Origin of the sequence: Limnohabitans sp. (assembly GCF_030158565.1) — a bacterium.
Taxonomy (GTDB): Bacteria; Pseudomonadota; Gammaproteobacteria; order Burkholderiales; family Burkholderiaceae_C; genus Limnohabitans_A.
The window spans coordinates 1-56,334 of sequence record NZ_JAOASQ010000028.1 but is presented as its reverse complement, the minus strand read 5'-3'; the positions used below and the strand labels follow the sequence as shown (position 1 = coordinate 56,334).

56 protein-coding genes (1 of these 56 only partly in view) are annotated in these 56,334 nt (G+C 61.6%); 26 read left to right on the top strand and 30 right to left on the bottom strand.

Features of this window, described 5'->3' with window-relative positions:
- On the bottom strand, positions 1-444 hold the 5' portion of the coding sequence (locus Q1W40_RS05650; RefSeq protein WP_300709790.1) for an OsmC family protein. It extends 6 nt beyond the left edge of the window; 444 of the gene's 450 nt are visible here — the first part of the coding sequence; the start codon lies at positions 442-444; its stop codon lies beyond the left edge, outside the window.
- A gap of 308 nt (positions 445-752) precedes the next feature.
- Between Q1W40_RS05650 and ilvA the strand changes: the two genes are divergently transcribed.
- Entirely contained in the window at positions 753-2,297 is a 1,545-nt protein-coding gene (gene ilvA, locus Q1W40_RS05645) for a threonine ammonia-lyase, biosynthetic (RefSeq protein WP_300709788.1), read from the top strand.
- 39 nt (positions 2,298-2,336) lie between these two features.
- Here ilvA and Q1W40_RS05640 read toward each other — a convergent pair whose 3' ends face one another.
- The gene (locus Q1W40_RS05640) at positions 2,337-2,795 is read right to left on the bottom strand and encodes a type II secretion system protein N (RefSeq protein WP_300709786.1); all 459 of its coding nucleotides are present in this window, start codon (positions 2,793-2,795) and stop codon (positions 2,337-2,339) included.
- 21 nt (positions 2,796-2,816) lie between these two features.
- Between Q1W40_RS05640 and gspG the strand changes: the two genes are divergently transcribed.
- The 13 genes from gspG to Q1W40_RS05575 are packed head-to-tail and all read left to right on the top strand — an operon-like array spanning position 2,817 to position 14,907.
- Positions 2,817-3,254 (top strand): type II secretion system major pseudopilin GspG, encoded by a 438-nt coding sequence (gene gspG, locus Q1W40_RS05635; RefSeq protein ID WP_300709784.1) that lies wholly within the window; start codon positions 2,817-2,819, stop codon positions 3,252-3,254.
- On the top strand, positions 3,229-3,702 hold the full coding sequence (locus Q1W40_RS05630; protein WP_300709782.1) for a prepilin-type N-terminal cleavage/methylation domain-containing protein: 474 nt from the start codon (positions 3,229-3,231) through the stop codon (positions 3,700-3,702). The genes gspG and Q1W40_RS05630 overlap by 26 nt, the downstream gene beginning before the upstream one ends.
- Positions 3,699-4,061: a type II secretion system minor pseudopilin GspI gene (gene gspI / locus Q1W40_RS05625; protein ID WP_300709780.1), complete on the top strand. Its 363-nt coding sequence runs from the start codon at positions 3,699-3,701 to the stop codon at positions 4,059-4,061. Before Q1W40_RS05630 ends, gspI begins: the two co-directional genes overlap by 4 nt.
- Positions 4,061-4,789, top strand: coding sequence for a prepilin-type N-terminal cleavage/methylation domain-containing protein (locus Q1W40_RS05620; RefSeq protein ID WP_300709778.1), 729 nt, complete (start codon positions 4,061-4,063; stop codon positions 4,787-4,789). Before gspI ends, Q1W40_RS05620 begins: the two co-directional genes overlap by 1 nt.
- Positions 4,786-5,787, top strand: coding sequence for a type II secretion system minor pseudopilin GspK (gene gspK, locus Q1W40_RS05615; protein ID WP_300709776.1), 1,002 nt, complete (start codon positions 4,786-4,788; stop codon positions 5,785-5,787). The genes Q1W40_RS05620 and gspK overlap by 4 nt, the downstream gene beginning before the upstream one ends.
- 7 nt (positions 5,788-5,794) lie before the next feature.
- Positions 5,795-7,027 (top strand): type II secretion system protein GspL, encoded by a 1,233-nt coding sequence (gene gspL / locus Q1W40_RS05610; protein WP_300709774.1) that lies wholly within the window; start codon positions 5,795-5,797, stop codon positions 7,025-7,027.
- Positions 7,024-7,545 carry a type II secretion system protein GspM gene (gene gspM, locus Q1W40_RS05605; RefSeq protein WP_300709772.1) on the top strand — a complete coding sequence of 174 codons (522 nt, stop codon included), beginning with the start codon at positions 7,024-7,026 and terminating at the stop codon, positions 7,543-7,545. The genes gspL and gspM overlap by 4 nt, the downstream gene beginning before the upstream one ends.
- 10 nt (positions 7,546-7,555) lie before the next feature.
- Positions 7,556-8,365, top strand: coding sequence for a type II secretion system protein N (gene gspN / locus Q1W40_RS05600; protein ID WP_300709770.1), 810 nt, complete (start codon positions 7,556-7,558; stop codon positions 8,363-8,365).
- 4 nt (positions 8,366-8,369) lie between these two features.
- Positions 8,370-10,472, top strand: a complete 2,103-nt coding sequence (gene gspD / locus Q1W40_RS05595; RefSeq protein WP_300709768.1) for a type II secretion system secretin GspD — start codon at positions 8,370-8,372, stop codon at positions 10,470-10,472.
- Positions 10,473-10,475: 3 nt separating this feature from the next.
- Positions 10,476-11,888, top strand: a complete 1,413-nt coding sequence (gene gspE, locus Q1W40_RS05590; RefSeq protein ID WP_300709766.1) for a type II secretion system ATPase GspE — start codon at positions 10,476-10,478, stop codon at positions 11,886-11,888.
- A 24-nt stretch (positions 11,889-11,912) separates the two neighbouring features.
- Complete coding sequence (locus Q1W40_RS05585) at positions 11,913-12,749, top strand: MipA/OmpV family protein (RefSeq protein ID WP_300709764.1); 837 nt, start codon at positions 11,913-11,915, stop codon at positions 12,747-12,749.
- 6 nt (positions 12,750-12,755) lie between these two features.
- Positions 12,756-13,994 (top strand): type II secretion system inner membrane protein GspF, encoded by a 1,239-nt coding sequence (gspF, locus tag Q1W40_RS05580; RefSeq protein ID WP_300709762.1) that lies wholly within the window; start codon positions 12,756-12,758, stop codon positions 13,992-13,994.
- Between the two features lie 16 nt (positions 13,995-14,010).
- The gene (locus Q1W40_RS05575; RefSeq protein ID WP_300709760.1) at positions 14,011-14,907 is read left to right on the top strand and encodes a 5'-nucleotidase; all 897 of its coding nucleotides are present in this window, start codon (positions 14,011-14,013) and stop codon (positions 14,905-14,907) included.
- Between the two features lies 1 nt (position 14,908).
- On the opposite strand, the gene Q1W40_RS05570 is transcribed toward Q1W40_RS05575, so the two are convergent.
- The 10 genes from Q1W40_RS05570 to Q1W40_RS05525 all read right to left on the bottom strand — a co-directional run bounded on the left by Q1W40_RS05570 (position 14,909) and on the right by Q1W40_RS05525 (position 25,391).
- Positions 14,909-15,859: a DMT family transporter gene (locus tag Q1W40_RS05570; RefSeq protein ID WP_300709758.1), complete on the bottom strand. Its 951-nt coding sequence runs from the start codon at positions 15,857-15,859 to the stop codon at positions 14,909-14,911.
- A 268-nt stretch (positions 15,860-16,127) separates the two neighbouring features.
- Positions 16,128-17,003, bottom strand: coding sequence for a protease HtpX (htpX, locus tag Q1W40_RS05565; protein WP_300709756.1), 876 nt, complete (start codon positions 17,001-17,003; stop codon positions 16,128-16,130).
- Between the two features lie 67 nt (positions 17,004-17,070).
- On the bottom strand, positions 17,071-17,847 hold the full coding sequence (locus tag Q1W40_RS05560; RefSeq protein ID WP_300709796.1) for a DUF3025 domain-containing protein: 777 nt from the start codon (positions 17,845-17,847) through the stop codon (positions 17,071-17,073).
- A 47-nt stretch (positions 17,848-17,894) separates the two neighbouring features.
- Positions 17,895-18,932, bottom strand: a complete 1,038-nt coding sequence (gene pyrC, locus Q1W40_RS05555) for a dihydroorotase (RefSeq protein WP_300709755.1) — start codon at positions 18,930-18,932, stop codon at positions 17,895-17,897.
- Positions 18,933-19,311: 379 nt separating this feature from the next.
- Positions 19,312-20,049: an amino acid ABC transporter ATP-binding protein gene (locus tag Q1W40_RS05550; RefSeq protein WP_300709753.1), complete on the bottom strand. Its 738-nt coding sequence runs from the start codon at positions 20,047-20,049 to the stop codon at positions 19,312-19,314.
- A gap of 27 nt (positions 20,050-20,076) precedes the next feature.
- Positions 20,077-20,745, bottom strand: coding sequence for an amino acid ABC transporter permease (locus Q1W40_RS05545; RefSeq protein ID WP_300709751.1), 669 nt, complete (start codon positions 20,743-20,745; stop codon positions 20,077-20,079).
- A gap of 1 nt (position 20,746) precedes the next feature.
- Positions 20,747-21,466, bottom strand: a complete 720-nt coding sequence (locus Q1W40_RS05540; RefSeq protein WP_300709749.1) for an amino acid ABC transporter permease — start codon at positions 21,464-21,466, stop codon at positions 20,747-20,749.
- A 93-nt stretch (positions 21,467-21,559) separates the two neighbouring features.
- Positions 21,560-22,450, bottom strand: a complete 891-nt coding sequence (locus Q1W40_RS05535) for a transporter substrate-binding domain-containing protein (protein ID WP_300709747.1) — start codon at positions 22,448-22,450, stop codon at positions 21,560-21,562.
- Between the two features lie 175 nt (positions 22,451-22,625).
- Positions 22,626-23,567: a LysR family transcriptional regulator gene (locus Q1W40_RS05530; RefSeq protein WP_300709745.1), complete on the bottom strand. Its 942-nt coding sequence runs from the start codon at positions 23,565-23,567 to the stop codon at positions 22,626-22,628.
- Positions 23,568-23,588: 21 nt separating this feature from the next.
- A complete protein-coding gene (locus Q1W40_RS05525) occupies positions 23,589-25,391 on the bottom strand; it encodes an ABC transporter ATP-binding protein/permease (protein ID WP_300709743.1) in 1,803 nt (600 codons plus the stop codon).
- A gap of 41 nt (positions 25,392-25,432) precedes the next feature.
- Here Q1W40_RS05525 and Q1W40_RS05520 point away from each other — a divergent pair, with 41 nt between their 5' ends.
- On the top strand, positions 25,433-25,843 hold the full coding sequence (locus Q1W40_RS05520) for an acyl-CoA thioesterase (RefSeq protein WP_108326454.1): 411 nt from the start codon (positions 25,433-25,435) through the stop codon (positions 25,841-25,843).
- A 4-nt stretch (positions 25,844-25,847) separates the two neighbouring features.
- Here the strand turns inward: Q1W40_RS05520 and Q1W40_RS05515 are convergent, their stop codons facing one another.
- The 9 genes from Q1W40_RS05515 to Q1W40_RS05475 form a co-directional block, all read right to left on the bottom strand.
- Complete coding sequence (locus tag Q1W40_RS05515; RefSeq protein WP_300709740.1) at positions 25,848-26,330, bottom strand: thioesterase family protein; 483 nt, start codon at positions 26,328-26,330, stop codon at positions 25,848-25,850.
- Between the two features lie 67 nt (positions 26,331-26,397).
- Positions 26,398-27,162 carry an enoyl-CoA hydratase gene (locus Q1W40_RS05510; protein WP_300709738.1) on the bottom strand — a complete coding sequence of 255 codons (765 nt, stop codon included), beginning with the start codon at positions 27,160-27,162 and terminating at the stop codon, positions 26,398-26,400.
- A 64-nt stretch (positions 27,163-27,226) separates the two neighbouring features.
- Entirely contained in the window at positions 27,227-27,667 is a 441-nt protein-coding gene (locus tag Q1W40_RS05505) for a DUF2147 domain-containing protein (RefSeq protein ID WP_108326457.1), read from the bottom strand.
- Positions 27,668-27,690: 23 nt separating this feature from the next.
- The gene (locus tag Q1W40_RS05500) at positions 27,691-29,502 is read right to left on the bottom strand and encodes an acyl-CoA dehydrogenase C-terminal domain-containing protein (RefSeq protein ID WP_300709735.1); all 1,812 of its coding nucleotides are present in this window, start codon (positions 29,500-29,502) and stop codon (positions 27,691-27,693) included.
- Between the two features lie 41 nt (positions 29,503-29,543).
- Positions 29,544-30,290 carry a TetR/AcrR family transcriptional regulator gene (locus Q1W40_RS05495; RefSeq protein WP_300709733.1) on the bottom strand — a complete coding sequence of 249 codons (747 nt, stop codon included), beginning with the start codon at positions 30,288-30,290 and terminating at the stop codon, positions 29,544-29,546.
- A 209-nt stretch (positions 30,291-30,499) separates the two neighbouring features.
- A complete protein-coding gene (locus tag Q1W40_RS05490) occupies positions 30,500-31,363 on the bottom strand; it encodes a fumarylacetoacetate hydrolase family protein (RefSeq protein WP_300709731.1) in 864 nt (287 codons plus the stop codon).
- 25 nt (positions 31,364-31,388) lie between these two features.
- Positions 31,389-32,147 carry an SDR family NAD(P)-dependent oxidoreductase gene (locus tag Q1W40_RS05485; RefSeq protein ID WP_300709729.1) on the bottom strand — a complete coding sequence of 253 codons (759 nt, stop codon included), beginning with the start codon at positions 32,145-32,147 and terminating at the stop codon, positions 31,389-31,391.
- A gap of 17 nt (positions 32,148-32,164) precedes the next feature.
- Positions 32,165-32,914 (bottom strand): SDR family oxidoreductase, encoded by a 750-nt coding sequence (locus Q1W40_RS05480; RefSeq protein ID WP_300709727.1) that lies wholly within the window; start codon positions 32,912-32,914, stop codon positions 32,165-32,167.
- Positions 32,911-34,026, bottom strand: coding sequence for a mandelate racemase/muconate lactonizing enzyme family protein (locus Q1W40_RS05475; RefSeq protein ID WP_300709725.1), 1,116 nt, complete (start codon positions 34,024-34,026; stop codon positions 32,911-32,913). Before Q1W40_RS05475 ends, Q1W40_RS05480 begins: the two co-directional genes overlap by 4 nt.
- A 204-nt stretch (positions 34,027-34,230) precedes the next feature.
- Between Q1W40_RS05475 and Q1W40_RS05470 the strand changes: the two genes are divergently transcribed.
- From Q1W40_RS05470 to manD, 8 genes are all read left to right on the top strand, one after another.
- Positions 34,231-34,953, top strand: coding sequence for a FadR/GntR family transcriptional regulator (locus Q1W40_RS05470; RefSeq protein ID WP_300709723.1), 723 nt, complete (start codon positions 34,231-34,233; stop codon positions 34,951-34,953).
- A gap of 55 nt (positions 34,954-35,008) precedes the next feature.
- Complete coding sequence (locus tag Q1W40_RS05465) at positions 35,009-35,998, top strand: sialic acid TRAP transporter substrate-binding protein SiaP (protein WP_300709721.1); 990 nt, start codon at positions 35,009-35,011, stop codon at positions 35,996-35,998.
- A gap of 89 nt (positions 35,999-36,087) precedes the next feature.
- Positions 36,088-36,663 (top strand): TRAP transporter small permease, encoded by a 576-nt coding sequence (locus tag Q1W40_RS05460; protein WP_300709719.1) that lies wholly within the window; start codon positions 36,088-36,090, stop codon positions 36,661-36,663.
- Positions 36,664-36,693: 30 nt separating this feature from the next.
- Positions 36,694-38,088, top strand: coding sequence for a TRAP transporter large permease (locus Q1W40_RS05455; protein ID WP_300709717.1), 1,395 nt, complete (start codon positions 36,694-36,696; stop codon positions 38,086-38,088).
- A 9-nt stretch (positions 38,089-38,097) separates the two neighbouring features.
- Positions 38,098-39,624, top strand: a complete 1,527-nt coding sequence (locus Q1W40_RS05450) for an altronate dehydratase family protein (protein ID WP_300709715.1) — start codon at positions 38,098-38,100, stop codon at positions 39,622-39,624.
- A 308-nt stretch (positions 39,625-39,932) separates the two neighbouring features.
- Positions 39,933-40,994, top strand: coding sequence for a malate/lactate/ureidoglycolate dehydrogenase (locus tag Q1W40_RS05445; RefSeq protein WP_300709713.1), 1,062 nt, complete (start codon positions 39,933-39,935; stop codon positions 40,992-40,994).
- Between the two features lie 150 nt (positions 40,995-41,144).
- Positions 41,145-42,548 carry a mannitol dehydrogenase family protein gene (locus Q1W40_RS05440; protein WP_300709711.1) on the top strand — a complete coding sequence of 468 codons (1,404 nt, stop codon included), beginning with the start codon at positions 41,145-41,147 and terminating at the stop codon, positions 42,546-42,548.
- 17 nt (positions 42,549-42,565) lie between these two features.
- A complete protein-coding gene (manD, locus tag Q1W40_RS05435; protein ID WP_300709709.1) occupies positions 42,566-43,777 on the top strand; it encodes a D-mannonate dehydratase ManD in 1,212 nt (403 codons plus the stop codon).
- 85 nt (positions 43,778-43,862) lie between these two features.
- Here manD and slmA read toward each other — a convergent pair whose 3' ends face one another.
- From slmA to rfbD, 3 genes are all read right to left on the bottom strand, one after another.
- Positions 43,863-44,483: a nucleoid occlusion factor SlmA gene (gene slmA / locus Q1W40_RS05430; RefSeq protein WP_300709707.1), complete on the bottom strand. Its 621-nt coding sequence runs from the start codon at positions 44,481-44,483 to the stop codon at positions 43,863-43,865.
- Between the two features lie 37 nt (positions 44,484-44,520).
- Entirely contained in the window at positions 44,521-45,420 is a 900-nt protein-coding gene (gene argB, locus Q1W40_RS05425; RefSeq protein ID WP_300709706.1) for an acetylglutamate kinase, read from the bottom strand.
- 71 nt (positions 45,421-45,491) lie between these two features.
- The gene (gene rfbD, locus Q1W40_RS05420) at positions 45,492-46,388 is read right to left on the bottom strand and encodes a dTDP-4-dehydrorhamnose reductase (protein ID WP_300709704.1); all 897 of its coding nucleotides are present in this window, start codon (positions 46,386-46,388) and stop codon (positions 45,492-45,494) included.
- 145 nt (positions 46,389-46,533) lie between these two features.
- Here rfbD and Q1W40_RS05415 point away from each other — a divergent pair, with 145 nt between their 5' ends.
- Entirely contained in the window at positions 46,534-47,061 is a 528-nt protein-coding gene (locus Q1W40_RS05415; protein WP_300709702.1) for a phasin family protein, read from the top strand.
- Positions 47,062-47,080: 19 nt separating this feature from the next.
- Positions 47,081-47,746: a TetR/AcrR family transcriptional regulator gene (locus Q1W40_RS05410; RefSeq protein ID WP_300709700.1), complete on the top strand. Its 666-nt coding sequence runs from the start codon at positions 47,081-47,083 to the stop codon at positions 47,744-47,746.
- 10 nt (positions 47,747-47,756) lie between these two features.
- Here the strand turns inward: Q1W40_RS05410 and Q1W40_RS05405 are convergent, their stop codons facing one another.
- From Q1W40_RS05405 to tal, 6 genes are all read right to left on the bottom strand, one after another.
- Positions 47,757-48,536, bottom strand: a complete 780-nt coding sequence (locus Q1W40_RS05405; protein ID WP_108326482.1) for a type III pantothenate kinase — start codon at positions 48,534-48,536, stop codon at positions 47,757-47,759.
- Between the two features lie 79 nt (positions 48,537-48,615).
- Positions 48,616-49,065 carry a polymer-forming cytoskeletal protein gene (locus Q1W40_RS05400; RefSeq protein ID WP_300709697.1) on the bottom strand — a complete coding sequence of 150 codons (450 nt, stop codon included), beginning with the start codon at positions 49,063-49,065 and terminating at the stop codon, positions 48,616-48,618.
- 31 nt (positions 49,066-49,096) lie between these two features.
- Positions 49,097-50,050 carry a M23 family metallopeptidase gene (locus Q1W40_RS05395; protein ID WP_300709695.1) on the bottom strand — a complete coding sequence of 318 codons (954 nt, stop codon included), beginning with the start codon at positions 50,048-50,050 and terminating at the stop codon, positions 49,097-49,099.
- Positions 50,051-50,327: 277 nt separating this feature from the next.
- On the bottom strand, positions 50,328-51,641 hold the full coding sequence (locus Q1W40_RS05390) for an acetylornithine deacetylase/succinyl-diaminopimelate desuccinylase family protein (protein ID WP_300709693.1): 1,314 nt from the start codon (positions 51,639-51,641) through the stop codon (positions 50,328-50,330).
- A gap of 71 nt (positions 51,642-51,712) precedes the next feature.
- Complete coding sequence (gene pgi, locus Q1W40_RS05385) at positions 51,713-53,248, bottom strand: glucose-6-phosphate isomerase (RefSeq protein WP_300709691.1); 1,536 nt, start codon at positions 53,246-53,248, stop codon at positions 51,713-51,715.
- Between the two features lies 1 nt (position 53,249).
- On the bottom strand, positions 53,250-54,197 hold the full coding sequence (gene tal, locus Q1W40_RS05380) for a transaldolase (protein ID WP_300709689.1): 948 nt from the start codon (positions 54,195-54,197) through the stop codon (positions 53,250-53,252).
- Between the two features lie 366 nt (positions 54,198-54,563).
- On the opposite strand from tal, the gene zwf reads away from it, so the two are divergent.
- Entirely contained in the window at positions 54,564-56,027 is a 1,464-nt protein-coding gene (gene zwf, locus Q1W40_RS05375; protein ID WP_300709687.1) for a glucose-6-phosphate dehydrogenase, read from the top strand.
- Positions 56,028-56,334: the final 307 nt, after the last annotated feature.

Sequence of the window (56,334 nt, the reverse complement as noted above, 5' to 3'; positions counted from 1 at the left end):
TTCGACGATGTCGAAGCTGGTGGTGATGTCTGCGGTCTTGCCCAGCATGATGCTGGCCGAGCAGTATTTGTCGTGGCTCATGGCGATGGCACGTTCTACCGCACTGGCCGGCACGCCATTGCCGGTGATGGTGAAGTGCATGTTGATCTTGGTGAACACCTTGGGGTCCACTTCGGCACGTTCGCTGGTCAATTTAACGCTGCAGCCACGCACATCGTGGCGACCCCGCTTGAGGATCAAGACCACGTCATACGCCGTGCAACCACCTGTCCCGGCGAGCAGCGTTTCCATGGGGCGGGGCGCCAGATTCTGTCCACCGTTTTCAGGTTTAGCGGCGTCTGGTGCGCCGTCCATGGCGATGACATGGCCGGAGCCGGTTTCGGCCAAAAAGCCCATGCCTGAGCGGGTTCCGGCCGCGCCGGTCCAAGTGACTGTGCAATCCATGCTGTTTTCCTTGTGCTGAGCGCCTTGCGAACAACGTCCGACAAAGCATTGGGCATGGATCGTAAACGGATTTCCCGAACTGGCTTTACATGTTTTTGCAATTTGAGCGCGCCAACTTGCTGCAATGCAACAAAAACACCGCTACAATTTCGAACATGCGTGCTTTTTTGCATGCGCCTTTTGTCTCCTCCACCCTCCGAAAAGGTGGATTTGCCCCGAACCGCAAGGATCGGGGCATTTTTTTTGGCCCGTTATCATCAGGGTCACACTGATTGAATGCTGCACCCTTGTGCCGCATGCCGCCTGCGATGACCAAACACCTCAAACCTGCCGACTACCTCAAGAAAATCCTCAACGCCAAGGTCTATGACGTGGCGACCGAGTCGGCGCTGGAGACCGCCAAAAACCTGTCCCGCCGCCTGCACAACAAAGTGCTGCTCAAGCGCGAAGACCAGCAGCCCGTCTTCAGCTTCAAGCTGCGCGGCGCGTACAACAAGATGGCGCACCTGATGCCTGAGCAGCTCAAGAAGGGCGTGATCTGCGCCTCGGCAGGCAACCACGCCCAAGGCGTGGCGCTCAGTGCCAGCAAGCTGGGCACCCGCGCCGTGATCGTCATGCCCACCACCACCCCGCAAGTGAAGATCGATGCCGTCAAAGGCTTGGGTGGCGAAGTGGTGCTGTTTGGTGACAGCTATTCAGACGCCTACAACCACTCGGTGTTGCTCGAAAAGAAACAAGGCCTGACCTTCGTGCACCCCTTTGACGATCCGGATGTGATTGCCGGTCAGGGCACCATCGCCATGGAAATGCTGCGCCAGCACCAGGGCCCCCTGGATGCGGTGTTTGTCGCCATCGGCGGCGGCGGCCTGATCAGCGGCGTGGCCAACTACATCAAAGCCGTGCGCCCCGAAGTCAAAGTCATCGGTGTGCAGATGAACGACTCGGACGCGATGATCCAGTCGGTCAACGCCAAAAAGCGAGTGATCCTGGCCGATGTGGGCCTGTTCTCGGACGGCACCGCCGTCAAGCTGGTGGGCGAAGAAACCTTCCGCGTCTCGCGGGCCTTGGTCGACGAATACATGACCGTGGACACCGATGCGGTCTGCGCGGCCATCAAGGATATTTTTGTGGACACCCGCTCGATCGTGGAGCCCGCTGGCGCGCTGGCCGTGGCCGCGATCAAGCAGTACGTGGCCCAGCACAAGACCAAGGGCGAAACCTACGCCGCCATCTTGTGCGGCGCCAACATGAACTTTGACCGCCTGCGCTTCGTGGCCGAACGTGCCGATGTAGGCGAAGAAAAAGAAGCCCTGTTTGCGGTCACGATTCCCGAAGAACGCGGCAGCTTCAAGCGCTTTCTGGAATTGATCGGCAGCCTGCCCGGCGGTCCGCGCAATGTGACCGAGTTCAACTACCGCATGAGCGATGCCGACAAGGCCCATGTGTTCCTGGGCCTGAGCACGCACGGCAAAGGCGAGAGCACCAAGATCACCGCCAACTTCAACAAGCACAAGTTTGCGGCCATGGATCTGACCCACGATGAACTGGCCAAAGAACACATCCGCCACATGGTGGGGGGCCATTCCGCCTTGTCGCAAGACGAGCGCCTGCTGCGTTTTGAGTTTCCGGAGCGTCCGGGTGCCTTGCTCAAATTCCTGAGCCTCATGCGCCCCGGCTGGAACATCTCCTTGTTCCACTACCGCAACCAAGGCGCCGACTACGGCCGCATCCTGGTGGGCCTGCAAGTGCCGCCCAAGGACGACAAGGCCTTTGCCAAATTCCTGGATGCGTTGGGGTATCCGTACGCGGAAGAGACGAATAATCCGGTTTATCGGATGTTCTTGCGCAGCTGATAAGTCGCGCGGCAGTCGTCCTCGGCCGCTGGCTTCAAATCAAGGCGTTTTATCCACCGGCAATTGAAGGACTTGCAGGCGGGGTCCATCCACGGTTGCACCCAACTGTGCGCCTTTGGGGCTCAGGTTTTGCAAAACCAGTCCCTCCCCCACGGCTTGCCCCACACGGTAAGCCTTGGGCGTTTGCCCGTCCACAGCAATCAAAGCGCTGCCTTGCCCCGAAATGCCCGCGATGACGCCGAGCAATTGCAATCGGCCAGTCTCCGGTGCATCAGACATCGCCACCGCCGTCGCCCCCAAAGCACGCTGCAATTGCGTGGAGGCTTGTGCCGAGGCACCCTCTGTGGCAGCTGTCACTGGAGCACCCAAAATGACCGGGCTGGACGGAAACTGCAAAGCCCAATAACCGGCACTCAGTGCGGCAGCACACCAAAGCGCCCCTGTCACCAGAGACGGCAAACGGATGCTGAAAATGAAAGCGCGGCGATTGTGCAACATGGTCAGATTATGATGGATACCATGCAAAAACCACTGTCTCCCCGCCCACGCCGCCAACGCGGCTTCACCCTGATCGAGCTGATGGTGGTGCTGGCCATCATCGGCGTTTTGGCGGCATTGATCGTGCCCAACGTGCTGGGCCGGGCTGACGATGCCCGCATCACCGCTGCCCGCACCGACGTGGGTAACCTGATGCAAGCGCTCAAACTCTACAAACTGGACAACCAGCGCTTTCCCAGCAGCGAACAGGGTCTGAAAGCCTTGATCAGCAAGCCCACCACCGAGCCTGTGCCCGGCAACTGGAAGTCTTACCTGGACAAACTGCCCAACGACCCCTGGGGCCGTGCCTACCAATACATGAACCCCGGCATCAAAGGCGAGGTGGATGTGCTGTCCTTTGGCGCTGACGGTCAAACCGGTGGCGAGGGCAACAATGCGGACATCGGCAGCTGGCAATAAGCGGCCCCGCCCCCCTGCAGACCAAGGCTTCACCTTGCTGGAATTGCTGGTGGTGGTAGCGCTGATCGCCATCGCCACAGCGGGCGTGAGCCTGTCCCTGCGCGACAGCGCTGACAGTGCCCTGGAGCGCGACGCCACGCGCCTGGCCGCGCTGCTGGAAACCGCACGTGCGCAAGCCCGCGCCAGTGGCCTGCCCGTGGTCTGGCGAAGCACCCCAACGGGCTTTGTGTTCGAAGGCCTGCCCCCCCCGGGTCTGCCCCAAAGATGGCTCAGCGAGGCCACGCGCACCACAGCCAGCCAGCCTGTCGTTCTGGGCCCCGAGCCACTGATTCCACCGCAAAGCATCGCACTCACACCGGCCCAAAGGCCATCGCTCACCCTCTGGGTCAGCAGCGATGGACTCAGGCCGTTTCGGGTGCAACGCACGCCTGGATGGACAGCCCCATGACCCGAACGTCCGCGCGAGGTTTCACCTTGATCGAAGTCTTGGTCGCACTGGGCATTGTGGCTGTGGCCTTGCTGGCAGGACTCAAGGCCACGGGCTCACTGAGCCGCAACGCGGACCGCCAAACCTTGAGCATGCTGGGCCAAATGTGCGCCGACAACGAATTGATCCGCTTGCGCCTGCGCAGACAACTGCCTGACATCGGCAACAGCCAAGTGGAATGCATTCAGGCTGGACGCACCATGCAAGTGGAGATGCAGGTCAAAACCACGCCCAATCCGAACTTCCGGCGGGTGGATGCCAGGGTGCTCAGTCAAGGGGAATTTGTACTGCAAGTCTCGACGGTGATGGGGCGCAACTGATGAATGCCCGCCACAAGCCATGCGCAAACACCGGATGGCGGCGCTTTGCCCGCCCCGCCCAGGTACATGGATTCACCTTGATCGAGGTGCTGGTGGCCATCAGCGTGATGGCGCTCATGTCGCTCATGGCCTGGCGTGGGCTCGATGGCATGCTGCGCTCGCAAAGCGGCATGCAAAGCCGTGCCGACGACATCCGCACCCTGCAAGCTGGTCTGGCCCAATGGCAAACCGACTTGGACCAACTGAGCGAGCTGCCGGGCACCAGCAGCTGGAATTGGGATGGCCAAGTCTTGCGCCTGACCCGCCGCGCCAACGCCGCCGATGAAGCCATCCAGGTGGTGGCATGGACTTGGCGGGGCAACCCCGCTCGCCCAGGCGGCGGCGATTGGCAACGCTGGCAGTCCGCCCCCATGACCTTGCGTGCCGACTGGCAAAACGCCTGGGCGCTGGCTGGGCAATGGGGGCAGACCCCCACCGAGGCCACCCGCAAGGGCCAAGTGCAGATCCACCCGATGGCAGGCTGGCAAATCTTCGTCCACCTTGGCGGCAGCTGGACCAACCCTTTGTCCAGCGATGCGGTCCATACCGGCACCCCCTCATCTGCCCCGATGCCCGGCAGCACACCCGATGGTGTGCGCCTGATCCTGACCCTGCCCCAAGGGCCTGTCGGCGCAGGCACACTGACCCTGGATTGGGTGCGCCCCTCCTTGTCAGGCGGTCCGGCATGAAGGCGCAAAAAGGCGCCGCCTTGCTGGTGGCCATGCTGACCGTGGCCCTGGTGGCCACCCTGACCAGTGCCGCCTTGTGGCAGCAATGGCGGCAAGTCGAGATCGAATCGGCCGAACGCGGCCGCAGCCAAACCGCATGGATGATGACCGGCGCCCTGGACTGGGCGCGCCTGATCCTGCAGGAAGACGCCCGCGCACAGCAAGGCGGCCAAGTCGATCACCTGGGAGAGCCCTGGGCCCTTCCCGTGCTGGAATCGAAGTTGTCCACCTTTTTGTCGCAAGATCAGAAATGGCAAGAAGGCGATGCCGAGGTGTTTTTATCGGGCTACATCAGTGATACCCAGTCGCGCCTGAATGTGCGCAACCTGGTGGACAAGGGCAAGATCGTAGCGCCCGAACTGATGGTCTGGGTGCGGCTGTTTGAACGGCTGAACCTGCCTCTGAACGAACTGGAAAGCCTCACCCGTCGCCTGCCCGTCGCCCTGTCCAGCGCCACAGCCAACGCCAGCGAATCGGCCTCTACCAGCCCCACGGCAACGGCCGCTTCAACCTCCCCATCCACAAGCCCGCTGATGCCGCAGCGCAGCGCTCAACTGGTGTGGCTGGGTTTGAGCCCACAAACCCTCTCGGTCCTGGACAACTTCATCACCGTGCTCCCCGAGCCCACCCCGATCAACCTGAACACCGCGCCTGCCGAAGTCCTCATGGCCTGCGTGCCTGGCCTGGACCTGGCCAGCGCCCGCCAGCTGGTGGCCCAGCGTGAGCGCGGCCATTGGGACAGCCTGGACGCCGCCCGAAAAAGCCTGGGGGCGTTGGGAAAAGGGCTTGACGACCAGCGCCACAGCATCCAAAGCCAATACTTTGAAATCCATGGCCGCATGCGCATCGACCGCGTCGTGCAACAAGAACGTGCGCTGGTCAAACGAGAAGGCACACTGGTGCGCATGTTGTGGCGTGCCCGTTCACCGTTGGTGAGCCACACAGCGCCCCTACAATGAACCCGACATGCGCACACTGATCCTGCAACTGCCCCTCGAACTGCCTCAGGCGCCAACAAGCTACCTGCACGCCTGGGTACAGGCCGATGCGCAGACAGCGCCGCTGGACTTGCAATGGAGCCGCGCCAACTTGTTGCCGCAAACAGCGCGCGACACCGAATGCGTGGTCATGGTCCCCGCTGCGGCCCTGTCCTGGCATGCCGTGGATTTGCCCAAGGGCTTGCACAAACAAGCCGGTCGCCTGCAAGCGGCCTTGCACGGGCTGCTGGAAGAGCGTGTGCTCGACGACCCGGCTCAATTGCACATGGCCTTGGCGCCGCATTGGAAAAACGACCCTCGCCCGTGGGTGGCTGTTTGCAACAAAGCCTGGCTGCAGGCGCACCTGAACGCGCTCGATGCGGCGGGCTTGACCGTCCACCGCATCGTGCCCGAGTTATGCCCCGACAGCAGCAGCCTGCACATCACCGCCACAGGCGATGAAGACCATGGCTGGCTTTGGCTGCACCAGTCCGATCAAGGCGTCTGGGGCTTGCCCTTGTCTGGCCTCCAAGCGAGCAGCCTGGACCTCAATGAGGAGGAACGCCAAACCGCCATCATCCAGGCCGAGCCAGGCGTGGTGCGCCTGGTCTCCCAAAAGCTGCAAGCCTCTGCCCAACTGATGTCGCCCGGCCAGCACTGGCTGGCCGCACTGTCCAGCGGCTGGGACTTGGCGCAGTTTGAGTTTCAAACCGATGCCCGCGCACGCCTGCTGAAAACAGCGCAACGGCTGGGCCACCAAGTGTGGCAACACCCGCAATGGCGCTGGGCACGCTGGGGCCTGGCCGCCTTGTTGTGCGGCCAGCTGGTCGGCTTGAATGTCTGGGCTTGGAAAACACGCACCAACTGGCAAGCCCAGCAGCAGTCTTGGGCGCACATCCTGCAAGAGACATTCCCGCAAACCAGCGTGGTGGTCGATGCCCCCTTGCAAATGAAACAACAAATGGCACGCCTGCGCCAAAGCTCCAGCGCACTGGCGCCGGACGACCTGGAATCCATGCTCAGCGCATTGGGCGCGGCCTTGCCCCCCCCAGTGCAAGCCCCTCGGCAGTGGCACTACCAGGCAGGACTGTTGCGCCTGATCGGCTGGCCACTGAATGCACAAGACCAACAAACCCTCCAGCAACAACTGGTCCAGCCGGGCTATCGGCTTCGCGCCGAAGGCGACGACTGGCTCATGAGCCCGGCAGGGAGCGCGCCATGAACACCGCCATTCCATCCCTGCTCAGGCCTGTCCGCCAGATCTGGCTGCAACGCAGCTTGCGTGAACGCCTTTTGCTGCAAGTGGCGGCGTGGCTGATCGGTGCGGCGATTTTGTGGACCTTGGGCCTGGCCCCCGCGATGCGCACCTGGCATGAAGCACCTGCCCGACAAGCCGCGCTGGACCAGCAAAGCCAGCAGATGCTGCAATGGCAAGCGCAAGCCACACGGCTGAAAACCCCACAGACCCTCAAGCGCGCAGATGCGGTGCAATGGTTGCAGGCCCATGTCTCGGCACTGGGCCCCAAGGCCAAGCTCCAAATGCAGGGCGAGCAAATACAACTGACTCTGGACGCTGCACCTGCCGAAGCTCTGGCCCTATGGCTGAGCCAGGCCCGCGAACACGCGCATGCCCGCCCGGTGCAAGCCCAGTTGCAACAAGCGCCCGCCAGCACCACCGCGCCAACCACGCCCACTGCGGGCGTGGCGTGGAGCGGCACCTTGCTTCTGAGCCTGCCGTGAACACAGCGCCATGAAAACCCGCCCAGTCAACCACCACGCATCCAGCACCGCTTGGCGCTTTGCCGTGGCTGGCGCATTGCTGGGCAGCTTGCTCGCCTGCTTGCTGTGGGCACCTGCACGCTGGCTGTCCTGGGCAGTCGGCCAGGCCTCGCAAGGTCAAGTGCAGCTGGGCAACGCCCGAGGCACCTTCTGGCAGGGCTCGGCGCAAATCACCCTCAGCGGCGGTGCGGGCAGCCTGGATGCACAAACCCTGCCTGGCCGCTTGAACTGGCGCATCGTGCCAGGCTGGATGAACTTGCAAATCCAACTGCAAGCCGACTGTTGCATGGACCAGCCCGCCCAAGCGATGCTGCATGCTGGCTGGGCCCAGCTGCGCGTGCAGCTGGACAACCACCAGTCACGCTGGCCTGCTGCGTGGCTAACGGGCCTGGGCGCCCCCTGGAACACCCTGCAAGCCGAAGGCCAGCTGCAATTGCGCACCGAATCCTTGCAACTGCAATGGGCCGCAGGTCGCTTGCAAATGCAAGGCCTGGCCGAGCTGCAAGCGCAAGGCATGTCTTCACGCCTGAGCACCCTCAAACCCATGGGCAGTTACCGCGTGCAAGTGCGCGGCACGCTTGAAGGCACCGCCACACCCGAGTTGCAGTTGAGCACCCTGCAAGGCCCGCTGCAACTGCAAGGCCAGGGCCAATGGGTCGGCTCGCGGCTGCGTTTTTCGGGCGAAGCGCGTGCCGACGAAGGCGCCGAAGCCGCCCTGTCCAACTTGCTGAACATCATCGGCCGCCGTCAAGGCACGCGCAGCCTGCTTTCTTTGGGATGAACCCATGCACACACTGAACACACTCCTCCAATCGAGCCGCCTGTCGGTCATCACCTGTGCCGTCTGGCTTGCGCTGGGCGGCACCTCGCTGGTGAGCGCTCAAAACGCACCGGGCAAGCCGGGCACCAAAAGCAAAGAGCCGATCACGCTGAACTTTGTGAATGCCGACATCGAGGCCGTGGCCCGCACGCTGGCCAGCTTGTCGGGGCACAACGTGGTGGTCGATCCCCGCGTCAAAGGCACCATGTCGCTGTCCAGCCAAGTGGCCGTCCCGCCTGCACAAGCCCTGCACTTGTTTGCCACCCAATTGCGCACGCAAGGCTTTGCCCTGATTGAATCTTCGGGTCTGTACACCGTCTTACCCGAAGCCGAAGCCAAACTGCAAAGCGGCACAGTATCGGCCGGCCCCGTAGGCGCCAGCAGTGGGCAGGTGGTCACGCAAATCTTTCGTCTGAACCACGAGAGCGCCAACAACCTGGTGCCGGTGCTGCGCCCGCTGATCAGCCCCAACAACACCATCAACGTGAACCCGGGCACAAACGCACTGGTCATCACCGATTACGGCGACAATCTGCAGCGCTTGGGCCGCATCATTGCTGCCCTGGACGTGTCCAACGCCACCGGTGTGGAAGTGATCCGCCTGAAACACGGCATCGCCGCCGACATGGCCACCATGGTTCAACGCCTGATCGATTCGGGTGCGGCCTCCGGCGTTGCAGGCGCAACAGCAGGCACGCCTGGCCTGACAGACTCGGGCTTCAAAACCACGGTGTTGGCTGAAACCCGCACCAATGCGCTCATCGTGCGCGCCGCCAACCCGGCCAAACTGGCCCTGACGCGCAGCCTGATCGAGCAACTTGACCAGCCCAACGCGTCTGGGGCAAGTGCTGCCAGCGGCAACATCCATGTGGTCTATCTGAAAAACGCCGACGCCACCAAACTGGCCACCACCTTGCGCGCAGCCATCAGCAACAGCGCCATGGGCACCTCGGGCAGCGCCAATGCCAGCATGGCGGTGCAGCCCACCCCCAACACAGCGGGCGTGCCGGGCAGCAGCACGAGCAGCCAGCCGTCCACCGGCGGGCAGATCCAGGCCGACCCGGCCACCAACGCGCTGATCATCACCGCGCCCGAGCCGCAATACCGCCAGCTGCGCAGCGTGATCGACATGCTCGACCAGCGCCGTGCCCAGGTCTTTGTGGAAAGCCTGATCGCCGAAGTCAGCGCCGACAAGGCGGCCGAATTTGGCGTGCAGTGGATGAGCGGCACCGGCACGGGCAGCAGCACCGTGGGGCTATTGGGGACCAACTTCTCAGTGGGCGGCACCAATTTGCTGTCGCTTGCTGCCAATGCAGCCAACGGCCAATACAGCGCATCGCCGGGCTTGAACATCGCCGCTGGCCGTCAACGCAACGGCGTTTTGGCCTTGGGCGCATTGGCCCGGTTTTTACAAACCAATGGCGACGCCAACATCCTGTCCACACCCAATTTGCTGACCCTGGACAACGAAGAAGCCAAGATCGTGATCGGCCAGAACGTGCCTTTTGTCACCGGTCAATACACGGCCAACAACAGCACCAGCGGCGCGGTCAACCCCTTCCAGACCATTGAGCGCAAAGATGTGGGCCTGACCTTGCGCGTGAAACCACAGATCAGTGAAAGCGGCACTGTGAAGATGCAAATCTTCCAGGAAGTCAGCAGCATCGACAACAAAAGCTCCTCCAGCGCAGGCCTGATCACCAACAAACGCTCCATCGAATCGAGCGTCCTGGTGGAAGACGGCTCCATCGTGGTGCTGGGCGGTTTGCTGCAAGACGACACCAGCAGCAGCCAGGAAAAGGTGCCCGGCTTCGGTGACATCCCATTTCTGGGCGCCTTGTTCAAAGCCGAAACCCGCAGCCGCAAAAAAACCAATCTGATGGTGTTCTTGCGCCCCGTGGTGGTGCGTGATGGTGCAGCCACCGAAGCCCTGTCTTTGGGCCGCTACGAGCAAATGCGCCTGAACCAGATGAGTGTTCAGCCCTTGGCCACACCCACCATCCCGATCGAAGGCGCGGCTGTCCTGCCCAGCCTGAGTCCGGTCGTACCCGCCGCATCCAAGCCCTGAGCCATGCGAGCAACCCACCCCCTGCCCTACACTTTCGCCCGCACCAACCGGCTTTTACTGGAAGGTGGCGCTCAAGGTCTGACCCTTTGGCTGTGCAGCGACAGCGCCCGTTCAGCGCTGTCCGAGGTCACACGCAAATACGGCCCACAAGGTCTGGACATCCAGCACACCACAGCGGTCGAGCTGCAAGAACGCATCCACCAGGCCTATGCCGGAGGGCAGGCCCACGGCTCATCGACGGCCGCCGACGTGGTCAGCGAAGTCGAGTCCGACGCCGACCTCTCGCGCATGATGCAGGAGCTGCCCGCCGTGGAAGACCTGCTCGAAGCCAGCGACGACGCGCCCATCATCCGCATGCTCAACGCCCTGCTCACGCAGGCGGCACGCGACGGCGCCAGCGACATCCACATCGAGCCGTATGAACGCCACTCCAGTGTGCGTTTTCGCATTGACGGCACTTTGCGCGAAGTGGTTCAGCCCAACCGGGCGCTGCATGCCGCACTGATCTCGCGCCTGAAAATCATGGCCGAACTCGACATTGCTGAAAAACGCTTGCCCCAAGACGGCCGCATCAGCCTGCGCCTGGGCAGCAAGGCGGTCGATGTGCGTGTCTCCACCTTGCCCAGCGCCCATGGCGAGCGCGCTGTGCTGCGCCTGCTGGACAAGAGCGAAGCCCGCCTGACCCTGGAGGCCGTGGGCATGCAAGGCCAGGTGCTGCAGCAAGTGGAGCAGCTCATTGCACAACCCCACGGCATCTTGCTGGTCACCGGCCCCACCGGTTCGGGCAAAACCACCTCGCTGTATGCCGCGCTGCAAAGGCTGGACGCCGAGCACAACAACATCATGACGGTGGAAGACCCGATCGAGTACGAGCTGTCGGGCGTGGGCCAAACCCAGGTCAACGCCAAAATCGATTTGACCTTTGCCAAAGCCCTGCGCGCCATCTTGCGGCAAGACCCGGATGTGATCATGATCGGCGAGATCCGCGACTTTGAAACCGCACAGATCGCCATCCAGGCTTCGCTCACCGGCCACCTGGTGCTGGCCACGCTGCACACCAACGACGCGGCCAGCGCCATCACCCGGCTGACCGACATGGGCGTGGAGCCCTTCTTGCTGAGCTCATCGCTGCTGGGCGTTCTGGCCCAGCGCCTGGTGCGCCAACGCTGCAAAGCCTGCGCGGGCCAGGGATGCGATGCCTGCGGGCAAACGGGCTATGCCGGTCGCACCGGCATCTTCGAGCTGTTGGTGGCCTCTGAGGACATTCGGGCACAAATCCACCAAGGCGCCGCCGAGGCCGATGTGCGTGCCACGGCCTTGCGCCAAGGCATGGTGCTGATGCGCGAAGATGGTCAGCGCTTGGTCGATGCCGGCATCACCAGCGCCGAAGAACTGCTGCGCGTCACGCGCGATTGAGCAGCCAGGCTGGAGCGAACCTGCATGCGCCAAACCCACACACCGTCCCGCTGGCGCAACGCTTGGTTGCGTGCGCTGTGTAGCGTGGTGTGTTGTGCGGCTTTGAGTGCTCCGGCGCAAGAGCACCCCAGCATCACCGTGCCAGAGGCAGAAGCCCCCGCGCCCTCCCCCTGGACTTACAGCCTGGGGCTGCGCACCGAAATTGCCAACCTCAGCCATCCGGGCAGCATGAAGCTGCGCCCCAGCCTGGGCCTGCGCTACGGGCGCTGGCGCATCGGGCAAACCGATGGCACAGACTGGCACCGCTTTGGTCAGGTGCTGCAAGACAACAACCTCACCTATGACGTGCGACAGGACTCCAAGTGGAGCGTTTCGCTGTCCGGCAGCATCATCAACCTCGACAAGGACAGCCACTTTGACGCCGTCAAAGCCGGCCGCAAAACCTTGCGTGCCAAAGCCGGGCTGGACTACCGCCTGCCCAACCGCTGGTCGGTCGGCCTGATCGCCACACAAGACGTGTTCATGCGAGGCGACGGCACCACCTTGTCTCCCGTGCTGACTTACCGCAAACCCTTGACGGAAAACAGCACCTTGATGCTCAGCCAGTCGATCATCTGGGGCAGTGCCTCGCACTGGCAAACGCAGCAAAACCGGACCCCGCAGGGCGTCACACACCAAGGCGCGGGTTGGGGCGGTCTCGGCACCCAGCTGGCCTACCGGCACAAACTGTCGCGGCATTGGGGCTTTTTCAGCCAACTTGGCGCCCAACGCACGATCCAGCCGGTCTTTCCGACCACCGTGTCTTCGCCCACCCACTGGACCTATTCGGGTCAGTTGGGTGTGGTGTATTTCGACCATTGAGCGCCCATGCCTGCCTACCGATTTGAAGCCCTGCAAGCCGATGGCGCCTCGCGCAAAGGCGTGATCGAAGCCGACAGTATCAAAGCCGCACGCAGCCAATTGCGTGCGCAATCGCTCGTGCCCCTGTCGGTCGAGGCCATTGCGGGCTCGTCCGCCGATGCCCAGTCCCAGCATTTGCCATGGTGGCAACGGCCCGTGGGCCGATCACGCGCCTTCAGCGCAGGACAGCGCGCCGTCTGGACCCGTCAACTCGCGGGCTTGGTGGGCAGCGGCCTGCCCATCGAGCGCGCTCTGGCCGCGTTGGCCGACGAGGCGGACGACGACCGGCAGCGCCAGCTGGTGGCCGCGATCCGAGCCGAAGTCAATTCAGGCAGCAGCTTGGGCAATGCCCTGGCACAACACCCCTCGGAATTTCCCGCGATCGACCGCGCCGTGATCGCAGCAGGCGAGCAAAGTGGGCACTTGGGCTTGGTGCTCGAGCAACTGGCCAATGACCTCGAAGAGCACCAGGCCCTGCGCGCCAAACTGCTGGGCGCGGCCCTGTATCCGGCCATTGTCTGTCTGGTGGCACTGGCCATCGTCATCTTTTTGGTCACGTCGGTGGTACCGCAGGTGGCCGGGGTGTTTGCAGGCACCCAACGGCGACTGCCCATGCTGACCGTGGCCATGCTCAGCCTGAGCGACCTGGTGCGGCAATGGGGCTGGCTGATGTTGATCACCGCGACCGCTGGCATCGCCGGCTTTCGCCTGGCCTTGCGTCAAACCGCGTTTCGTTTGCAGTTTGACGCCGCCTGGCTGCGCCTGCCCCTCATCGGGCGACTGGCTCGGGGCTACAACAGCGCCCGCTTTGCATCCACCCTGGCCATGCTCACGGCTGCAGGCGTGCCCATCCTCAAAGCCTTGCAGGCCGCTGGCGACACCTTGTCCAACCAGGCCCTGCGTGCTGACGCGCTCGAAGCACTGGTGCGCGTGCGCGAAGGCGCCCCTTTGGGCACAGCATTGGCCCAGCACGCACGGTTTCCGGGCCTGTTGAGCATGTTTGCCAAACTGGGCGAACAAACCGGTCAGCTGCCCCTGATGCTGCAGCGGGCCGCCCAGCAACTGTCTGCCGATGTGCAACGCCGCGCCATGGCTCTGGCCACCATCCTGGAGCCCTTGCTGATCGTCGCCATGGGCGGCATGGTCATGCTGATCGTGCTGGCCGTGCTGATGCCGATCATGGAACTGAACCAATGGGTCAAATGACCCGAAGAAAGCCCACATGCCTGCATCGTTAGAAGGTCAGCTGGTCGTTGCGATCTCTTCGCGGGCCTTGTTCGATTTCGAGGAAGAAAACAAGGTCTTCGAGCAAGGCGATGACCGCGCCTACATGAAGCTGCAACTCGATCGGCTGGAAGAGCCCGCCCGGCCTGGCGTGGCTTTCTCTCTGGTGCGCAAACTGCTCGCATTCAACGATGCACAGGCTCAGCGCGTGGAGGTGGTGATCCTCTCGCGCAACGACCCGGTCTCGGGCATGCGGGTGTTCCGCTCGGCCAAGCACTACGACCTGCCCATCCAGCGTGGCAGCTTCACGCGGGGCCAATCACCTTGGCGTTACCTCAAGCCATTGAACGCGAACCTGTTTTTGTCCACCCACCTGTCCGATGTACGCGCCGCCTTGGGCGCAGGCGTGCCCGCAGCGCAGGTCTACCCGCATTCGGCACTGGCCTCTGAAGCGCATCCGCACGAAGTGCGCATCGCTTTCGACGGGGATGCGGTGCTGTTTTCCGACGAGGCCGAACGTGTGTTCCAGGCCGAAGGGCTGTCGGCCTTTCAAAAACACGAAAGCGACAAAGCGGGCCAACCCTTGCTGGCGGGACCTTTCAAACCGCTATTGGCAGCGCTGCACCGCCTGCAACAAGAAGGCACGCCCGCCATGCGCATCCGCACCGCCTTGGTCACGGCCCGCAGCGCACCAGCCCACGAACGCGCCATCCGCACCCTGATGGACTGGAACATCGAAGTGGATGAAGCCATGTTTTTGGGCGGTCTGCCCAAAGGCGAGTTCTTGCGCGAATTTGAACCGGACTTTTTCTTTGACGACCAGACCGGCCACATCGAATCGGCCGCTCGCCATGTGCCCGCAGGCCATGTGGCCTCGGGCATCTCCAACGACTGACTCAGTCGGCGATCGCCACGGTCCTGCGCCCTTCACGGCGGGCGATCCACACTGTGGCACCCAAAATGACGGCCGCGCCCAACCAGGTCGATTGGCTGGGCACATCGCCAAAAATCAACCAGCCCAACATGGACGCCCAGACCAAGTCCAGAAAGCGCAAGGACTGTGTGGCCGAGATGTCGGCAATGGCAAAGGCCCGCGTCAGGCAGTAGTGCCCCAAGGTGCCGAACACGCCTGTCAAGAAAAATCCAAACCATTGCCACAGCGTCGGTGTTTGCCAGTGCGGCAAGGCCATGGGCAAACTCAGCACGGTCACGGTGATGGCTTGCCACAGCACGATCACGCCGGGCTTTTCATAACGGGTGAGCGCCTTGGTGATCAGGAACGAAGCCGCAAAGACCGGTGCAGACGCCAGCATGACCAGGTTGTACCAGCCACCCGTGCCGGACATTTTGGGCAAAACCACCACCAGCACACCGGCAAAGCCGATCATGGCGGCAATCCAGCGATCGCGCCGCATGGTCTCGCCCAAAAACCAGGCGGCCCCCAGCATGATGAAAATCGGCCCAGTGAAACCAATCGCCGTCATGTCGGCCAAGGGAATTTGCGGCAAAGCGGTGAACCACAAAATCAAACCCAGCGTGTGCACAGCGCCCCGCCAGAACTGACCTGTGATGTTGACGGGCTTGTAGGCTTGCCAGCCGTCACGCACCACCCAAGGCAGCATGACCAGCATGCCCATCAGATAACGCAAGAATTGGGTTTCGTAGGCATCGAGCTGCATCGACAGCCCACGCGCCACGGTGTTGAGCAAGGAAAACAGGATGCCACCCGCGACCATCCACAACATGCCACGCACCGGCGCAGGCCAGCTGGCCAAGCGGCGCAAACCACGGCGGTGGGCGATGGCAGCCCTTTGCGGGGCAGAAAAAAAGGGCTTGCGATGCTTCATGCAAGCCCCATGGAAAGAAGATGAATCACGACGCCATCGTAGGCGCAATCGCTGCTGGCCTCAGTCGCTTGGGTTACCCCGGCCTGCAGTCATCTGAAACACGGGATTGAAGGCTAATTTTTGTCATACCGCACTCGATGCGGTATCCAGCCAGCGCAATGCCGAAAGAACTTGGACCCCGGATCAAGTCCGGGGTGACAGAGGGGATCAATCAAGTACAGGGTGCAACCCTTGAAACTGTGGAGCCCTTGGATGAGGACCAAACCAATCAGTGCTGGCTGCTTTGCAAAGCGGCGATGCGCTCTTCAATCGGAGGGTGTGTGCTGAACAGCTGGCCAATGCCACCGGCAATGCCCATGGCCGCCACGCTCTTGGGCAACTCGGCGGTGTGCACGCCGCCCAAACGGGCCAGCGCATTGATCATGGGCTGCTTGCGCCCCATCAGTTGGGCTGCGCCCGCATCGGCGCGGAACTCGCGCTGACGGCTGAACCAGGCCACCACGATGGCCGCAGCAAAGCCCAAAACGATGTCCAGCACGATGGTGGTCACCATGTAGCCGATGCCGGGGCCACTGCGCTCGTCATCGCCCTTGCGCAGGAAGCTGTCCACCGCATAACCGATCACGCGCGACAGGAACACCACAAAGGTGTTCATCACGCCCTGGATCAGGGTCATGGTGACCATGTCGCCGTTGGCCACGTGGGCCACTTCGTGACCGATCACCGCCTCGATCTCTTCGTGCGTCATGTTTTGCAGCAAGCCGGTAGACACCGCCACCAAAGCCGAGTCACGGAAAGCACCTGTGGCAAAAGCGTTCGGGTCGCCTTCAAAGATGCCGACTTCGGGCATGCCGATGCCGGCTTTGTCTGCAAATTTGCGCACCGTGTCCACGATCCAGGCTTCGTCGGCATTTTGGGGTTGATCGATCACGCGCACGCCCGAAGTCCACTTGGCCATGGGCTTGCTGATCAGCAAGGAAATGATGGCACCACCGAAGCCCATGACCAGGGCATAGCCCAGCAAAGCGCCCAAGTTCAGGCCGTTGGCAGTCAAGTAGCGGTTCACGCCCAGCAAGCTGGCCACAATGCCCAGCACGGCCACCACGGCAATGTTGGTCAAGACGAACAGAAAAATACGTTTCATTCCAGATCCCTTTGATGCCCTTCAAGTCAGAGCGATGTTGCGAATGTTAGGGGCTCAAAGCCCAAAATCAAGCGGCCGGGCCGATTTCCTGAATGGCGTACGGTTTTTCCGCCTTGATGCGCAGGCGACGGGGTCGAAATACCCCCACGTCCTCGTAAAAATCAGGCGCCTCATTGGGCGCCCACCAACCGGGCACACCCAAAACCGGCAGTGGGCTGAAAGGCTTGGTGGCCAACTTCTCGGTCGTCAGGTCTTGTGCCAGCCAAGCATCCAGGCCCGCGGCATCCACCGCATTGGGCACACGCCACAAATGAACGGTGATCGATTTGTAGGGCTGCACCAGTTTTTCAAGCGCGGCATGGCCAAAGGTCCACAAACGCACATGCGCCCATTGCGCACGCCAAGCCACCATGGCGTCTTGCCAACGGTGTGACGTCAAGGCTTCCCACACCACATCCGGGGCCTGAATCAGCAAAGCGTTCTCATCAAACACCGTGGCCGCATCGCGCACCGGGCCGCGCACCTGCCCGACACCGGCGCGGGCAATTTCTGCGGCCTGCAACTGGTTGAGCCGCTTTTTGGCCAGCGGAAAATGCATCCAGCACAAGGCATTGAAAAAATCGTGCAAGCCTTCACGCGTGGGCACTTGGCCACGGGCGTAAATGAAATCCTCATAGGCTTGGCCTTCGGGCAAATCGGCCTGCGGCACAAAGCCCACCGGGGCCAAGCCCGCATCGCTCAGGGCTTGCGCTTGCAAGACACCGGCCACCACGCGCTGCGCGATGGGCTCGCCCACCGCTCGCCAGTCGGCCAGCCAGGGCGCATTCCAGTCGATATCGGCCACGCCCAGGGCCGTGGCCGGCTCACACCGGCAGCCAGGGCGGTTAGGGTTCAGGCGCTCACCAGTCGCCACGGCAAGCTCTCGCCCGAGCGCAGGGGTTTGAGTTCGGCCTCGCCAAAGGCAAAGCTCTCAGCAGGCGTCCAGCTTTCGCGGCGCAAGGTGATGGTGCCGCTGTTGCGTGGCAGGCCATAGAAGTCAGCACCGTTGAAGCTGGCAAAGGCTTCGAGTTGGCCCAGCGCACCGGCGGCATCAAAGGCCTCGGCGTACATCTCGATGGCGGCATGGGCGGTGTAGCAGCCCGCACAGCCCGTGGCGTGTTCCTTGAGGTGCGCCGGGTGCGGCGCACTGTCGGTGCCCAGAAAAAACTTGCGGTTGCCGCCGGTGGCCGCTTGCACCAGCGCCAACCGGTGGGTTTCGCGTTTGAGCACAGGCAGGCAGTAGTAATGCGGGCGAATGCCGCCGGTGAAGATGGCGTTGCGGTTGTACAGCAGGTGGTGCGCGGTGATGGTCGCGCCCAACAGGTCGTCGGCCTCGGCCACGTATTGCGCGGCTTCCTTCGTGGTGATGTGTTCCATCACGATCTTCAAACCCGGAAAGTCGCGGCGCAGCGGCTTGAGCTGCTGCTCGATGAAGACGGCTTCGCGGTCAAACAGGTCGATGTCTTGGGAAGTCACTTCACCGTGCACCAGCAAGAGCACACCTTCACGCTGCATGGCTTCGAGCACGGGGTAGATCTTGCGCAGGTCGGTCACGCCCGCATCGCTGTTGGTGGTGGCACCGGCCGGGTAGAGCTTGCAAGCCACCACGCCAGCGGCCTTGGCGCGGGCGATTTCTGCGGGGTTCAGGTTGTCGGTCAGGTACAGGGTCATCAAGGGCTCAAACGTCATCCCTTGGGGGACTGCCGCCTGAATGCGCGCCTTGTAGGCCAGCGCTTGTTCGGCTGTGGTCACCGGTGGCTTGAGGTTGGGCATGATGATGGCGCGGCCAAACTGCGCAGCGGTGTGGGGCACGACCACATTCAGGGCGGCGCCATCGCGCACATGCAGGTGCCAGTCGTCAGGGCGGGTGATGGTGAGTTCTTGGGTCATGGGGCGTATTGTCTCAAACCTGCGGGTCCGGCTTTTCAGCCTTTGGTGCCTGAGGTGGGGTCAGGGGCTGGGGCTCATAACTCGCAAGCTCGCCAAATCGCCCCAACCCCTGACCCCACCTCAGGTGTATGCGCTCGTGGTGTGCCCAAAGCAAGCAGGAAGGCTGGCTGAAAACGCCCAAGAAACCGGGTGGTGGTTGGGGCGAGCGAATCAAAGAAAGTGAGTGTGCTGCCGGGCGCAATCCCGGGCAACGGACTTCAGCCAGAACTCGGCAATTAATTGGGGTCAAATTAATTGGGGTCAGACCCCATTGAGGCGAAAGCTTCGGGCACACCAGCACAGCAGGTCGAGACACAAGCCGTCGACCCACAAAACCGGATCAGTGCTGCAAGATCTTGTTCAAAAAGTCTTTGGTGCGCGGCTGGCGGTTTTCCGGGTGGTTGAAGAACTCGTCTTTGGAACAGTCCTCCAGAATGCGTCCGCCCACATCGATGAAGATCACGCGGTTGGCCACCTTGCGGGCAAAGCCCATTTCGTGGGTCACCACCATCATGGTCATGCCTTCGTGAGCCAATTGCACCATCACGTCCAGCACCTCACCCACCATCTCGGGGTCGAGCGCCGAGGTTGGCTCGTCAAACAGCATCACCATCGGGTCCATCGACAAGGCGCGGGCAATCGCCACGCGCTGCTGCTGACCGCCCGAGAGCTGGCCAGGGAACTTGTCCTTGTGCGCCAACAGGCCCACGCGGTCCAGCATCTTCAGGCCACGTGCCTTGGCATCGTCCAGGTTGCGGCCCAGCACCTTGACCTGGGCAATCGTCAGGTTTTCCGTGACCGACAGGTGCGGGAACAGCTCGAAGCTTTGGAACACCATGCCCACACGCGAGCGCAGTTTGGGCAAGTCGGTGTTCGGGTCGTGCAAAGGCACGCCGTCGACGGTGATCTCGCCTTTCTGGAAAGGCTCCAGCGCGTTGACGGTTTTGATCAGGGTGGACTTGCCTGAGCCCGAAGGACCGCAAACCACCACCACATCGCCTTTGTTGATGCTCACCGAGCAGTCGTTGAGCACCTGCACCGGGCCGTACCACTTGGACACATTTTTGATTTCAATCATTTTCATTTCCCCAATTCAGCACGCGCCTCAGCGCACGATGGCAATCTTGGCCTGCAAGCGCTTGACGCTCCAGGACAGTGCAAAACAAATCACAAAATAAACGACGGCAGCCAGGATGTAGGCCTCTTCGGAGCGGCCATAAATCTTGCCGGCATTGGTGAAGCCCTTGAGCAAGTCATAGGCGCCAATCGCATAGACCAGCGAGGTGTCCTGAAACAAGATGATGGTCTGCGTCAGCAGCACCGGCAGCATGTTGCGAAAGGCCTGCGGCAAGATCACCAGGCGCATGTTCTGACCATAGGTCATGCCCAGGGCTTGACCGGCAAACACCTGCCCACGCGGGATCGACTGGATGCCCGCGCGCATGATCTCGCTGAAGTACGCCGCCTCAAAAGCCACGAAGGTGATGATGGCCGACCACTCGGCACCGATGGGGCGTCCGATGACAAAAGGCATCAGCAAATAAAACCACAGGATCACCATGACCAGGGGCACCGAACGCATGCCGTTGACATAGAAGGTGGCAGGCACATCCAACACCTTGGAGCCCGACAGGCGCATCAAGGCCAGCACCGTGCCAAAGATCACGCCACCAATCGTCGCCGTGATGGTCAGTTGCACACTGAACAGCAGACCGCCCAAGACGAACTTGCGCAGGACTTCCAGGTCGAAGTAAGAAAAATCAAGTCCCAACATCTCAGTGTCCTCCCGTTCCGCCCGAGACAATGAAGCCGGGCACGCGCATTTTCTTTTCGATCAGCGCGAACACACGGTTCACCGCGAAGGCCGACACCGCATACAGCGCCGTCACGGCAAGGTACACCTCGATGCCGCGCGAAGTTTCTTCCTGCGCCTGCATGGCAAACATGGTCAGCTCAGCGATCGAGACCGCAAACGCCACCGAAGAGTTTTTCAGCAGGTTCATCGACTCGCTGGTCAGCGGCGGCAAGATGATGCGAAACGCCATGGGCAAGATCACATAGCGGTAAGACTGCGCAGTGGTGAAACCCATGGCCATGGCCGCATAGCGCTGGCCTTTGGGCAGGGCCTGAATGCCCGCACGAAACTGCTCGGCAATGCGCGCCGAGGTGAAAAAGCCGAGGCCGAACACCACCAGCAAAAAGCCTGGCACCTGCTGGAAAGCCGGGAACATTTTGGGCACCACGAAGTACCACAGAAAAATCTGCACCAGCAGCGGCACGTTGCGAAACAGCTCCACCCAGGCGTTGGCCAAGGCCGAGACCACCGGCCTGCCGGGCAAAGTGCGCAGCGTGCCCACCACGGCACCCACCACCATCGCCACCAGCCAAGAGCTGCCTGCGACGGCCAGCGTCCAGCGCCAGGCTTCCAGCATCCATTCCAGATAGGTGCGGCCACTGCCGTCATCGGTCAAAAAGACCTGCCAATCCCATGTCATGTTTTGAACTTTCTACGAAGTAAAAGGCATCGCCCCAAAAAAGAAACCCCGCCCAAGTGATCCCCGGCGGGGTTTGCTCAGCGCCTGGAAGGATTACTTCTTGGCGTAGTCTTCAGCAGGCTTGTCGTTGGGGTTGGCCCAGGCGGCTTTGGTGCTGTCGCTCAATGCCAGACCGATCTTGACGTTCTTGGGTGGGATGGGTTGCAGGAACCACTTGTCCCACAACTTGGCCATGTCGCCGCTCTTGACCAAATCGCGCACCGTATCGTCGGCCAATTTTTTGAATGCGGGATCGTCCTTGCGGATCATGATGGCAATGGGCTCCACGGCCAGCACTTCGCCAACGATCTTGAAATCAGCGGGATTCTTGGCGTTGGCGATGTTGCCAGCCAGGATCGAACCGTCCATCACGAACGCGTCAGCACGACCGGAATCGAGCAGCAAGAAGCTGTCCGCGTGGTCCTTGCCAAAGACTTCCTTGAAGTCCACGCCGTTGGCACGCTCATGCTTGCGCAGCAATTGCACAGAAGTGGTGCCGGTGGTGGTGGCCACGTTCTTGTCTTTGAGTTGTGCAATCGAAGTGATGCCCGAAGCCGCTTTCACAGCAATGCGGACTTCTTCCACGTACGTGGTGACCACAAAAGCCACGTCTTTCTGACGTGCCGTGTTGTTGGTGGTCGAGCCGCACTCGATGTCCACCGTGCCGTTTTGCACCAGCGGAATGCGGTTTTGCGACGTCACCGACTGGAACTTCACGTCGACTTTTTTGCCCACGGCTTTTTCCACATTGCCAATGATGCGCTGGCAGATTTCGTAGTGGAAACCAGCGTACTTGCCATCACCCAAGGTGTAGGACAAAGCGCCCGACGAATCGCGCACACCCATGGTAATGGCGCCGGAGGCTTTGACTTTGGCAATGGTGTCAGCTTGAGCGCCCATGCAGGCCAATGCGGCCACGGCCACAGCAATCAGTTGTTTTTTCATCAGGTTCTCCAAAAGACTCGCCAAGGGCGAAAATTCGATCACGCACCGACTTGGTACATGACCCTCAAAACAATCATCAACGAGCACGATCTATGCCTGTCGTTTGAGTCGATCCTACTATAGTCAGCCCGCCGTCAGCCGACCATCAGGGTGTTCCCGATGCGAAATGGCCGCATCACGCCACAAGAGGCTGGCTGGCCGCCTGTTTCAAATACGACCAAAGCTCTTGCGCTGTCTTTTTGGGGTGGTGGCGCACGCCCGACTTTTCACGGTACGCACGCACTTCCATCGTCAAGGCCAAGGACTTGCAGTCGGGCAAGACAACTTCAATCAAAGCGCCCGACTGAAGTTCTTTTTTAACCGCGCTTTGCGGCAAAAAAGCGATGCCATGCCCTTCCAAAGCCATGACCTTCAGGCCCTCGGCCATGTCGGTTTCGTACACCCGGTCCAGGTGAATCGGGGTGCCCGCCTGCTTCAAGATCCAGTCGGTGACCCCGCCCAGGTATGCGCCGGGCGCGTAACCCAGATAGGGCAAGGGCCGGTTGGCAGCACCCGGCAAATGCCACACCGGCTGGCCGTCCGAGCCGACCTTCACATAAGGCGCGATCACCTCTTGGCCAAGCACCACCATGTCGTAACGCTCGGCGTCGATCTGCAAAGGCTGTGAGGGGTGGTGGTAAGCGATCAGCACATCGCAACCGCCTTCGATCAGGCGCATGGCCGCATCGTGCACGTTCAGGGCAATCACGCGGCTTTTGATCGGGCCAAAGCCTGTCCGCAAACCGGCCACCCACGCCGGGAAAAACGTGAACGCCAGCGTGTGGGGCAGCGCGAATTCGATGAAGTCTTGCCCTGCGGCATCGTGCCCGCGCAACATAGCGCGGGTGTTTTGCAAGGACTGGAGCATCTCCAGCGCTTGCGCATACAAGGTGTCGCCCGCCGGGGTGAGCTTGGTGGGGTAAGAGCTGCGGTCCACCAGATCCACACCCGCCCAGGCTTCGAGCGACTGGATGCGCCGCGAGAACGCCGGTTGCGTCACATGCCGCAACTGCGCAGAGCGGCTGAAACTGCGGGTTTCGGCCAGGCTGACAAAGTCTTCAAGCCATTTGGTTTCCATGGCGCTGATTATGTCTGCTGCTCACTCGCCCGACTGCTGCAAAGCCCACATGCTGGCGTAACGCCCCTGCAGCGCCAGCAAGGCGGCGTGGTTGCCGCGCTCAATGATGCGTCCGGCTTCCATCACCAAAATCTCGTGCGCATCGACCACGGTGGACAAGCGGTGCGCAATCACCAAGGTGGTCTTGTTCTGCGACACACCGGCCAGCTCGGCCTGGATGGCGCGTTCGTTGGCCGAGTCCAGCGCCGAGGTGGCCTCGTCAAACACCAGGATCGGCGGATCCTTGAGCAAGGTGCGGGCAATCGCCACGCGCTGCTTTTCGCCGCCCGAGAGTTTCAAGCCCCGCTCACCCACCGAGGTCTGGTAGCCCTTGGGCGTAGACGCGATGAAGTCGTGGATGCGGGCCGCGCGGGCCGCGCCTTCGATCTCGGCCTGGCTGGCGCCGGGGCGGCCGTAGGCGATGTTGTAGGCCACCGTGTCGTTGAACAGCACCGTGTCTTGCGGCACGATGCCCAAAGCCTGGCGCACGCTGGCCTGGGTCACTTGCTGGATGTCTTGCCCGGCCATGCGGATGGTGCCTTGCTGCACATCGTAAAAACGGAACATCAAACGCGCCAAGGTGGACTTGCCTGAACCCGATGGGCCCACCACGGCCACCGTCTTGCCTGAAGGGATCTCGAAGCTGATGTCCTGCAAGATGGGGCGGTCGCTTTCGTAGGCAAACGAGACATGGTCAAACACCACAGCGGGCGCCCCCATCAAGGCCAGCGGCAAAGCGCCGGGCACGTCAGAAATTTCCCGTTCACGGTCCATCAGCGTGAACATCTTGTCCAGATCGGTCAGGCTTTGTTTGATCTCCCGGTAGAGCACCCCCAGGAAGTTCAGCGGAATGTACAGCTGAATCATGAATGCGTTGATCATGACCAAGTCACCCAGTGTCATGCGCCCATCGACCACGCCTTGCGTGGCGCGCCAGAGCATGGCCACCAAAGCGGTGGCGATGATCAGTTGCTGCCCGGTGTTGAGCAGGCTCAGCGAGGTCTGTGCCTTCAAGCGCGAGCGGCGCAGGCGCTCCAGGCTTTCGTCGTAACGCTGGGCTTCAAACGCTTCGTTGCCGAAATACTTCACCGTCTCGTAATTGAGCAAAGAATCCACCGCCTTGGTGTGGGCGGCCGAATCGAACTCGTTGGCCTGTTTGCGGAACTGGGTGCGCCATTCGGTGATGCGCACCGTGAAAAAGATGTACAGGCCCAAAGCCGCCACCGTGATCCAGGCAAACCAGACATCGAACTTCACGGCCAAAATGCTCAAGACCAGGGTCACCTCGATCAAGGTGGGAACGATGCTGTACAGCGAATAGGAAATCAGCGACTCGATGCCGCGCACGCCGCGCTCGATGTCGCGCGTCATGCCACCGGTTTGACGGGCCAGGTGAAAGCGCAAGCTCAAAGCGTGCAGGTGTTCGAAGGTTTGCAGCGCAATGCTGCGGGCCGCGCCCTGCGTGGCTTTGGCAAACACCAGCTCGCGCAACTCGGTGAAGGCCGAGGTCATGAGGCGCAAAGCGCCATAACCCAGCAGCAAGCTGGCGGGCACCACCAGAACAACGGTCGGATTGCCGGGCTTGATGCTCATCGCATCGATCAGCTCCTTGAGCAGCAAAGGCACGCTGACGTTGGCCAACTTGGCGCCAACCATCAAAGCCAATGCGACGAGGACACGCCATTTGTATTGCCACAAATAAGGCAACAAGCGGGACAAGGTTTGCCAATCCCCCGAGCGCGGGGCGGCTGGCGCCGAAGGGGTGGTTTCGCCGTGGTGGCGCATAAAGGACAATCCAGTGAATCTGCAACCATTCGATTGTGCCCATGTCTGAAGCCCCCCGCCCCCAAACCGTCGCTTTACCCACAGACCAGGAGCTGGTGCTCAAAGTCATCCCCATGCCTGCCGACTGCAACGCCAGTGGCGACATCTTCGGGGGCTGGGTCATGGCCCAGGTGGACTTGGCTGGTGCCGTCTTGCCCGCTCGGCGCGTCAGGGGCCGCATCGCCACCGTGGCGGTCAACGAGTTCATCTTCAAGCAAGCGGTCAAAGTGGGCGACATCCTGTCCTTCTTTGCCCGCATCGTGAAGGTGGGCCGCACCTCGGTCACCGTGCAGGTTGAAGTGTTTGCGGAGCGCTTTGCGCTGCAAGGTCAGTACATCAAGGTGACCGAAGCGCGACTGACCTATGTGGCCATCGACAGCCAGGGCAAGCCCTGCCCTGTGCCATCGGAATGAACGCTCAAGAGACGATGTAAGCCGCTGCGCCGGTGGACATCAAGGTGCCATCCGGGCCGCGAAACTCCATGCGCGAGGAACCCACACGCGAGCCCACACGCAGCGCGTTGGCATGCACGGTGAAGTACTCGCCAATGCCCGGGCGCAAATAGTCCACACGCAAATCGATGGTGCCCAGCTTGGCAAAGCGCTCCAGGCGCTTGGCGGGCGTCTCGTCCATGTGCTTGGCTGCCAGTGCCGCCATCACCGCCGCACTGCCGATGGCGTCCAGCACCGCGCTGATCACACCGCCATGGATGCGGTTGTACGCGAAGTGCCCCACCAGCTCGGAGCGCATGTCAATGCGGGCCTCCACGGCGTCGGGCGTGACCGTCACCAGTTTCAGACCCAGGGTCTTGTTGAAGACGATTTTTTCTTCGTAGATCTGGCGAAAGCCTTCGATGTATTCAGGCTCAAGGACGACGGGGTTTGGGGCGCGATGGGGCATGCAAAAAGAGAAGTATCGGGATCAAAAACGTCGGGCCCCAAGGCCCGACCCAGCAGTTGAACCCAGTTTACAGCTTAGAAAAATCCGGCTTGCGCTTTTCCATGAAGGCACCAAAGGCCTCTTTGGCAGCGGGTTCGCGCAGCATGCGGCCAAAACTTTTACCCTCTTCGTCCATTTTGGCCAGCACTTCCTGCTGGTAGCCGCCCTTCATCAAGCGCTTGGTCTCGATCAGTGACGACAAAGGTTTGCCGGCCAGCTTGCGGGCCTGAGCCTGAGCGTAGCCATTGACCTCGGTCGGCGGCACCACGCGGTTGACCAGGCCCACCTCTTGCGCGGCCTCTGCAAAGAAAGGCTCGCCCATCAGCAACGCTTCAGCCGCACGGTGGTAACCGAACATGCGAGGCGCCAGCAAGCTCGAAGCCGCTTCGGGGCACAGACCCAAGTTCACAAAAGGCATGGAAAACGCGGCGTTGTCACCGGCATAGACCAAGTCGCAATGGAAGAGCATGGTGGTGCCGATGCCCACCGCGGGGCCGGCAACGGCGGCCAGCAAAGGTTTTTCAAAGGTGGCGATGCCGCGCAGGAAGCGGAACACCGGCGACTCTTGGGTAGAGGGCGGCTGGTTCAGAAAGTCGCCAATGTCGTTGCCCGCACTGAAGATGCTTTCATGGCCCTGAAACAGCACCACGCGCACCGACGCATCGGCAGCGGCTTGCGCCACGGCATCGGCCATGGCCGCATACATGGTGGAGGTGATGGAGTTCTTTTTGTCCAGGCGGTTGAAGGTGATGGTCATCACCCCTGCGTCGATGTGGGTCAGGATGTCAGACATGGTGGCCTCGTCTCAAAAATGAAAAGGCCGCCCCAATGGGCGGCGGATGTGAAGGGAAACAGGATCAGGGCGCCTTGACCCACAACTGGTTGCGCCAGAAGGGGCCGAGGAAACCGCGCACTTGCAGTTTCGCGCCGCCCTCGACCGGCGTCAGTCGCACGCGGTACAGCTTGCCCTCTTCCGGGTCGAGGATCTCGCCACCTTCCCAGTAGTCGTTGCCTGAAGACTTCTTCACGCCCCGGATGATTTCCATGCCCAGGATGGTTTGGTCTTTGCGGTCATCGGCACACTTATCGCATTTGGCGGCGGGATCGGCCCCTTTGCGCAAAATCTGGCTGACCTTGCCGCGCAGCACGCCGCCCGCGTCTTCGATGGTGACCACGCTTTTGGTCTCACCGGTTTTGTCGTCGATGGTGTGCCAACGGCCCACAGGGCTGCTGGCTTGGGCAGCCAGTGCCAGCAAGCTGGTGACGAGCATCGTGGCCGTGCGGAGGGTGTTTTTCATGACAGTGTTCCTTGTTGATCGGATCATGCCAGAGCGGCGTCGGTATCCATCAGCACCTCGCTGCCCGCACGGATACGGCGCATCAGGCTGGAGGTTTCAGGCATCAGGCGGGTGAAATAAAACCGAGCCGTTTGCAGTTTGGCCTGGTAGAAGGGATCGGGGCGCTGCGCCTCTTCTTCGGCCTCGGCCAGTTTTTGGAGGGCAATCTGCGCCGAGCGGGCCCAGAAGTACCCCATCACCAAATGCCCGACCACGCGCAGGTAGTCCACCGCCGCCGCGCCCACTTCGTCGGCATTGCTCATGGCCTTCATGCCCACTTCACCGGTGAGTTGGGTGAGCTTTTGGCCCAGGTCGGCCAGCGGTTGGATGAACTCGCCCATGGCTTCGTTGGCCATCTCGGCTTTCACCAGTTGCTCGACCAACTTGCCAAACTTTTTGAGCGATGCGCCCTGGTTGCCCAGCACCTTGCGGCCCAGCAGGTCGAGCGACTGGATGGTGTTGGTGCCTTCATAGATCATGTTGATGCGGGCATCGCGCACGAACTGCTCCATGCCCCACTCCTTGATGTAGCCGTGGCCACCGAAAACCTGCTGGCACTGCGTGGCCGCATTGAAGCCGTTGTCGGTCAGGAAGGCCTTGGTGATGGGCGTGAGCAGCGAGAGCATGTCGTCGCTGTCCTTGCGCACCTTCTCGTCGGGGTGGTTGTGCACCTTCTCCAGCAGCACCGAGCAAAAGATGGCCAGCGCGCGGCCGCCTTCGGCGTAGGCCTTGGCGGTCAGCAGCATGCGGCGCACATCGGGGTGCACGATGATCGGGTCTGCCGGCTTGTCCTTGGCCTTGGGGCCGGTCAGGCTGCGCATCTGGATGCGGTCTTTCGCGTACGCCAGTGCGTTCTGGTACGCCACTTCCGTCAAGCCCAGACTCTGGTTGCCCACGCCCAGGCGGGCGGCGTTCATCATCACGAACATGCCCTGCATGCCCTTGTTGGGCTGGCCCACCAGGGTGCCCACCGCGCCGTCCATCACGATCTGCGCCGTGGCGTTGCCGTGGATGCCCATCTTGTGCTCCAGGCCGCCGCAGTAGATGCCGTTGCGCTCACCCAGGGTGCCGTCCTTGTTCACGTTGAACTTGGGCACGATGAACAGGCTCACGCCCTTGATGCCGGGAGGCGCGTCGGGCAGGCGGGCCAGCACCAGGTGGATGATGTTCTCGGCCATGTCGTGTTCACCGGCGCTGATGAAGATCTTGTTGCCGGTGAGCTTGTAGGTGCCGTCGGGCTGCGGCTCGGCCTTGGTGCGCATGAGGCCCAGGTCGGTGCCGCAATGCGGCTCGGTCAGGCACATGGTGCCGGTCCACTCGCCGCTGGTCAGCTTGGGCAGGTACAGGGCTTTTTGCTCGGGCGTGCCGTGTGCGTGAAGACATTCGTAAGCGCCGTGCGACAAGCCGGGGTACATCGTCCAAGCTTGGTTGGACGAGTTGAGCATTTCGTAAAAACACTGGTTGACCACAAAGGGCAAGCCCTGGCCCCCGAACTCGGGGTCGCAGCTGAGCGATGGCCAGCCCCCCGCCACGTACTGTGCGTAAGCCTCTTTGAAACCATCGGGAGCCTTCACCTCGTGGGTGTCGCGGTTGAGCTGGCATCCTTGGGTATCGCCCGAAATGTTGATCGGGAAAATCACCTCCGACGCAAACTTGCCGCCTTCTTCGAGCACAGCATTGATGGTGTCGATGTCGGTGTCGGTGTACTTGGGCAGCGCTTGGAGTTCGGCGCTGACGTTGAGCAATTCGTGCAACACAAACTGCATGTCACGCAATGGGGGGTTGTAAACGGGCATGGTGGCTCCTTGATTCAGTGTGCAGAGGGGTAAGTCAAAAATCAGTCGTTCACAGGCTTGCGGCGGGCTTTGGGCACGGCCATCAGCTTGGGCGACTTGGCCGCACCGGTTGGCGCGGGCACGGGGGGAATACCGGTGCCCGCATAACGGGCCAAAATGTGCTGAAAGCCTTGACGGGCGCGGTCGGCGGCAGTGGGGTTTCGCAAAAAACGGGCCTCGTAATGCAGCGCCAAAATCAGGCCGTGAATTTCAAAAGCGATCTGGTGGGCATCGGAGGCGCGGCTAAGCTGGCCTTCGTCTTGCGCCAGCTCCACAGCCCGACGCAAGGCGGTTTGCCAAGTGGACACCGATGAGGCCAGCGCATCGCGCACCGGGCCTGTGCGGTCGTCAAACTCCACCGCGCCGCTGATGTAGATGCAGCCCGAATCGATCTCGGCCGAGGTTTGCACCATCCAGTTGTCAAACATGGCCTGCAGGCGCGGCACGCCCCGGGGCTTTTGCATGGCCGCATAAAACACCTCGGCTTCAAAGCGGTCGTGGTATTCGCGGATGACGGAAATTTGCAGTTCTTCGCGGGAGCCAAAGTGGGCAAACACGCCCGACTTGCTCATGCCCGTGACTTCGGCCAGCGCGCCGATCGACAGACCTTCGAGGCCAATTTGCGAAGCCAGCCCCAAAGCGGCATCGATGATCACCGCCTTGGTTTGCTGGCCCTTGATCAAGACACGGCGACCGGCTTCAGGCACCGGCAGGCTTTGAACTTTGGAAGGAGGTTTGCGATCGGTCATGGCGGATGAAAATAGAACGGTCGTTCTATTTTGCACCAAAACAAGATCAGATCCGGGAAGCCCTGAGGCGTTCAGGGTAAATCGGGAGGGCCGTCACTGGCGCTCACGAGGGAAAGTGGATCCCGGATCAAATCCGGGATGACAGCTGTGGGTCACCCCGGGCGAAGACCCGGGGTCCATCGGTGTCGCTCAGCCCATGCCGAGCACACTCAGGCCTTGAAGGCCACCACTTTCTGGGTTTGCTCACCCAGGCCTTCAATGCCCAAACGCATCACATCGCCGCGCTTCAAGAACACCGGTGCGGGCTTGCCATCCACCTTGACGCCCATGCCCACGCCCGGAGGCGTGCCGGTGGTGATGATGTCGCCTGGCTCCAGGGTCATGAACTGGCTCACGTAGCTGACCAGCTTGGCCACGCCAAAAATCATGGTCTTGGTGTTGCCGGTCTGGTAACGCACGCCGTTCACGTCCAGCCACATGCCCAGGGCCTGTGGGTTGGGCACTTCGTCGCGCGTGACCAACCAGGGGCCTACGGGGCCGAAGGTGTCACAACCCTTGCCCTTGTCCCAGCTGCCGCCCAGCTCCAGCTGGTATTCACGCTCGCTCACGTCGTTGACCACGCAGTAACCGGCCACATGGCTGATCGCGTCTTTTTGGGTCACGTAGCGTGCGCGCGTGCCGATCACGATGCCCAACTCGACTTCCCAGTCAGACTTTTTGGAGCCTTTGGGCAGCATCACATCGTCGTCAGCACCCTGGATGCAGGAGATCGCCTTGGTGAACACGATGGGTTCCTTGGGGATCGGCATGCCCGACTCGGCCGCGTGGTCAGCGTAGTTCAGGCCAATGGCGATGAACTTGCTGGTCGACGAGATGGGCGTGCCAAAACGCTTTTTGCCGCGCACCAAAGGCAGCTTGTCGGTCTTGACCTTGGCCAGCTTGGCCAGCGCCTTGTCGTTGAGCAAGTCGGGCGTGATGTCCTTGACCACAGCGCTCAGGTCGCGCAAGCGGCCATCGGCGTCGATCAGACCGGGTTTTTCTTTGCCAGGTTGGCCATAGCGAACGAGTTTCATAAATACCTTTCAGTTTTTTTAACAATCAATACGTGGAACGGCCACCAGACAAGTCAAAGACCGCGCCAGTGGAGAAGGAACATTCTTCGGTGCTCAGCCAAGTCACCATGGCGGCGACTTCTTCGGGCTCGCCAAAGCGGGCCATCGGAATCTTGGAGAGCATGAACTGGATGTGCTCGGGCGTCATTTGATCAAAGATCGCCGTCTTCACAGCCGCCGGGGTGACACAGTTCACGCGCACGCCCGTGTCGGCCAGCTCTTTGCCCAGCGATTTGGTGAGACCAATGACCGCCGCCTTGCTGGCACTGTAAGCGCTGGCGTTGGGGTTGCCGTCCTTGCCCGCCACCGAGGCGATGTTGACGATGCGCCCGTAGTTGCGGGTCTTCATGTGAGCGCTCAGTTCGCGGCAGCAATGGAAGAGTCCATGCACGTTCACATCGAACACTTGCTTCCAGGCGTCGACCGGGTAGTCCCACACCTTGACGTTGGGGCCGGTGATGCCTGCGCTGTTGACCAGCACATCGACGCCTGCCAGCGCAGTGGTTTGTGCGGTGGCATTCACCACCGAGGCGTGGTCGGCCACATCGACCTGCACCGTGTTGACCACGGCACCCAACTGGCCCTTGCGCAGCTGCTCCGCAGCGGCAGCCATGCCTGCCACATCGCGGTCCCAGATCGTCACGCGTGCGCCAGAAGCCAGCATGCGCTGCGCAATGGCAAATCCCAAACCGGTGGCCGCACCGGTGATGACCGCGTGGCGGCCTTTCATGTCGAGCAAATTCATGTCGGTCTTTCTGAAAGTCAAATGGTCATGCCACCGTCGACCATGTAGGCGTTGCCCGTGGCGAAGATGGATTCGTCGGAAGCGAGGAAGGTCACGATGGGCGCGATTTCGTGCGCTTGGGCCAAGCGCCCCATGGGCTGGCGGTTGATGAAGTCCTTGCGCGCCTGCACCGGGTCGGCGTAGCTGTTGATGCGGTCTTGCAGCGAAGGCGTGTCCACCGTACCGGGGCAGATGCAGTTGCAGCGGATGCCCTGGCGCACATAGTCGGCCGCCACGCTCTTGGTCAGGCCAATCACGGCGGCCTTGCTGGTGCCGTAAATGAAGCGATTGGGCAAGCCACGCACGCTGGAGCAGACGCTGGCCATGTTGATGATGCTGCCGCCGTGACCGTCTTTTTCAAACTGCGCCACCATTTTGGGAATCGCCGCCTGGATCATCCAGAACTGCGAGCGCACGTTCAGGTTGAAGGCAAATTCCCAATCGTCGTCGGTGGCCAGTTCGATGTTGCCGTTGTGCACAAAGCCCGCGCAATTGAAGACGATGTCGATGCGCGGCAAGCTGGCCACCTGCGCGGCGATGGCCGACTTGTCGAGCACGTTCAGCACGGCGGTGTGCACATTGGCCACGCCTTGGTAGCTTCTGAGCAACTCGGCGTTCACATCTGTGGCGTACACGGTCGCACCTTCAGCCGCCATGGCCAGCGCAGCCGCCTGACCAATGCCTTGTCCGGCTGCGGTCACCAGCGCGATTTTTCCTTTGAGTCTCATGATGCTTGGATCTCCATGTGGGTCGTTTGTCGTTGTTCAATCGCGGCCCAGTCCCAGGCGATGCCCAGGCCAGGCGTTTCGGGGGGATGGGCATAACCATCTTCCACCTTCATGCGTGAGGTGGTGATGTCGTCGAGCTGCGGGATGTATTCCACCCAAGTGGCGTTGGGCACGGCCGCGCACAGGCTCACATGCAACTCCATCAAAAAGTGCGGGCACACCGCCACGTCAAAGGTTTCGGCCAGGTGCGCGGTTTTGATCCAGGGCGTGATGCCGCCGATGCGTGCCACATCGGGCTGCACGATGGAGCACGCGCCCTGCTCCAAATATTCGCGGAACTGCATCGGGTGGTACATCGATTCGCCCACCGCCACCGGAATGGTGGTGTGCTCGCGCAACTGGCGGTGGCCCGACACGTCTTCGGCGGGCAGGGGCTCTTCGATCCAGGCCAGCCCCAGCCCATCAAAAGCCCGCGCACGGCGCACGACTTCTGCGCGGTTGAAGCCCTGGTTGGCGTCGGTCATCAGCTCAAAGCCAGGTCCCACCGCATCACGCACGGCGCTCAAGCGCGCCACGTCTTCGCTCACATGCGGGCGGCCGATTTTGATCTTGGCACCCTTGAAGCCTTGGGCTTGTGCCTCCAGCGTTTGGTCCACCAAGGCCTGCGGCGACAAGTGCAGCCAGCCGCCTTCGGTGGTGTAAAGCGGCACGCGCGCTTGTGCCCCGCCCAGCAAGCGCCAAAGCGGCAGGCCTTGGCTTTGTGCACGCCAGTCCCACAAGGCCGTGTCCACACAGGCGAGTGCCAAGCTGGTCATGGCCCCTACAGCGGTGGCGTGGGTGTGAAAAAACAAGTCTTTCCAGATCGCCTCCACCATGACCGGGTCACGCCCGATCAGGCGGGGCGCCAGGTGGTCCTTGAGCAAAGCGATGACCGACGAGCCACCCGTGCCAATCGTGTAGGCGTAACCGGTGGCATCAATGCCATCGCTGCAATGCAGCGTGAGCAAAATGGTTTCTTGCGTCACAAAGGACTGGATGGCGTCGGTGCGCAAAACCTTGGGTGGCAAGTTGACTTGCCGAAGGCTCACGCGGTCAATGGTGACTGGGGGCATGCGCAACTCGGCTCAAAGAACAAGACAAGGGGCCAAACAAAGCACACGCGAACGATTTTCCGCATGCGCAAGGTCTGCCGCAGCCCACACATCCATGCGGGTTTGTGCGGAGTCGAAATGGCTTGACCGGTCAAATCTGAACATGTGATGATTGTGCAACTGGTCTGACCACTTGTCCAATTCACGTTATCCCTGATCCCTCGCATGCCCATCCAAACCGTCGAACCCCAACGCCTGTACCGCCAGATTGCCGAGCAACTGCGGCAGCTGATGGCCTCAGGCGAATTCGCGGTGGGTTCTCGTTTGCCGGCCGAACGCGACCTGGCCACGCAACTGGGCGTGAGCCGCCCCTCGGTGCGCGAAGCGCTGATTGCGCTCGAAGTCGAAGGCATGATCGAAGTGCGCACTGGCTCGGGCATTTACGTGCAAAGCACCACACGCCCCAAGCGTTCCGTCAGCAGCCGAACAACAGACACACCGGCCCAATGGGGTCCTCTCGAAGTGATGAGCGCCCGCATCCTCGTGGAGTCCGAGGTGGCCGCGCTGGCCGCCAACAACGCCCAGAAAAAAGACTTGCAGGCCATACGCGCAGGCCTGCAAAAAATGGCACTCGAAGCCGCACAAGACGAGGTGCCCCGCTGGGGCGATGAGGCTTTTCACGAAGCCATCGCCCAAGCCTGTGGCAACAGCGTTTTGCTGGATACCGTGCAACGCTTTTGGCTCGCACGCAATGGTCCTTTGTTCGAGCGGCTGGGCGATTACTTTGAACACCCCCAGTCCTGGCAAGCCGCCATCGCTGAACACCAAGCCGTGCTGCAGGCGATTGAGGCGCACGACCCCAGCGCCGCCCGCAAGGCCATGCAAAAGCACCTGAAGCAAGCCTACAAAAGATACAGCGCGAGCTGGCGCCGCGCACCCGCCCGTTAGGGTGGTTTTTCTGTTCCTGCGTCAGCAAATTTCAAACCCCAAAGAGGAGACAAAGATGAGCAAACGATTCGCATTGAAAACCCTGGCCACCGTCGGTGCCATGGCCGTGGGCACGCTGCTGCTGAGCACCAGCGCCATGGCCCAGCAAAAAATCAAATGGGCCCACGTTTACGAAACGTCTGAGCCCTACCACACCGAATCGGTGTGGGCCGCCGAAGAAATCAAAAAGCGCAGCAACGGCAAGTTCGACATCCAGGTCTTCCCTGCTTCCACGCTGGGCAAAGAGACCGACATCAACCAGGGCCTGACCTTGGGCACAGTGGACATGATCATCAGCGGCCCCTCGTTTGCCGCCCGCACCTACCCACGTTTTGGCATCGCCTACTACCCCTTCATCTTCCGCGATGGCGACCACCTGATCGCTTATTCCAAGAGCCCGGTGTTCCAGGAAATGGTCAATGAGTTCCGCAGCAAAACCGGCATCCAGGTCACGGCCTACACCTACTACGGTGCGCGCCACACCACGGCCCAAAAAGCCTTCACCAACTGCGCGGGCATGAAAGGCATCAAGATCCGCGTGCCCGACGTGCCGGCCTACCGCGCCACGCCTGAAGCCTGCGGTGCCAACCCTACCCCGATTGCTTTTGCCGAGGTGTATTTGGCCTTGCAAAACGGCACCGTCGAGGCGCAAGAAAACCCCTTGACCACCATCGAAGCCAAGAAGTTCTTTGAAGTGCAAAAGGCCATCATGATGACGGGCCACATCGTGGACGGTTTGACCACACAAATTGCACCGCACCTGTGGAACAAGCTCAGCGACGCCGAAAAGAAAATGTTCACCGACGTGACCCAAGAAGCCGCTGTGCGCGCCACTGGCAAGATCAAGGCGCGTGAGGCCGAGTTGGTCGACGAGTTCAAGAAAAAAGGCCTGCAAATCGTGCAGGTGGACCGCAAGTCTTTCCAGGACGCTGTCCTGAAAAACAAGCCCCTGACTTCGATGGGCTTTACACAGTCTGACTTCGACAAGATTCAGGCCGCCAAGTAAGTCGTTCTGCCTGAACACCGCAGACCGGGCGCATCGCGCTGGGTCTGCGGCTGTCGGCTAACCGCTGTCATCGATTTGAAAGACACCCCATGAGCAACCTCCCAGACCTCGACGCCATGCCCAAAGTCATGGGCGACGATGGCCAATTTCACGCCACCGATGAGGATGTCGATTTGTCAGGCACCCCCCTCGAAGCCTGGTTTGCCCTGGCCTTCTTCTGGTTGTTGGGATTGACGGTTTTTTACCAATTTTTCACACGTTATGCCTTGAACAACTCGGCATCCTGGACTGAAGAAATTGCACGTTATCTGTTGATCGCCACCGTCTTCACGGGCGCCACGATCGGTGTGGCCAAAAACAACCACATCCAGGTGGACTTTTTTTACCGCTTCATGCCCGACTGGCTGGGTCGCGCCATGGGCCTGGTGGTCGATGCCATGCGCATCGCCTTCTTTGCCGCCGCCACCTTTCTCACGGGTCAGATGATGGAAAAACTGGGCAGCTACAAGATGACCATCATCGACTTGCCCATGAACCTGGTCTACGGCGTGGTCATGGCTGGTTTTGCCGCCATGTGCCTGCGCGCTGTGTGGGTAGCCCGCGTGCATTGGCAAAGGGGTTACACCGTGCTGCAACGCCCCGAATCTGAAATGACCGACCGCTGAACAGGCCCCTGGCCTCTTGAAAGTTCACCCATGCTGAAAATTCTTTTCCTGTTCCTGATGAGTGGCGGCATCCCGGTGGCCATTGCCATGGCCGGGGCTTCGCTGATTTACCTGCTGTTTGCACAAAGCTCCCCACCCTTTGTGGTGATCCACCGCATGGTCTCGGGCATCGACAGCTTTCCGCTGCTGGCCGTGCCCTTCTTCATTTTGGCCGGCAACCTGATGAACAACGCGGGCATCACCAACCGCATCTACAACTACGCGCTGGCCTTGGTGGGCTGGCTCAAGGGCGGCCTCGGTCACGTCAACGTGGTGGGCTCCGTTGTGTTTGCAGGCATGAGCGGCACCGCCATTGCCGACGCTGCGGGCCTGGGCACCATCGAGATCAAGGCCATGAAAGACCATGGCTACAGCACCGAGTTTGCCGTGGGTGTCACGGCTGCATCGGCCACGCTGGGCCCCATCATTCCGCCGAGCTTGCCCTTTGTGATCTACGGCATGATGGCCAACGTCTCGGTCGGGGCCTTGTTCTTGGCAGGCATTTTGCCGGGCGTTTTGATGGCGCTGTTGATGATGCTCACCGTGGCCTTTTTTGCCCACAAAAACGGCTGGGGCGCCGATGTGAAATTCGAGTGGCCCAAAGTCATCAAGGCCCTTGCCGAAACCGCTGTGGTGGTGGGCTGGCCCTTGTCCATCTGGTGGTTGGTGACCGCCATGGGCACGCCGCCTCAACTCACGGTGTTTGTGGCGCTGATCGTTTTGTTCGCTGCTGACAAGTTCTTCAACTTCCAGGCCGTGTTGCCCATCATGACCCCGGTCATCCTGATTGGCGGCATGACCACCGGCGTGTTCACCCCCACCGAAGGCGCGATTGCGGCTTGTGTCTGGGCGATTGCCTTGGGCTTTTTCTGGTACCGCACGCTCAACTTCAAGATGTTCGTGAAGATCTGCCTGGACACGGTAGAGACCACCGCCACCGTGCTGTTCATCGTGGCCGCTGCCAGCATCTTTGGCTGGATGCTCACCGCCACGGGCGTGACCACAGCGATCTCGCAGTGGGTGCTGGGTTTCACCAAAGAACCCTGGGTGTTTTTGCTGCTGGCCAACGCACTGATGCTGTTTGTCGGCTGTTTCCTGGAGCCCACGGCCGCCATCACCATCCTCGTGCCGATTCTGGTGCCGATTTGCCAACAACTGGGCATTGACCTGGTGCACTTCGGCCTGGTCATGGTGCTCAACCTGATGATCGGTTTGCTGCACCCGCCCATGGGCATGGTGCTGTTCGTGCTGGCCCGTGTGGCCAAGCTCAGCGTCGAACGCACCACCATGGCCATCCTGCCCTGGCTGTTCCCTTTGCTGGGCAGCTTGGTGGTCATCACGTATGTGCCCAGCTTGGTGCTGTGGTTGCCCAAACAGTTTTATTGAGACCTTGACATGAGCGCCTTTATTCGCCTTCACCCCGCCGATGACGTGGTCATCGCCCGCGCCCAACTCATGAGCGGCGCCGCCGTGGACGGCGTGCCCGTGCGCGGCCTGATTCCGCCCGGCCACAAAATCGCCACCCGCGCCATCATGGCCGGTGAACCGGTGCGCCGCTACAACCAGATCATTGGTTTCGCCTCACAAGCCATTGCCCCAGGCGAGCATGTGCACACGCACAACCTGAACATGGGCGCTGAAAAAGGCAACTTTGAGCGCGACTACGCCATCGGGCAAGACGTCAAAGCCGAGCCGGTGCGTAAGCAAGCCAGCTTCATGGGCTACAAGCGCAGCGACGGCCGCGTGGCCACGCGCAACTACATCGGCGTGTTGTCGAGCGTCAACTGTTCAGCCACTGCGGCACGCGCGATTGCCGACCACTTTTCCAAGCGCAACAACCCCGCCGCGCTGGCCAACTTTCCGAACGTGGACGGCGTGGTCGCACTGACCCACGGCACCGGCTGCGGCATGGACACCGAAGGGCTGGGCATCCAGTTGCTCGAACGCACCCTGGCAGGCTACGCCACACACGCCAACTTTTGGGGCGTCGTGGTGGTGGGCCTGGGCTGCGAGGCCAACCAACTCAACACCTGGCTGGCCCACAGCAGCCTGCGCGAGGGCGACACACTCAAGGTCTTCAACATCCAGGACACGGGCGGCACGCGTCTGACAGTGGAAAAAGGCATTGCCTTGATCGAAGAGATGCTGCCCCGCGCCAACGCGATCAAGCGCGAACCTTGCAGCGCCGAGCACATCACCGTGGGCTTGCAGTGCGGCGGGTCTGACGGCTACTCGGGCATCAGCGCCAACCCCGCTTTAGGCGCGGCGGTCGACCTGTTGGTGCAGCACGGTGGCACCGCCATCCTCAGCGAAACGCCCGAAATTTACGGCGCCGAGCATTTGCTCACGCGCCGCGCCGTCAAGCCCGAAGTGGCACACAAACTGATCGAGCGCATCCGCTGGTGGGAGAACTACACCGCCAGCAACGGCGGCGAAATGAACAACAACCCCTCGCCCGGCAACAAGGCGGGCGGCCTGACCACCATCCTTGAAAAATCTTTGGGCGCGGTGGCCAAAGGCGGCACCAGCAACCTGCAAGCGGTGTACGAATACGCCGAGCCCGTCACCGCCAAAGGCTTTGTTTACATGGACACGCCGGGCTACGACCCGGTGAGCGCCACGGGCCAGGTGGCCGGCGGGGCCAACCTGATTTGCTTCACCACCGGGCGCGGCAGCGCCTACGGCTGCGCCCCTTCGCCCAGCCTGAAGTTTTCCACCAACACCGCTTTGTGGAAAAAGCAGGAAGAAGACATGGACCTGAACTGCGGTGAGATCGTGGACGGCGGCGTGAGCATTGCCGACATGGGCCAACGCATTTTTGAAATGATTTTGGCAGCAGCATCGGGCGAGCCCACCAAGAGCGAACGCCATGGCTACGGCCAAAACGAGTTTGTGCCGTGGCAAGTGGGCGCGGTGATGTGAATGGGATGTGGGCCCTCCCCTTGTCATCCCAACCATCCATTTGTCATCCCGGAATCCAATTTGTCGTCCCAGATTGCAATTTGTCATCCCGGATTCCAATGTGTCATCCCGGACTCCAATGTGTCATCCCGGACTTGATCCGGGATCCATGTTGACCGACCGCCCCCAAAAAAACCCAAGATGGACCCCGGGTCAAGCCCGGGGTGACAACTCACTAGCCCCAGACTCAAGCCCAGGGTGACAACCCACTAGCCCCAGGCTCAAGCCCGGTGTGACAAGAAAAAACCCAACGACCGATAAGGATCATCATGAGCCAATGCATTCAAGCTGCTGATCTGCGCACCAAAGTCGCCCGCATCATTAAACAAGCGGGCAGCACCCCGGCCGAAGCTGCGCAAGTGGCCGACAACCTGGTCATGGCCAACCTGAGCGGTCACGACTCGCACGGCGTGGGCATGGTGCCGCGCTATGTGGACGCGGTGCTCGAAGGGGGGCTGTCGCCCAACACGGGCGTCAAGGTCTTGCTGGACACCGGCCCACTGCTGAACCTCGACGGCCAGCGCGGCTACGGCCAAATCACTGGCGTGCAGGCCATGCAGATGGGCATTGAGCGCGCCAAGCAACACGGTGTGTGCACCGTGGCCCTGAGCCGATCACACCACCTGGGGCGCATTGGCCACTTTGCCGAAATGGCGGTGGCGCAAGGCCTGGTGTCGGTGCATTTTGTGAACGTGCTCTCACGCCCCGTGGTCGCGCCCTTTGGCGGTGGCGATGGGCGTTTTGGCACCAACCCTTGTTGCATCGGCGTGCCCATGGGCAGCCGCGCACCCTTTGTGCTCGACTTCGCCACCAGCCGCGTGGCGCAAGGGAAGATGCGCGTGGCCCACAACAAGGGCGAGCAAGTGCCGCCCGGCTATTTGATCGACGAACACGGCCACCCCACCACCGACCCCGGCGTGGTGGTGGTGCCGCAGTCCAACGGCCTGTTTGGCGCACTCATGCCCTTTGGGGACCACAAAGGATTTGGCATGGCCATGGCCTGCGAATTGTTGGGCGGCGCGCTGACCGGTGGCGGCACCTGGCACCGTGAAGCCGACCAGCAACGCGCGGTGCTCAACGGCATGTTGACGATGCTGATCGACCCGGTCCGCCTGGGCACACAAGCGATGTTTGAGCAAGAAGCCCAGGCCTTTGCCGACTGGCTGCGCCAAAGCCCCGACGCGCCCGGCAGCGATGGCGTCAAGCTGGCAGGCGAGCCCGAACGCACGGCACGCGCCGACCGCGAACAAAACGGCATCTGGATCGACGACGCCACTTGGGCAGAGATTGAGGCGTCTGAGAAAAAATTGCAGCGATCTCCCCGGACTTGATTACCCCCTGTCACCCCGGACTTGATCCGGGGTCCATGCCTTCAACGACCGTGGATACCGGATCAAGTCCGGTATGACAAAGATTCACCGTGACGACAACCATCCCTCAACAGCCCTGATCCAAGTCCACCCAGCACACTGACCTGCACCATGAACCTCTCTGCCAGCACACTGCCATCGCTGCCCGCGTCCATCCACCCCCCTGCGTATGACCGCACGACCCACGTCCCTGGCGTGCTGCACCTTGGGTTAGGCGCCTTTCACCGAGCCCACCAAGCCATGGTGTTTGACCAGCTACTGGCCGGTGGCGACACGCGCTGGGGCATCCACGGTGTGGGCATGACACGGCCCGACTTGGTCAACCAACTCAAAGCACAAGACGGCCTGTATGCCGTGCGCATTGCCGACGGGCAAGGCGTGCAATGGCAAGTGCCCGGGGCGCTGTGGCGCACCAACGTGGCCGCCACCGAGCGTGATGCCGTGGTGCAAGCCATCGCCGCACACAGCACCCGCTGGGTCACGCTCACCGTGACCGAAAAGGGCTACACACCGGCCTTGGCGCAACTGCTGCTGGACAGCTTGCGTCTGCGCCAGCAAGCGGGTCTGCCGGGCATCACCATCGCCTCATGCGACAACCTGCAAGGCAACGGCCACAAGCTGCAGGCCTTGGTCAAAGCGGCGGCCACTGCACAAGACGCCGACGTGCTGCGCTGGCTGGACGCGCACTGCGCCTTTCCTTGCAGCATGGTGGACCGCATCGTGCCCGCCGCCACGCCCGAGGTGATGACCGCAGCGCAAGAGGCCTTGGGCGTTCAAGACCAATGCGCTCTGAGCACCGAAGGCTTTTGGGAATGGGTGATCGAAGACCGTTTTGCCGAGCCGGCAGACGCCGCACTGCTGCAAAGCGCTGGTGTGCGCGTGACAAGCGATGTGCACAGCTACGAGGAAGCCAAGCTGCGCATGCTCAACGGCAGCCACTCGGCCATGGCGCTGATGGGCGCGGTGACCGGCAGGCCTTTCATCGCCAGCTGCATCGGTGAGCCGCACATCCGAGAATTTGTGTACCGCTTGATGAGCCGCGAAGTCGCGCCGCACCTGAGTCGCAGCGACTGGGCCGACTACCGCGACGCGCTGATCGCGCGCTTTGGCAACCCGTATCTGAAGCACAGCGTGCACCAGATCGCCACCGACAGCTCACAAAAAATTCCGCAGCGCTGGCCGCCCTCGGTGCTCGGGCAAATCGCGCAAGGCGCTTCGTTTGAACACCACGCGCTGGCCGCAGCCGTCTTTTTGCGCTACACGCTGGGCGTGGACGAGCAAGGCCAGGCCTATGCCCTGAACGACCCGCAAGCCGAAAGCCTGATGGCCATTGGCGCCACCCAACGCGCAGAGCCCGAAGCCTGCGTGCGCGCCCTGTTGGCCCGCGAAGACCTGTGGGGCAAGGCCCTGCCTGGCAACGTCGCTTGGACCGCCCGCGTGACGCACTGGCACCAGCAAGTCCTGCAGCACGGCGTGGACGCGGCCATCCAGCAACTGCTGCAACAAGAAGCCTGAACACGGGAGACCGCGCCATGAAAATCACCGCCGCCCGCGTCATCGTCTGCAGCCCTGGCCGCAACTTCGTCACCCTCAAGATGGAGACCGACCAAGGCGTGTACGGTATCGGCGACGCCACGCTCAACGGCCGCGAACTGGCCGTGGTCAGCTACCTCGAAGAGCACGTCATCCCCTGCCTGATTGGGCGCGACCCGCAGCAGATCGAAGACATTTGGCAATACCTTTACAAAGGCGCCTACTGGCGGCGCGGCCCAGTGACCATGAGCGCCATTGCCGCCGTGGACACCGCCCTGTGGGACATCAAGGCCAAGATGGCCAACATGCCGCTGTACCAGCTGCTGGGTGGGCGCAGCCGCACAGGCGTGATGGTCTATGGTCACGCCAATGGCCGCGACACGGCCGAAACGGTGGACGAAGTTTTGCGCCACAAGGAAGAAGGCTACCTGGCCATCCGCGCCCAGAGCGGCGTGCCGGGTCTGAACAAGGTCTATGGCGTGAGCGGTGCGAACCGCATGTATGAGCCTGCCGACGGGAGCCTGCCCAGCGAGCACGACTGGAGCACCGAAAAGTATTTGCGCCACACCCCCGGCCTGTTTGAAGCCGTGCGCGAAGCCGTGGGCCCCGACATCCATTTGCTGCACGACGTGCACCACCGCTTAACGCCCATCGAGGCGGGGCAACTGGGCAAAGCGCTGGAGCCGGTGCGCCTGTTCTGGATGGAAGACCCGACGCCGGCCGAGAACCAGGATGCCTTCCAGTGGATACGCCACCACACCACCACGCCGATTGCAGTGGGCGAGATTTTCAACAGCATCTGGGACTGCAAGACGCTGATCGAAAAGCAGCTGATCGACTACATCCGCACCACCGTGGTCCACGCGGGCGGCATCACCCACCTGCGGCGCATCGCCGACTTGGCCAGCCTCTACCAGGTGCGCACCGGCTGCCACGGCGCGACCGACCTGTCGCCGGTGTGCATGGGCGCGGCCCTGCACTTTGACACCTGGGTGCCCAACTTCGGCGTGCAGGAGTACATGCCGCACAGCGAGAAAATGCTCTCGGTCTTCCCGCACGACTATCGCTTTGAGCGCGGCATGATGCACTGCGGCGAGTCGCCAGGCCACGGGGTGGACATCGACGAAAAGCTGGCCGCCAAGTACCCGTACCAACGGGCTTATTTGCCGGTGAACCGGCTGCAGCACGACGGGACCTTGTGGAACTGGTGAGACTTTGTCGAGGCTTAAGCCAGCGACCTACCGTCTGAATTCACAGGCCGATGGCTTCAACCTGAAAAAACACCCGATCAAGGCATCACAAGATCCGCGCCAGCGCCGCCTGCAAATGCTCTGACGGCAAGCGCTTGAAACCCGAGCGGGCAAAGCGCTGCAAGCGCCCTTGCATGAAGGCCACCAGCATCGACGCGGCCACTTGGGCATCGGCCGTCGGCGTGTCGGTCGTTAGCCCCTTGAGCGACTGGCGCAGTTGCGCTTCGATCTTGTCGAACAGCAGGTTGATGCGCTCTTGCAAGCGCTCGTGCTCCAGCACCAGCGCGTCGCCGGTCATGACGCGACACATGCCCGGGTTCTTCTCTGCAAACTGCAAAAGCAAAGCCACGATGCGGGCGGCCTGGTTGGGGCCCACGGGTTCGCGATCGGTCACCTGACGGATCAAGCCGATCACCGACTGATCCACAAAGTCGATCAGGGCCTCAAACATCTGGGCCTTGCTGGCAAAGTGGCGGTACAAAGCCGCTTCGCTCACACCGATCTTGGCCGCCAACCCGGCGGTGGTCACACGCTCGGCACCGGGGGCCTCCAGCATGGCCGCCAGGGTTTGCAAGATTTGCAAACGGCGCTCACCTGGACGCGGGCGCTTGCGTGTGGGCGCCGCATCTTCGGTCGCCTCGGCGTTGTTGTCTTCGTGCTCGGACATGTCTCCCCTTCAATTTGTTTTTATCGTCTACCCGTTTTCAGCGGCTCTTGATCATGGTGCCAAAGGCTTGCTCGGACAAGACCTCGAGCAGCATGGCGTGCGGCACGCGGCCGTCAATGATGTGGACCGCATTCACGCCGCTCTTGGCCGCATCCAATGCACCAGCAATCTTGGGGATCATGCCGCCGCTGATGGTGCCGTCGGCGCACAGCTCATCGATGCGGTGGGGCGTCAGCTCGGTGAGCAGCTGACCTTCTTTGTCGAGCACACCACGGATGTTGGTCAACATGAGCAGCTTCTCGGCTTGCAGCACGGTGGCCAGCTTGGCCGCCACCACGTCGGCGTTGATGTTGTAGCTCTCGTTGTTTTCGCCAAAACCGATGGGGCTCACCACGGGGATGAAAGCATCGTCTTGCAGCGCCTTGAGGATGGACGGGTCGATGCTCACGATGTCGCCCACCTGGCCCACATCCAGCTCTTTGCTCGGGTCTTGTGCATCGATCAGACGCAATTTCTTGGCACGGATCATGGCGCCGTCGCGACCTGTGAGGCCCACGGCCTTGCCGCCTGCGCGGTTGATCATGCCCACGATGTCTTGCTGCACTTCGCCGCCCAGCACCCACTCGACCACTTCCATGGTCTCGGCGTCGGTCACGCGCATGCCTTGAATGAACTCGCCTTTTTTGCCCAGACGGCTCAAGGCATTTTCGATCTGCGGGCCGCCGCCGTGCACCACCACCGGGTTCATGCCCACCAGCTTGAGCAGCACCACGTCTTCGGCAAAGGCTTGCTGCAAGGCCGGGTCGGTCATGGCGTTGCCGCCGTATTTGATGACCAGCGTCTTGCCGTGGAACTTGCGGATGTAAGGCATGGCCTGCGCCAGGATCTGGGCTTGGTCGCGGGGCGAAACGGAAGGCGCTGCAGTGGTGTCGGTCATGTGGTGTCAGGTATCAAAGTACATCGAAAGGTGAAAGGATTGTGCCGCAAGCGATGGGCGGTTCTCAGCGCTCAAAGCATCTCGGCCAGCAGACGGTCTACGCCTTGCTGCCAGGCGGGCAAGGTCAAGCCAAAGGCCTGCTGCAAACGCTGCGTGTTCAAGCGCGAGTTCAAAGGACGGCGCGCAGGCGTCGGGAAAGCCGAGGTGGGCACCGGTGCGATCTCGGTCACCTTCCAGGCGGCGTCGGGCTTGAGCTGCCGCGCCCGCTCAATCGCATGCGCGGCATAGCCATGCCAGCTGGTCTCGCCTGCGGCCACCAGGTGGTAGAGGCCCGACAGACTGGCGTCTTGCGTGCCCAAGGCCTGACGAATCGCGTGTGACGACACATCGGCGATCAGGTCTGCACCCGTGGGGGCGCCGCGCTGGTCGTCGATCACCGTCAGGCGCTCACGCTCTTGTGCCAAGCGCAGCATGGTGCGGGCAAAGTTGCCGCCGCGTGCGGCATAAACCCAGCTGGTGCGAAAAATCAAATGCTTGCAGCCACTGGCCGCAATGGCTTGCTCACCCTCGAGCTTGGTCTGTCCGTAAACGCCCAAAGGGCCGGTGGCATCGCTTTCTTGCCAAGGCGTTTGGCCTTCGCCATTGAACACATAGTCGGTCGAGTAATGCACCAGCCAAGCCCCCACTTCTGCGGCCGCACGGGCCAGCGCTGCGGGCGCGTCGGCGTTCAAGGTGCGGGCCACATCGGGCTCGGACTCGGCCTTGTCCACCGCGGTGTGGGCGGCGGCATTGACGATCACATCGGGGCGCACATCGCGCACGGTTTGCGCCAAGGCTTCTGGCTTGGACAAGTCGCCGCACAGTGGGGTGCTGTGACGGTCCAGCGCGATCAATTCACCCAAGGGGGCCAGGCTGCGTTGCAGCTCCCAGCCGACCTGGCCGTTTTTGCCGAGAAGAAGAATTTTCATGAAAGCCTGAACCAGGAAATGTGCCCCGGGCTTGTCGCTGAGGCTCGGTGCCGTGAAGTGGCCACGCCAGGCAGCCGATGCGCAGATTTTAGAAGCAATGCGCGGCGGCTCAGGTTAAAGTCTGGACTCCATCAGGAGTTATCGCATGGCCAAATCCACCGCCTCTGACAAGTCCGCAGCAGACAACACTGCAGCCCCCGCCCCCACCCACCAAATCTGGCTGGCCGGTCTGGGTGCCATGGCCAAAGCGCAAGAGCAAGGCAGCAAAGCCATCGAGGCCCTGGTCAACGATGGCCTGGCCTTCCAGCGCAAAAGCCAGGCCGAAGCCCAGCAGCGCCTGCACGAAGCCACCGAACGATTGACCCATTTGGCCAGCGACTTCGGCCAGCAAGCCACCGTGCGCGTAGACCGCCTGGAACACCTGTTTGAAGACCGCGTGGCCAAAGCCCTGCAGCGCCTGGGCATGCCCACGCTGTACGACCTGCAAGCCCTGACCGAGCGCGTGGCTCAGCTGGAAGCCCAATTGGCCAAAGCCACGGCAACGCCCGCTGCGGTCAAAGCCGTCAAACCTGCCAGCAAAGCCGCAGTGAAAGCACCGGCAAAAGCACCGGCAAAAGCACCTGCGAAATCGGTCGCCCAACCCAAGGCCCGCCGCACACCGCGCCAAGCCTGAGCCTTCGCTGCCGACCCGCATGGCCAAGAAAGCCCCACGCCGCACCGCCCAGCGCATCGCCGAAGTCACGCTGGAGCTGTTCAACCGCTTTGGCGAGCCCAATGTCTCGACCACGCTGATCTCGGCCGAGCTGAACATCAGCCCGGGCAATCTGTACTACCACTTCCCATCCAAGGACGCGCTGGTCAACCACCTGTTTGACGGCTACGAAGCCGCCATGCTGGGCCTGCTCGATGCGGCTGCCGATGTGCGCGACGTAGAAGATGCCTGGTTCTTTTTGCATTCGCTGTTTGAACAGGTCTGGAACCACCGTTTCCTGTACCGCGACTTGAACAACCTTTTATCGGGCAACCGCCATCTGGAAACCCATTTCCATGCCGTGCTGGAGCGCAAGACTCAGGCATTCAGGCAATTGCTCGAATCGTTGGCCGCTGCAGGCTTGATGCGCATCGACCCCGACAGCGTCGAGACGCTCTCGGCCAGCATGTCGGTGATGGCCACCTACTGGCTCAGCTACGAATACGTGCGCAACCCGCGCCAAGCGCTGGAGCCCGCCAGTGCCAGCCTGGCCTTGAGCCGAGGCGCCAAACACGTGCTGGCCTTGCTGACGCCCTACATGGCCAGCCCACAACTGCAAGCGCACCTGCAGTCGTTGACCGCGGCCTACAGCGACAACGCGCCCTGAAAACGTCTGCTCAGCGCTTGTCGACCTTGTTGAAACGCTGATCGGCCATGGCCAGCAGGCCATCAAAAATCAGGTTGTCCACCAACTCGAACTGCAGCGACATGCTGGGCGCCATCTTCCAGCCCGCGCCGCCGGTCATCACGCACATGGGCTCTTGCCCCGTGTGCTCGCGCAGGTGCTGCACCATGCGCTCGCAAGCGCCGGCAATCGCGTAAGTGCCGCCGCTGGTCAGCGCATCGCTGGTGTTGGTCGGGAAAGGCCGCACCTCGCCGGTGGGCACATGCAGCCCGGCGGTGCCGGACTCCAGGGCGCGCAGCATGATGCCGTGGCCCGGCAAAATCAAGCCGCCCAGGAACCGCCCATCCGCATCGATGGCCTCGACGGTCACCGCGGTGCCGACCATCACCACCACCAAAGGCCTGGCCGGGCCTTGCGCCAGCATGCGCTGACGGGCACCGATCATGGCCACCCAACGGTCCGAGCCCAAGCGCGAAGGGTGATCGTAGCCATTGGTCACGCCAGCCTCAGAGAGGCTGGGCACGACCCACTGCGGGGTGAAGTCCCACAACTCCATTTGCTCCTGCACGCGGCGCTTGATGGCGTCACCCGCCACCACACAGCCCAGCATGCGTCCGGGCACCGGCAAATCGGCCCAAGGGCCATCCGACAAGCGGTCGATGTTTTCCAGAAATTCCGCACCATGCGCCATCAACTGGGCTTGGGGGTGCGGACGGTCGTACAACGCCCATTTCAAACGGGTATTGCCCACATCGATGGCTAAGAATGTCATGCCGTGATGATAATGAATTTCACGGTTTATTCATGGCGCACTGCTGGAAACTGCAAAATCCCCAGTCACGTGCTTCTGATCAGGACTTGCCGGTGGCCTTGGCTTTGGTGATTGCCGTTTGGGCTTGGTCTTGACGCACCTGGGGCTTCGAAACATCCACCTGCAGTAACAACCCCATCAAACGGGCACCGTGCTCAACAGCAATGGAGCCGTATTTCACATCGCCTTGCACCAAGGCACTGGCCATCAACTCCACACGCTCGTGCGCATCGATGTTGCCCGCCACCTTGCCCGCCACAATCACCCGGCTGGCGATCACATCACCTTGAACTTCGCCCTCCAGACCGATCACCACCGTGATGGCGTTTTCTTTGGAGGCCTCGATGTTGCCGATGACCTTGCCATCGATGCGCACACTTTGCACAACGCGTAAAGTTCCCTGAATTTCAGTCTGACGACCGATCAGCGTATCAAAGCGTTCCTGGCTTTTGACCAAAGGGGTGTTGCTGTTTTTATTGATGCCGAACATGGCGGGTCTCCTCTGAATATTCGAACTTCCATCAAGGCTGCAGGCGCTGACGCGCCCAAGCCGCAAAAGCTTTGGCCGGGTGCATGGCCCGCCCTTGATAAGTCACTTCGTAGTGCAAATGAGGCCCTGTCGAGCGGCCGGTGTTGCCCAGCAGCCCAATCAGTTGACCGTGTGCCACTTTGTCGCCTTCATTGACATGGCGACGGCTCAAATGGGCGTATCGGGACACAAAGCCATCGGCATGCTCAATTTCGATCATCTCGCCATAAGCGCCTGCACGCCCTGAGCGCAAAACCTGGCCATCCGCCGTTGCACGAATCGGCGTACCCACAGGCGCCACAAAGTCGATGCCTTCATGCATGCTGGTCTGGTGGTTCATCGGGTCAGCGCGCACACCAAAACCACTGGTGATGGAAAACTCCTGCGTCAAAGGCAAGGCCGTGGGCAATTGCGTCAGCTTCGCCAGATCGCGTTTCCACTGGTCTTGTTTTTGGATCAGCGTTTTCTCCAGGTCCTGAATTTGTTGAGCAGTCATCTCCAGCTCGCTGTTCAGATCCGTTGCCCGGCTCTGCCAAAAAGGCAGGGCTTTCAAAGGGCCGCCACGCCCCCCAGCCGCATCGGCCTTGCGACGCGAACCACTGGAGATCAAACTTTCAATGCCCAGTCGCCCCAGGAAATTGTTTTTCTGTTCCTCAATATCGCGCAGCCGATCGGTGACCGATGTCAGTTGGCCATGCAGCCCTTCGAGCTTGGTGCGGTACTCCGCCTCGATCTTGAGTTGTTCGGCCTGGCTGGTGACCCCACCCATGCTTTGGGCCAGTGAGGGGGCATATTCAACAGCCACACGAAGGCCAATGAATTGAAACAAGGAACCGAGCACCAACAAAGCCAAGGCCACGCCGAGCACAGAAACCAAGACCTTGTGCGCCGTGATGGACACCGCCACCACCCGGGCTGTGGGCCCGGATACCCAAATCAATTGCATAAACACTCCCGGGGTTGTTCTTTTGGAGGCCCCCAACTTGGCCATTCAATACACACCAAGCAGGCCTGTCGCGGCGTCTGAATTTGGCAGTAAGCGGCGTATTCTACGGCAATGAATTCGTTTTAAAGGACGCAAATAAACACAAAAAACAGATTTATGTGTTATTTTCTGATAAAAATGAATTTGAAGCCGCATCGCATCCCAAAGCAAACCTGCGGTTACAACTGATGCAACAGCGCATCACGCAGGGCTGCAGCGTCCCGCCCGGGGCTGGCGCTTAAAACGTGCTCCGGCCTGTCAGTTGCAGCGCCGCCAAGGCCATGATCTTGGCCGAATCGACCAGTTCCTGGATGCCCACATATTCGTCGGGCTGGTGCGCCAGATCCAGAATGCCGGGGCCATAGGCGATGCAGTCACGCAGCTTGCCGCTGCGCACGATGTGCTTTTGGTCATAAGTGCCCGGGCTGGCGATGTAACTGGGCTCACGGCCCAGCACCCGCGCAATGGCGCGTGCGGTGGCATCCACCACCGGCGCATCCTTGGGGGTGGCGGTCGGCACAAAACTCATGATCTCGCGGATGCCGTAGTCAAAGCCCGGGCGTGTGCGCTTGAGCTCTTCGAGCATGTCCACGATCTCTTGCTTGACGGCTTCCAGGTTTTCTTCGGCGATGAAACGCCGGTCCAGCACCGCCTTGCACAGGTGCGCCACCACGGGCGCGGGCAAATCGCCTGTGGGCCAGCCCCGCTCGTCCAGGCTGTAACGCTGCTCGACCTGACCGCCATGGATGCTGTTGATGTTGAGCGTGCTCACGCGGGCGCCCGGTGGCTCCACCGGCTCGGCGGTGTGGCGCCCCTGCAAGCGGGGCTGCAGCTGTGTCTCGAGCAAATGGATGAACGCGCTCATGTGGTTGATGGCGCTGTCGCCCAAAAAGGGCATGGAGCCGTGCGCGATGCGCCCACGCGTCTCCACCTCGCCCCACCACACGCCGCGGTGCCCCAGGCAAATGCGGTCCACCCCCAAGGGCTCGGGAATGATCACATGGTGCACACGGGGTTGGCTGAAGTAACCCCGCTCGGCCAAATAGCCCACGCCGGCAAAACCGCCCGACTCTTCGTCCACCGTGCCGCTGATCTCCAGCGCCCCCGACATGGGCAAGCCCGACTCGATCAAGGCTTCGCAAGCGATGATGCTCGACGCCAGCCCGCCCTTCATGTCGCAAGTGCCCCGGCCATACACGCGCCCATTGGCCACTTGCCCGCCAAAGGGCTCATAGGTCCAACCGGGTCCGGCTTCGACCACGTCGATGTGGCTGTTGAAATGCACGCATTCACCCGGCTGGGGCGCTTGCCAACGCGCCACCACATTGGTGCGCGGGTGGCTGTCGCTGTCGCCGGGTGAGCCGATGGCCCGCACGTACTCGACCGCAAAACCCTTGCGTGCCAGGCGCTCGCCAATCAGGTGCGCGCAGGCTTCGTAAGCATCGCCCGGCGGGTTGATGGTGGGGATGCGGACCAGGTCTTGCGTGAGCGCAACGACCTCGTCGCGCTTGGCATCAATGCTTTGCAGCAGGCGGTCTATGGAAGGCGTCATGGGACCAGTTTATCGCTGGCCCCTGAGCATTCGGTATCACTTAAAGCACAGCGGCTCTAGCGCTCTCGCATTCAGCTGCGTACGCGTTGCAGCAAGGCGGCGGTCGACGCGTCCAGCCCCGATCCATCCCCTGACACGATGCGTGCGTGGATGTTTTTGGCCAGCACTTTGCCCAGCTCCACGCCCCACTGGTCAAAGCTGTTGATGCCCCAGACCGAGCCGCTCACGAACACGCGGTGCTCTTGCAGCGCGATCAAAGCCCCCAGGCTGGTGGGCGTGAGTTCATCCAGCAACAAGAAGGTGCTGGGCCGGTTGCCGGTGAAATGCTTGTGCCCGCCTGCGTCCGACTTGCCTTGCATGAGCGCCTGAGCTTGTGCGATCACATTGGCCAGCAGCAGCTCGTGGTGGTCTTTCAGGCTGTGTGTGGGCTTTTTGACCGCGATGAACTCCAGCGGCACGATGTCGGTGCCCTGGTGCAGCATCTGAAAGTAAGCGTGTTGCCCGTTGGTGCCCGGCTCGCCCCACAGCACGGGCGAGGTGCCGTAAGGCAGCGCCTGGCCATTGCGGTCTACCCGCTTGCCGTTGCTCTCCATCTCCAGCTGTTGCAAATATGCTGGCACCCGGCGCAAAGCGCTGTGGTACGGGGCGATCGAGCGGCTGGTGTAGTTCAAAAAGTTGCGGTACCAAACGTCCAGCAATCCCAAGCGCACAGGCACGTTTTCTTCCAGCGGCGCGGCTTGGAAATGCTGGTCCATCGCGTGTGCACCGGCCAGCAGGTCTTTGAAGCCTTGTGCCCCAATGGCGATCGCCACCGGCAAGCCAATCGCCGACCACATCGAATACCGTCCACCCACCCAGTCCCAAAAACCAAAAGTGGTGGTGATGCCAAACTCGGCCGCAGCCGCCACGTTGGTGGTGAGCGCTGCAAAGTGACGCGCCACATCGCTGCCGCCTTGGACCTGGAACCAGGCCAGTGCCGAGCGGGCATTGGTCATGGTCTCGATGGTGGTGAAGGTTTTGGACGCGATCAAAAACAGCGTGTTCTCGGCCCTGAGGCCTTTGAGGACCGCCGCCAATTCATGGCCATCGACGTTGGACACAAAGTGAAAACGCTTGCCCGGCAACACAAAGTCTTGCAGCGCCAGCACCGCCATCTGCGGGCCCAAGTCCGAGCCGCCAATGCCGATGTTCACCACGTCGGTGATCTGCGCATCGGCCCGCACCTCCTCGGCATAGGCCAGCATGGGCGCAAGGGTGCCGTGCACCAGCGCCAGCGGCTCGGCCAAGTCGCCTTGCAAAGAGCCTTCGGGTTGGCGCAGCAACCAGTGCATCACGGCACGGTCTTCGGTGTGGTTGATCGCCTCGCCACGGAACATCGCATCGCGGTGCGAGGCCAGTCCGGTTTGCCGGGCCAATTCCATCAACAGCGCTTCGGTGGCGACATCGGTGTGGTTCTTGGACAAGTCGGCAAACACATGCGGCGCCGACTGGCTCAGGGCCTGGGCGCGTGCATCGTCCTGGGCAAAGGCCGTGCGCAAATCAAATCCGGCGAACCTCTCGGCATGTTGCTGCAGTTGGCACCAGGCAGCAGTCTTGTCACAACGCATCTCAGGCCTTCTTCATCAGGTCTTCAAGTTTCACGGCATCGGCGCAGAACGCGCGAATGCCTTCGGCCAGCTTCTCGGTGGCCATGGCGTCTTCGTTCAGGGCCAGGCGGAAAGAGGCTTCGTCATAGGCAACCGCTGGCAAGTCCATCGCCTGAGCGGCAGCAGCGTCCAACGCCAAACTCAAGGGGGCTTCGGTCGCGGCCAGCTGCGCCAGCAACTCGGGGCTGATGGTCAGCAAATCGCAACCGGCCAGCGCCGTGATCTGGCCGATGTTGCGGAACGACGCGCCCATGACTTCGGTGGCGATGCCGTGCTTTTTGTAGTGGTTGAAGATGGCCCGCACAGACTGCACGCCGGGGTCGTTGGCACCGGCCTTGGCCGCCTCGTCCCAAGCGGCGCCTGCGGTCTTTTTGTACCAGTCGTAAATGCGGCCCACAAAGGGCGAAATCAGCTGCACCTTGGCCTGACCGCAGGCCACGGCCTGGCAAAACGCGAACAACAGCGTCAGGTTGCAGCGGATGCCTTCGCGCTCCAGCTCGGCGGCCGCCTGAATGCCTTCCCAGGTCGACGCAATTTTGATCAACACGCGCTCGCGAGCAATGCCTTTCGCCTCATACAGCGCCATGATGCGTCGGGCACGGGCCACGGTGGCGGCGGTGTCAAAGCTCAAACGCGCATCCACTTCGGTGGACACACGGCCGGGAATGGTGGCCAAAATCTCGCCACCAAAACGCACCAGCAAGTGGTCCATCACCACGTCCAGTGGCTGGCCTCGATGGGCGGCAACGGCTTCGGCCAACAAAGGGGCGTATTCGGGCTTTTGAACCGCCTTCAAGATCAACGAAGGATTGGTCGTGGCGTCTTGCGGCTGGAATTGGGCCAATTGCTTGAAGTCACCGGTGTCCGCGACCACGGTGGTGAATTTTTTAAGCGCATCAAGTTGGTTCATACAGGTCATTCTCAAATTCAAAAAGGGGCACGGCATGCGAGGTGGTCAAATGATCGCAGACGCCATTTTCCTGTCATGCCGGGCTTGACCCGGCATCCATGGCTGCGAAACCATGGACCCCGGATCAAGCCCGGGGTGACAGCATCTGGATCAAGCCCGGAGTGACAGCATCTGGGTCAAGGCCTGGGCGTCAGCTTCTGCATCAGGCACTGGGGGACATCATCTGCATCAGGCACTTAGGGGACATATTCCTTGGCTTTTTCTGCATCCACAAATGCATCTCGCATTTATTTCAGCCATCAGCTTGAATTATCCGTGAAACAAAGTTACATTACAAATCAATTTTTCATGTAACTCAAGAACATCATGGCTTTTGATTTGGTTTTCTTCGGCGGCACGGGCGATCTGGTCTGGCGCAAACTCATGCCCGCTTTGTTTCAGGCCTACCGCCACGGCACCCTGCCCGAAGGTGGACGCATCATCGGTGTGGGCCGCGACGACCTGAACGACGAACAGTACCGCCAGCAAATCCAGACCCGTTTTGAGCAGGTCGAAGGCGACAAGCGCCCCAACAGCGAAGAATTCGCCCGCTTTGCGGCCCTGCTGTGCTACGTGCGCATGGACCTGTCCAAACCCGAAGCCTACGCCGCGCTGGCGGCACGCCTGGCCGAGCGCGAGACCGACCATGTGGTCATGTACCTGTCCACTGCGCCCAGCCTGTTCACCACCGTGTGCGAGCAGCTCGCCGCCAGCGGCCTGAACACGCCCAAAACCCGCATCGTGCTCGAAAAACCGCTGGGCCACGACCTGGCCTCCAACCGCGCCATCAACACCGCCGTGGGCCAGGTGTTCAAAGAGCAGCAGATCTTCCGCATCGACCACTACCTGGGCAAGCCCGGCGTGCAAAACCTGTTTGCCATGCGCTTTGGCAACGCCCTGTTCGAACCCCTGTGGCGGCGCGAGCACATCGCCAACATCCAGATCACCATGTCTGAAGAGCTGGGTGTGGAAAAGCGCGGCGGCTTTTATGAAAGCACCGGCGCCCTGCGCGACATGGTGCAAAACCACGCGCTGCAACTGCTGTGCGCCATTGCCATGGAGCCGCCGATCAACGCGCATGCCGACGCCATCCGCGACGAAAAACTCAAGGTGCTGCGCGCCCTGAAACGCTGGACACCCGAGACGCTGACCCAACATGTGATTCGCGGCCAATACGCTGCGGGCAATGTGGACGGCCACCCCGTCCCGGCCTACCGCGACGAGCAAGGCGTGAGCCCCAGCAGCAACACCGAAACCTTTGTCGCCCTGCGCACCGAGATCGCCAATTGGCGCTGGGCGGGCGTGCCGTTTTACATCCGCACCGGCAAGCGCATGGCCTCGCGTGAAGCGCACATCGAGATCAACTTCCGCCCCACACCGCACGACATCTTCCAGACACCCGTGGGCCAGGTCAACAAGCTGGTCATCCACCTGCAACCCAAAGACGGGCTGGAGCTGCACCTGTTTGCCCAGGGCCAAAGCAAGCGCGGCCAAGGCGCTGGCGGCCAAACCCTCAGCCCCGTGCACCTGGACTTGGACTTTGACAAACGCTTTGGCAGCGAGCGCGTGGGCGCCTACGAGCGCCTGCTGCTGGACGTGCTGGACGGCCGCCTGAACCTGTTCGTGCGCAGCGACGAACAAGAAGAAGCCTGGCGCTGGGTGGAACCCATCTTGCAGCACTGGACCGCCGATCCCGTGGGCCCACGCCCCTATGCCGCAGGCACCTGGGGCCCCAGCGCATCGAGCGCCATGATTGCACGCGACGGGTTTTGCTGGAGCGAAGAGGTCTGACACGCTGTCATGTCCGATCCAAGCAAGAAATGCCATTCCCAATCCACCCTAGAAATGTCCTTCCCGATCCACCCTAGAAATGTCAGCCCCGATCCACTGTAGAAATGTCATTCCCGACTTGATCGGGAATCCATGGATCCTCGGGTCAAGCCCGAGGATGACAAACCAATTAAAGCCTCGGACTTGACCCGAGGATGACAGGTTAGAAACCATCTGAACCGGAGACACGCCATGCTCGAACGAATCAAAGCCTCCCTGCCCTCCTTGGCCCCGGCCGAGCAACGTGTGGGCAAGCTCGTGCTGGCCG

Coding starts and splice junctions, on each gene's coding strand:
- Q1W40_RS05620 (WP_300709778.1), top strand. CDS start 4,061: ATGAATGCCCGCCACAAGCCATGCGCAAACACCGGATGGCGGCGCTTT.
- slmA (WP_300709707.1), bottom strand. CDS start 44,483: ATGTCCGAGCACGAAGACAACAACGCCGAGGCGACCGAAGATGCGGCG.
- Q1W40_RS05440 (WP_300709711.1), top strand. CDS start 41,145: ATGAACCTCTCTGCCAGCACACTGCCATCGCTGCCCGCGTCCATCCAC.
- tal (WP_300709689.1), bottom strand. CDS start 54,197: ATGAACCAACTTGATGCGCTTAAAAAATTCACCACCGTGGTCGCGGAC.
- Q1W40_RS05520 (WP_108326454.1), top strand. CDS start 25,433: ATGTCTGAAGCCCCCCGCCCCCAAACCGTCGCTTTACCCACAGACCAG.
- gspD (WP_300709768.1), top strand. CDS start 8,370: ATGCACACACTGAACACACTCCTCCAATCGAGCCGCCTGTCGGTCATC.
- Q1W40_RS05415 (WP_300709702.1), top strand. CDS start 46,534: ATGGCCAAATCCACCGCCTCTGACAAGTCCGCAGCAGACAACACTGCA.
- pyrC (WP_300709755.1), bottom strand. CDS start 18,932: ATGACCCAAGAACTCACCATCACCCGCCCTGACGACTGGCACCTGCAT.
- Q1W40_RS05405 (WP_108326482.1), bottom strand. CDS start 48,536: ATGACATTCTTAGCCATCGATGTGGGCAATACCCGTTTGAAATGGGCG.
- Q1W40_RS05490 (WP_300709731.1), bottom strand. CDS start 31,363: ATGAAACTCGTTCGCTATGGCCAACCTGGCAAAGAAAAACCCGGTCTG.
- Q1W40_RS05535 (WP_300709747.1), bottom strand. CDS start 22,450: ATGAAAAAACAACTGATTGCTGTGGCCGTGGCCGCATTGGCCTGCATG.
- Q1W40_RS05465 (WP_300709721.1), top strand. CDS start 35,009: ATGAGCAAACGATTCGCATTGAAAACCCTGGCCACCGTCGGTGCCATG.
- Q1W40_RS05545 (WP_300709751.1), bottom strand. CDS start 20,745: ATGTTGGGACTTGATTTTTCTTACTTCGACCTGGAAGTCCTGCGCAAG.
- Q1W40_RS05505 (WP_108326457.1), bottom strand. CDS start 27,667: ATGAAAAACACCCTCCGCACGGCCACGATGCTCGTCACCAGCTTGCTG.
- Q1W40_RS05530 (WP_300709745.1), bottom strand. CDS start 23,567: ATGGAAACCAAATGGCTTGAAGACTTTGTCAGCCTGGCCGAAACCCGC.
- argB (WP_300709706.1), bottom strand. CDS start 45,420: ATGACCGACACCACTGCAGCGCCTTCCGTTTCGCCCCGCGACCAAGCC.
- htpX (WP_300709756.1), bottom strand. CDS start 17,003: ATGAAACGTATTTTTCTGTTCGTCTTGACCAACATTGCCGTGGTGGCC.
- Q1W40_RS05400 (WP_300709697.1), bottom strand. CDS start 49,065: ATGTTCGGCATCAATAAAAACAGCAACACCCCTTTGGTCAAAAGCCAG.
- Q1W40_RS05515 (WP_300709740.1), bottom strand. CDS start 26,330: ATGCCCCATCGCGCCCCAAACCCCGTCGTCCTTGAGCCTGAATACATC.
- Q1W40_RS05410 (WP_300709700.1), top strand. CDS start 47,081: ATGGCCAAGAAAGCCCCACGCCGCACCGCCCAGCGCATCGCCGAAGTC.
- Q1W40_RS05485 (WP_300709729.1), bottom strand. CDS start 32,147: ATGAATTTGCTCGACATGAAAGGCCGCCACGCGGTCATCACCGGTGCG.
- Q1W40_RS05630 (WP_300709782.1), top strand. CDS start 3,229: ATGCGGACATCGGCAGCTGGCAATAAGCGGCCCCGCCCCCCTGCAGAC.
- Q1W40_RS05570 (WP_300709758.1), bottom strand. CDS start 15,859: ATGAAGCATCGCAAGCCCTTTTTTTCTGCCCCGCAAAGGGCTGCCATC.
- Q1W40_RS05450 (WP_300709715.1), top strand. CDS start 38,098: ATGAGCGCCTTTATTCGCCTTCACCCCGCCGATGACGTGGTCATCGCC.
- gspE (WP_300709766.1), top strand. CDS start 10,476: ATGCGAGCAACCCACCCCCTGCCCTACACTTTCGCCCGCACCAACCGG.
- Q1W40_RS05500 (WP_300709735.1), bottom strand. CDS start 29,502: ATGCCCGTTTACAACCCCCCATTGCGTGACATGCAGTTTGTGTTGCAC.
- Q1W40_RS05585 (WP_300709764.1), top strand. CDS start 11,913: ATGCGCCAAACCCACACACCGTCCCGCTGGCGCAACGCTTGGTTGCGT.
- Q1W40_RS05495 (WP_300709733.1), bottom strand. CDS start 30,290: ATGACCGATCGCAAACCTCCTTCCAAAGTTCAAAGCCTGCCGGTGCCT.
- gspK (WP_300709776.1), top strand. CDS start 4,786: ATGAAGGCGCAAAAAGGCGCCGCCTTGCTGGTGGCCATGCTGACCGTG.
- gspI (WP_300709780.1), top strand. CDS start 3,699: ATGACCCGAACGTCCGCGCGAGGTTTCACCTTGATCGAAGTCTTGGTC.
- Q1W40_RS05510 (WP_300709738.1), bottom strand. CDS start 27,162: ATGTCTGACATCCTGACCCACATCGACGCAGGGGTGATGACCATCACC.
- Q1W40_RS05550 (WP_300709753.1), bottom strand. CDS start 20,049: ATGATTGAAATCAAAAATGTGTCCAAGTGGTACGGCCCGGTGCAGGTG.
- gspL (WP_300709774.1), top strand. CDS start 5,795: ATGCGCACACTGATCCTGCAACTGCCCCTCGAACTGCCTCAGGCGCCA.
- gspF (WP_300709762.1), top strand. CDS start 12,756: ATGCCTGCCTACCGATTTGAAGCCCTGCAAGCCGATGGCGCCTCGCGC.
- Q1W40_RS05445 (WP_300709713.1), top strand. CDS start 39,933: ATGAGCCAATGCATTCAAGCTGCTGATCTGCGCACCAAAGTCGCCCGC.
- gspN (WP_300709770.1), top strand. CDS start 7,556: ATGAAAACCCGCCCAGTCAACCACCACGCATCCAGCACCGCTTGGCGC.
- Q1W40_RS05460 (WP_300709719.1), top strand. CDS start 36,088: ATGAGCAACCTCCCAGACCTCGACGCCATGCCCAAAGTCATGGGCGAC.
- gspM (WP_300709772.1), top strand. CDS start 7,024: ATGAACACCGCCATTCCATCCCTGCTCAGGCCTGTCCGCCAGATCTGG.
- Q1W40_RS05540 (WP_300709749.1), bottom strand. CDS start 21,466: ATGACATGGGATTGGCAGGTCTTTTTGACCGATGACGGCAGTGGCCGC.
- Q1W40_RS05525 (WP_300709743.1), bottom strand. CDS start 25,391: ATGCGCCACCACGGCGAAACCACCCCTTCGGCGCCAGCCGCCCCGCGC.
- Q1W40_RS05640 (WP_300709786.1), bottom strand. CDS start 2,795: ATGTTGCACAATCGCCGCGCTTTCATTTTCAGCATCCGTTTGCCGTCT.
- Q1W40_RS05575 (WP_300709760.1), top strand. CDS start 14,011: ATGCCTGCATCGTTAGAAGGTCAGCTGGTCGTTGCGATCTCTTCGCGG.
- Q1W40_RS05475 (WP_300709725.1), bottom strand. CDS start 34,026: ATGCCCCCAGTCACCATTGACCGCGTGAGCCTTCGGCAAGTCAACTTG.
- Q1W40_RS05390 (WP_300709693.1), bottom strand. CDS start 51,641: ATGACGCCTTCCATAGACCGCCTGCTGCAAAGCATTGATGCCAAGCGC.
- rfbD (WP_300709704.1), bottom strand. CDS start 46,388: ATGAAAATTCTTCTTCTCGGCAAAAACGGCCAGGTCGGCTGGGAGCTG.
- zwf (WP_300709687.1), top strand. CDS start 54,564: ATGGCTTTTGATTTGGTTTTCTTCGGCGGCACGGGCGATCTGGTCTGG.
- Q1W40_RS05470 (WP_300709723.1), top strand. CDS start 34,231: ATGCCCATCCAAACCGTCGAACCCCAACGCCTGTACCGCCAGATTGCC.
- Q1W40_RS05395 (WP_300709695.1), bottom strand. CDS start 50,050: ATGCAATTGATTTGGGTATCCGGGCCCACAGCCCGGGTGGTGGCGGTG.
- Q1W40_RS05455 (WP_300709717.1), top strand. CDS start 36,694: ATGCTGAAAATTCTTTTCCTGTTCCTGATGAGTGGCGGCATCCCGGTG.
- Q1W40_RS05480 (WP_300709727.1), bottom strand. CDS start 32,914: ATGAGACTCAAAGGAAAAATCGCGCTGGTGACCGCAGCCGGACAAGGC.
- manD (WP_300709709.1), top strand. CDS start 42,566: ATGAAAATCACCGCCGCCCGCGTCATCGTCTGCAGCCCTGGCCGCAAC.
- ilvA (WP_300709788.1), top strand. CDS start 753: ATGACCAAACACCTCAAACCTGCCGACTACCTCAAGAAAATCCTCAAC.
- gspG (WP_300709784.1), top strand. CDS start 2,817: ATGCAAAAACCACTGTCTCCCCGCCCACGCCGCCAACGCGGCTTCACC.
- pgi (WP_300709691.1), bottom strand. CDS start 53,248: ATGCGTTGTGACAAGACTGCTGCCTGGTGCCAACTGCAGCAACATGCC.